Raw genomic sequence first — 56613 nt, 5'->3', positions numbered from 1 at the left:
GCACGATCCGCCGCGCGAGCATCCGACCGACACGCTGCATCCGGTGCAGGACCCGAACGTGTTGCTGGTGCACGTGACGCCGTTCAACGCGCTGATGTGGGACAACGGCGTGACGCCGACGCGCGTGATCGAGCACGGCGTGCTGGTGCCGGAAGGCGTCGAGTATCGCGGCACGCTGCCGAAGGGCGTGGCCGTCGTGAACAACCTCGCGCGCCGCGGCCGGCGCCTCGGCGCGGACCTGTTCGAGGTCGTGCGGCACAGCGTGCCGATCGACCTGGTCGGGATGGGCTCGACCGAACTCGGCGGGATCGGCGAAGTGCCGAACCCGGCGCTGCCGCAGTTCCTGTCGCACTACCGGTTCTTCTTCAATCCGATTCGCTACACGAGCCTCGGGCTCGCGGTGATCGAGGCGATGATGATCGGGCTGCCGATCGTCGCGCTCGCGACGACCGAGATGGCGCAACTCGTGAAGACCGGCAGCAACGGCGTGGCCGATACGCGGCCGGCCGTGCTGATCGACGCGATGCGGACGCTGATCCGCGATCAGGAACTCGCGCGCGAGTGGGGCGCGGCGGCCAAACGCGACGCGTGCGAGCGATTCGGCATCGAGCGCTTCGCGCGCGACTGGGACGCCGCGCTGCGGGACGTGACGGCGTGACGGCGGCGGCTTGGGCCGCCGCGCTCACGGAGGCGGCGCGGGCGGCGAGCTCGGCGTGCTGTTGCCGTTCGACGCAGTCGCCGCCGCCGGCGCGTTGCCGCTGGCCGCATTGCGCTCGCTTTCGGGCAGCAGCGCGAGGCGGTTGTACAGCGTTTTCAGGCTGATGCCGAGCGCTTTCGCGGTGCGCGGCTTGTCGCCGTTGAAATGCCGCAGCGACGCGACGATGAAGCGCTGCTGCGTATGCGCGAGCGTCGTGCCGATATGCAGCGTCATCGCGTTGTGACGCACTTCCTCGCGCGGCGGCGGGCGGCGCGGCAATTGCAGTTCGATCTGCTCGTCGGCGAGGATGAACGCGCGCTCCAGCGCATTGCGCAGTTCGCGCACGTTGCCGGGCCACGTGTAGGCGCGCAGCGCCTTCATCGCCTGCGTCGACAGGCGCTTCCTCGTGCGGTGCCGCGCGTTCAGCCGTTCGACGATCTGCAGCGCGATGTCGCCGACGTCGTCCTCGCGCTGCCTGAGCGCGGGCACGTGCAGCGCGATCGGCGCGATCCGGTAGAACAGGTCTTCGCGCAGCGTGCCGTTGCGCATGGCCTCGACCGGATCGTGATGCGTGGCCGCGACGATCCGCACGTCGAGCGGAATCGCGTCGTGGCCGCCCACGCGCACGATCGTGTTGGTTTCGAGCGTGCGCAGCAGCTTGACCTGCAATTCGAGGGGCATCTCGGCGATTTTGTCGAGAAACAGCGTGCCGCCGCGCGCGGCTTCGAACATGCCCACATGTTGTGCAACGGCGCCCGTGAAGCTGCCTTTTTCGTGACCGAACAAATGCGACTCCGCGATGTCTTTCGGAATCGCGCCGCAATTGACGGGCACGAACGGGCCGCGCCGGCGCGGGCTCATATCGTGAATGAGGCGGGCGACGATATCCTTGCCCGCTCCGCTTTCGCCAACCACCAGCACACTCACGCGGGTGGCGGCGACGCGCGACACTTTCAGTAGCAGATCCTGAATGGTTCTCGAACGGCCGAACAGTCGCGTGCCGTCATCGTCGGATTTCGACATGGAGTATGACCGGTTGGGAAGTTTTGACCGAATGTGTCGTGACCAGGTAAAAACGGCGTAGCATGCGTCGTTATTTACGTATTCAGGATACCTTTTATACCGCTTCATCGACATTGAATCTGGCAATGCGGTTCGCGCCGGCAGATAGATTTATTCGATGAGCGACGAATGCACGACACCCTTCTTCTATACTGCTAAGCACGCGTTTTCAGTGCAGGACAGCTTGTCTGCCCATTCGTGTGCAGCGTTGAAAATGCCGTCGAGGCCTTTGTGACGTGCATGACGCTGCACGTGTCGCGGTACCGGCCGACGCATGTGCCGGGCCGCATTAACAGGAGCCTCGATGCCTTACGTCCTGATCGTCGAAGACGATGCCGATACGCGAACGATGCTCGCCACGCTCGCACGCACGCAGCAGTTGACGTGCGATACGGCCGCGACGCTTGAAGAAGCGCGCACGCTCGTCTCGACGCATACCCCCGATCTCGTGCTGTGCGACCTCGTGCTGCCCGACGGCAACGGGATGGATCTGTTCGACGCGCTGCCCAAGCGCGCGCATTGCGAAATGGTGTTGACCACCGGCCACGCGAGCCTCGAAACCGCGATCGATGCGTTGCGGCGCGGCGCGACCGACTATCTGGTGAAACCGCTGAACATGCAGCGGCTGAACAGCATCTTCGCGCGCGTGCCGCGCACGAGCGCGCTGCACGAGGAAATCGCGGAGCTGCGTTCGGAGCTGCAGCGCCTCGGCCGCTTCGGCCGCATGCTCGGCAGCTCGCCCGCGATGCAGGCCGTGTACGACGCGATCGGTCGCGTCGCGCGTACCGAAGCGTCGGTGCTGCTCACCGGCGAATCGGGCACCGGCAAGGAGCTCGCCGCGCAGACGGTGCACGACCTCAGCCTGCGCCGCCGCGGGCCGTTCCTCGCGGTCAACTGCGGCGCGATCGCCGCGAACCTGGTCGAGAGCGAGATGTTCGGCCACGACCGCGGCAGCTTCACCGGCGCGGAGCGCCAGCACAAGGGCTTCTTCGAACGCGCGGACGGCGGCACGCTGTTTCTCGACGAAATCACCGAAATGCCGGTCGAATCGCAGGTCAAGCTGCTGCGCGTGCTGGAAACCGGGCGCGTCACGCGGCTCGGCTCGACGCGCGAGATCGACGTCGACGTGCGCATCGTCGCCGCGACCAACCGCGACCCGGAAGCCGCGATGGCCGACGGCAAGCTGCGGCCCGACCTGTTCCACCGGATCAACGTGTTCCCGATCCCGCTGCCGTCGCTGCGCGAACGCGGCGACGACATCCCGATGCTCGCCGATGCGTTCCTGCAGCGCTACAACGAGGAGAGCGGCCGCAATCTGCGCTTCTCGCCAGCCGCGCGCGAAGCGCTGAAAACCTACGAATGGCCCGGCAACGTGCGCGAGCTGCGCAACTTCGTGCAGCGCGCGAGCATCTTCACCGATGCCGACGTGATCGACACGCTGCCGCCGCCGATCATGGACGAACTGTCGAGCATGGTCGATTCGCACGAGGATCGCGTGACGGTGCCGTTCGGCACGCCGCTCGAGGAAGTCGATCGCAAGCTGATCCTCGGCACGATCGCGCAATGCGGCGGCGTGAAGGCGCAGGCGGCCGAGGTGCTCGACGTCAGCCTGAAGACGATCTACAACCGGCTCGCGCAACTGGAAGACGAAGCGGAAAAGCCCGATTCCTGATGCCGCTACGCTCGCGTTCATGTTTCGGTTCCGGCCTCGCGGCGCGGGTCGCGCTCGAGGCGGCGACGCATGCGTTCGACGTGCGGCGGGATCGCGCGTCGTTCGCGCAGGATCCACGGCAGCCCGGCGAACGTGCGCACGATCGCGCGTTCACGGCGCAGCAGCGGCAGCATGCGCACCGTATGCAGGCACGCGGCGGCGGCCGGCCATCTGAGCCACGCGGTCCACACCGCGTTGCGGGCGGCGGTGCGCTCGCGCGTTGGCCGGTCGCGCTGCGTCGACGGGTAGTGATGGACGGTGAGGCGCGGCGCATACACGAGCCAGTGCCCCGCGCGAGTCAGGTCGAGCGCGAGCAGCGCTTCCTCGCCGCCGAGAAAGTAGCGCGGGTGGTAGCCGCCCGCGTGCACGAACGCGTCGCGCCGGAACGCGGTCGCGCCGGCCAGCAGCCCGAGAATCGGCCTGCCCGGCAGCGCGACGGGCGCGTCGAGCGGGCTGTCGGCCATCAGTCGGCAGGTCGGGTCTTCGCGCTCGCCGGGGCCGACCAGCACGCGCGCGGTGACGGCCGCGACGTGCGGATACGCGTCGAGCAGGTTCGCGGCTTCGGCGATCGAGCCGGGCGCCCACCACGTGTCGTCGTCGCAGAACGCGACGTAGCGCGTGCGGGCGACGTCGACGCCGAGATTGCGGCCGGCCGCGCCGAGGTTGCCCGGCGCATGCACGAGCGCGACATACGGAAAGCGCTCGCGGATCAGCATGGCCGTCTCGGCGTCGGCTCCGTTGTCGACGACGACGATCGCCGGCCGGTCCGGCAGCGCGCAAAGGTGGTCGAGCGTGCGTGCGAGTTCGGCGGTGCGTCGGCAGGTCAGCACGACGGCCGTCACGCGCGGCTCGGCCGGCGGCAGCGCGGCGCGCGCGGGCGTTACACGGACGGGACGTCGCATTCGAGTCGCCAGATCGTTTCGGGTTCGCGGAGCGCGGCGCGCATATGAGGCTCGAGCAGCGTCACCTGGCTGGCATACGCATCGACGGCGGCGGCTTTCGCGGCGACGCCGTCCGTCTTGCTGCCGGCCGGCGCGGCGACCGGATGCGCGATCCAGCCGCGTTCGCGCCAGCCGCTCACGCGCGTGGCCATCAGCCTTTCGATGCGGCGATAGGGCACGTCCTCGTAGAAGCGCCAGATGTGCGACGCATCGTCGTCACGCAGCAGCCACAGCATGGCTTCCTGCACCTGCAGATGATCGCGGTGGAACAGGCCGGCCGGCGCGAGCACGCCGAAGCCGGGGTGCGCGTCGATCACGTCGGCCACGCGCGCCGCGATCGCGGTCGACGTGGCCGGCACGCCGTACTGATCGTCGAGGAAGTCGAGCCACACGGGGCGTGCGTCGAGCAGCGCGAGCGCGCGGCGGTCTTCGTCGCGGCGCGCGCGCATGGCTTCGTCGGCGTGGCGAAACCCCGCGCGGCGATCCCACGGCGGCGCGGGCGTGCCGGGCGGCGGCACCCCCGCAAAGACCGTGACGACGATCGAGCCGGGCGCCTGCGCGAGCAGTTGCCCGCAACTGAAGACGGCATCGTCGAGATGCGGCGAGACGACGAGCCAGCGTGTCGGATCGGGCATGGCGTGAAGATCTCCATCGTGAGCGGCTGGGCCGCCGGTGCGCATCGGCCAACATGCGGGTCAGCATGTGTCGTGCCCACTCGCGGCGCCCCCGCCGGCCGCCGTCGACTGTCCGCACAGGAGCATGTCCAATGATCGAAATTGCACGGCCGCAGGCCGGAAATTACGCAACGGCCGTGATGCTGGTCGCGATCGCGACCGTGCTGCAGACGCTCGCGATCCGGTTCGGCGGCGTGAATCTGCCGTTCGTGCTGTATTACCCGCTGCTCGCCGGCGCCGCATGGGCGACGTCGTTCGTGTTCGGCATCGTGTCGACGGTGGTCAGCGGGCTGCTCGTCTGGACGCTGTTCCTGTCCGACCCGGCCGCCTATACGGCGCCGCTGCCCGACCGGCTCGTGCAACTGGGCACGTTCATGCTGATCGGCGCGCTGGCATGCGCGGTCGCGTCGCTGCTGCATCACACGCGGCTCACGAACGATCGCGCGCGCCGACGCGAGGCGTCTGCGCGCCGGCAGCTCGAAGCCGTGCTGCGCGCGCTGCCGCACGGCGTGATCGCGACCGATCCGAACGGGCGGCTCACCTATGTCAACGCGGCCGCGGCCGAACTCGTCGGCTGCCGGCCGGACGATGCGATCGGCCGGCCCGTGCGCGACGTGCTGCGGCTCGTCGATCGCGAAGGCCGCCGCGTGCAGACCACGCCGCTCGACCACGCGCTGGGCGGCGCCGACGCGACGTCCGACCGGCACTGGCTGCAGGCCGGCAGCGGCGATCCGGTGCCGATCGTCGCGGTCGCGTCGCCGATCGGCGATGGGGACGGCAACGTCGACGGCGCGGTGCTGCTGCTGCGCGATGCCGGTGCGGAGCGCGCGCGCGTCGACGCGTCGCGGCTTCAGCATGCGGTCGTCGATGCGTTGCCGGACGCGATCGTCGGGATCGACGCGAGCGGCCGCATCGCCAGCTGGAACGCGGCGGCGCAACGGATCTTCGGCTACGACGAGGACGACGCGCGCGGCCGCCGGTTCGACACGCTGATCGCGCGGCGCTGGTTGCGGCTCAACCCGCTCGTCGAGTCGTTCGACACGATGCAGGAGCCGATCGGGCCGCTCGAACTGTTGTGCGTGCGACGCGACGGCCGACGTTTTCGGGCGACGGTATCGGCATGCCCGGTGCACGGCGACGCGCGGGCGTGGGTCGCGCTGTCGCTGACACTGCGCGAAACCGGTGCGCAGCGCCGCCGCGACCTGCGGGCGCAGCGTTCGTTGCAGGGGGCGCGCGACGAGCGCGACCAGGCCGACACGTCGAACCGGCTGAAGGACGAGCTGCTGGCCACGGTATCGCACGAACTGCGCACGCCGCTGAACGTGATCTACGGGTGGATCGAGGTGCTGCGCAACACGGGCGACCACGCGTTGCAGCATCAGGCGATCGACGCGATCGATCGCAGCGCGCGCTCGCTCACGCGGATGGTCGGCGACATCCTCGACGCGTCGTCGCTCGCGACCGGCAAGCTGCGGCTCGATGCGACGCCGGTCGACGTCGTGCGGCTGTTCTCCGACCAGGTCGGCTCGTTCCAGACCGCCGCGTCGTCGGCCGGCATCCTGCTCGAATTCGACTGCGACGCGTCCGCGTGCATCGTGTCCGGCGACGCCGAGCGGTTGCGCCAGATGCTGTCGAACCTCATCTCGAATGCATTGAAATTCACGCCGACCGGCGGCAGCGTGACGGTCGCGCTCGCACGCGACGACAAGCATGCGGTGTTGACCGTCGTCGATACGGGGCAGGGCATCGCGACGGAATTCGCGCCGTACGTGTTCGACATGTTCCGCCGCGCGGACGATTCGCCCGCGTCGCCGCGGCGAGGGCTCGGCCTCGGCCTGTCGATCGTGCGGCACATCGCGGAGCTGCACGGCGGCCGCGTGAGCGTCGCGAGCGCGGGCCGCGATCGCGGCACGACGTTCACGGTGACGCTGCCGGCCGGCTGGCAGCCGGGCGGTGCGATGGCGTGGAGCATCGCGCAGGCCGGCGGCCGGCGCGACGCGCTCGTGCTCGACACGCACCGCATCCTGATCGTCGACGACGATGCGACCACGCGGGCGAGCCTCACGGCCGCGCTGACCACGTTCGGTGCGGCCGTCGCGATCGCGTCGTCCGGCCGCGAGGCGCTCGCGATGATGGCCGACATCCGCCCGACGGTCGTCCTGTCCGATCTCGCGATGCCCGACGGCGACGGCTTCTGGCTGCTGGACGCATTGCGGCGCGGCGCGCTGAACGGCGACGGCGGCCCGCCCGACGTGCGCGTGCTGGCCGTCACCGCGCACGCGGGCCTCGCCGACGAACGCCGTGCGCTGGAGGCCGGTTTCGACGGCTACCTGTGCAAGCCGGTCGACGTGCGCGAACTGGCGTACAAGATCGCGCACGTGACGAAACGCGACGGCTGACGCGCGGCGCGTCGCGGCGGCGTCAGGTCGTGTCGGTCGCGTCGGGTCGCGTCACGTGGTCGGCGCCGGCCGGTTCTGCGTGTGGACCTGCGCGAGCAGATGCGACGCGATGCGCGTGCTGCGCACCAGGTCGCCGGGCGCGTGGTGCGTGACCTGGCGTTGAATGAAGTAGCGCGCGGTGTGCGCGAGCCCGTTCGCGAACGTCGTCGTCGCGCGCCAGCCGAGCCGCTTCTGCGCGGCGGCCAGATTCGGCCGCCGCTGGCGCGGATCGTCGGACGGCAGCGGCCGGAACTCGATCGGCACGTTCGCGCCGACGATCCGCACGACTTCGCGCGCGACGTCGATCATCGCGATCTCGACGTCGCTGCCGAGATTGACCGGCTCGCTCGCGTCGCCCGGTTCGTCCATCAGCCGGATCAGCGCGTCGATCATGTCGTCCACGTAGCAGAACGAGCGCGTCTGCTTGCCGTCGCCATAGACGGTCAGCGGCTGTTCCGCGAGCGCCTGCGTGACGAAGTTCGACACCACGCGCCCGTCGGCCGGATGCATGCGCGGCCCGTAGGTATTGAAGATCCGCGCGATCCGCACGTCGACGCCATACTGGCGGTGATAGTCCGAGAACAGCGTTTCCGCGCAGCGCTTGCCTTCGTCGTAGCACGCGCGAATGCCGGTCGGATTGACCCGGCCGCAATAGTGCTCGTCCTGCGGGTGGACGTCGGGGTCGCCGTACACCTCGCTCGTCGACGCCTGTAAAATCCGCGCCTTCACGCGTTTCGCGAGACCGAGCAGGTTGATCGCGCCGTGCACGCTGGTCTTCGTCGTCTGCACGGGGTCGCGCTGGTAGTGGACGGGCGACGCCGGACACGCGAGGTTGTAGATCTCGTCGACCTCGACGTAGAGCGGAAACGTCACGTCGTGCCGCATCAGCTCGAAGTTCGGCGCATCGAGCAGGTGCGCGATGTTGTCCTTCGCGCCCGTGTAGAAATTGTCGACGCACAGTACGTCGTGCCCGTCCGTCACCAGGCGCTCGCACAGATGCGAACCCAGAAAGCCGGCGCCGCCGGTGACGAGCACGCGTTTTCGATCGTAGCCCTTCATTACGTATTCTCCTTGCGGTGTGCGAACACGCCTCGCGTGGTGGCGACCGGCGTGCGCCGGCCGGTGCCGGCCGACGTGCCGGCGCGCTGCGCGTGGGCGACGTCGCGGTAGATGTCGACGAGGCGGTCGGCGACGCCTTGCCACGTGTAGAAGCGATGCGCGCGCAGGTAGCCGGCACGGCCGAGCGCCGCGCACAGGTCCGGCTGCGCCCGCAGTTGCACGAGGCGCGCGGCCAGCGCGGCCGGGTCGCGCGGCGGCACGAGATAGCCGGTCGTGCCGTCGTCGACCGTCGTGCGGATGCCGCCGACGTCGCTGCCGATCACCGGCGCCGCGCAGGCCATCGCCTCGACCGGCGTGATGCCGAACGGCTCGTACCACGGCGTCGTCACGAACACGTCGGCCGCGCTGTAGTACAGGTGCAGCGCGTCGCGATCGCGCCGGCCGACGAAGGTCACGCGGTTCGCGATCCCGAGTTCGTGCGCGAAGGCGGCGAGCCGCGCGAGTTCCGGATCGCGCGCGGGGTCGGGCGTCGGCTGGCTGCCGCCGACGACGTACAGGTGCGTCGGCCGTTGCGGATCCCGCGGCATGCGCGCGAGCGCGTCGATCACCGTGTCGATGCCCTTGCGCGGCACGAGGCGGCCCAGTTGCAGTATGACGAATGCGTCCTGCGGCCAGCCCAGCCGCGCGCGCGCATCGACGCGCGGCACCGGCCGGAATTCCCGCGCATCGAAGCCGCACGGCACGATCTCGATGCGCGCGGTATCGGCGCGATAGTGCGTCGTCAGGTCGAGCGCATCCTGCGGGCATTCGGCGATCAGGCGGTCCGAGCGGCGCGCGAGCGTGTCCTCGATCGCGAAGCGCGCGTCGGGGAAGCCGTCGGCCGTGCCCTGGTGCAGCCGCCGCACGCGCCCGAGCGCATGGAACGTCGTGACGAGCGGGATGCCGAGCGCTTTTTTCACGCGCAGCCCGGCTTCGCCGGACATGAAGAAGTTCGCGTGCATCACGTCGACGGGGTCGGGCTCGCGCCGCATGCGCGCGATCATGTATTGCGCGAATGCGCCCATGTACGGCAGCAGCCGCTCCTTGGGCACGTCGGTCGGCGGCCCGGCCGGCACGTGGATCACACGCATGCGCGCGCCGATCGACACCACTTCCGGCAAATGGGGATTGTCGCAGCGCGTGTAGACGTCGACGTCGAGGCCGCGCTCCGCGAGCTGCTTCGCGACGTTCGCGACATAGATGTTCTGACCGCCGGCATCGACGCCGCCGATCACGCCCAGCGGCGATGCATGTTCACTGATCAACGCGATTCTCTGCATGGTATTGCTCCCGATATCGGGGCCGCGCACACGGGCCGCCGTTATCGGTCCCTCGGCAATCGGCATGCCCGCCGCATGGCGGGGAAAACCGCTTCTCCCCGTGCCGAAAAAATTACAACGCGTTGGATGAAAGGGCGTCTGATCGCGATGGCGCGCAGGCATGCGGCGCACGCGGCGCGGCACGCGATTTGCGCGACTTCCGCTCACTCGCCGGTTCGCCCGGCCCGATGAAAAGGAGGTCACGATGAAGGTATTCCAGCTGCAAGCCCACCCGCCGCGCATCCGTCGTCAGCGCGCGCTGCGCACCGGCATGGCGGTCGCGATCGCCGCGGCCACCGCGTGCATGGTCGTCGCGCCGAACGCGGTCGCCGCCGGCGACGACGGCACTGCATCGTCGTCGACGTCGTCGCATTCGAGCACCGGCACGAAGATTCGCGACGCGACGATCACCACCAAGGCGAAGGCCGAGCTGACCGGCACGAGCGGCCTGTCGACCGGCGACATCCACGTGAAGACGCGGCACGGCACCGTGACGCTCACCGGCAGCGTGCCCGACGAGCAGCAGCGCACGCAGGCCGTCAGCGTCGTGAAGCAGATCGACGGCGTGCAGGACGTGCGCGACCAGTTGACCATCCGGCCCAAATAATCGCGACGCGACCGTAACAGGAGTCCAGTGATGAACTGCATGCTCAAACCGGTCGGCGAACAGGCGATCGTGATCACCGGCGCGACGAGCGGCATCGGTCTCGTCACCGCGCGCAAGGCGGCACGGCGCGGCGCGAAGCTCGTGCTGTTCGCGCGCAACGAGGACGCGCTGAACACGCTGTGCGAGGAAATCCGCCAGCACGGCGGGCTCGCGGTGCCGGTCGCCGGCGACGTCGGCAACATCGAGGATCTGCAGCGCGCGGCCGCGGCGGCGGCCGACACGTACGGCGGCTTCGACACCTGGGTGAACAACGCGGGCGTGTCGATCTTCGGCACGGCCGCCCAGGTGCCGCTCGAGGATCAGCGCCGGCTGTTCGACACCAACTACTGGGGCGTCGTGCACGGCTCGCTCGTCGCGGCCGACCATTTCCGGCGCAAGAGCGATTTCCACGGCGGCGCAATCATCAACATGGGCAGCGAGGCGTCCGACGCGCCGCTGCCGCTGCAAAGCGCGTACGTCGCGTCGAAGCACGCGGTGAAGGGCTTCACCGATTCGCTGCGGCTCGAGATGGAAGCCGACCACCTGCCGGTGTCCGTCACGCTGATCAAGCCGGCCGCGATGGACACGATGTTCGTGATGCACGCGAAAAACTACATGAACGTCGAGGCGAAGCTGCCGCCGCCGATCTACGACCCCGATCTGGTCGCCGACGCGGTCCTGTTCGCGGCCGCGCATCCGCGCCGCACGCTGTTCGTCGGCGGCGCGGCCAAGTTCACGTCGGCGAGCGCGTATCACGCGCCGCGGCTGTTCGATCGCGTCGCGGCCACGCTGTTCTCGCGCGGCCAGCGCACGGTGCGGCCCGCGCGGCCGCGCGACGACAACGCGCTGTACGACTCGCGCCATGCGCTGCACGAGCGCGAAGGCATGGAAGGGCCGGTGCTGCGCAGCTGTGCGTACAACTCGGTGGTGCAGCGCCCGAAGGTCGCCGGCGCGGTCGCGCTCGGCGCGGCGGCGCTGGTGTTTGCCGCATTCGCGCGGGCGCGCCGGTCGTCCGCGTGATTTCGTTCATTTTCCAAGGAGGCTTTCATGACATCCCGACAACATACGGGCCACGAATACAGCCACTCGCGCGCGCACGAAGGCGAGCGCACGCAGCAGGACCACGACAAGGGCGGCCATCAGTCCGGCCACGGCAAGCCGCCGAGCCCGGTCGACGTGCAGAAGGCGCTGAAGGGGATGGACTATCCGGCGAGCAAGTCGGACGTCGTGCAGTGCGCGGAACGCTCGCATGCGGACCGCGAGGTGCTCGACATGCTGCGCCAGATTCCCGAGCGCGAATACGACACGCCGGCATCGGTATCGAAGGAACTCGGGCGGCTGATGTAAGCGTCGCCCCGTCGCGCCGCGTGCGTGCGTGCGCGCGCGGCGCACCCATCATGAGGAGCACGACCATGGCGATGATCGTCGCAGGCCGTTTCACGACGTTCGATGAAGCGGAAGGTGGGGCGCGTCACCTCTACGAGCGCGCATTCGGGCCCGACGACGTGTCGATCTTCTTCCTGAACCCCGGCGGCCAGCACGCGCGCTTCCCGATCGGCGGCGACGTGTACGCCGACACGGCGGCGAAGCCGGGCGGGCGCGGCGCGATGGTCGGCGCGATGCGTGGGCTGCTGATCGGCGTCGTGATCGGATTGATCGTGTATGCGCTCGGCCTGCGCTACTGGTTCGTGCCGGCCGCCGCCGCGCTGGCCGGCGCGTATCTCGGCGCATTCGGCGGCGCGCTCGGCCGGATGCGCGGCGAGCAGGCCGAAGGCAAGGGCACGCTCGCGCAGAGCGAAACGGGCGTGATCCTCGCTGCGCGCGTGACGCCCGACACCGCAACGGCCGCCGAAGACGTGCTGCGCGCGACCGGCGCGAAGTCGATCGAGCGCGTCGAAGGCGACTGGCGGGACGGCGAATGGCGCGATTTCGATCCGGTACGCCGACCCGACGAAGCCGCGTCCCGCGTCCCGCGCTGAATACGCCCTTTTTTCCAAACGCTTGCAACGCCAACCGCCACCCCGCGGCCGCCGCGTGCGCGCCGGCGTGCGCGGCACGTGGCACGCCGCTTGCGCCGCATCGGCGGCATCCGTTCAAGGAGGAATCCATGACCACCGCACAGACTCCACCGCCGCAGAAACAGGCGCAGCAGCCGGGCACCGAACGCGACATGCAGCCGAAGCCGCGCGACGAAGCGGCCGACTACGTCGGCAGCGGCAAGCTCGCGGGCAAGGTTGCGCTGGTGACGGGCGGCGACAGCGGGATCGGCCGCGCCGTCGCGATCGGTTTCGCGAAGGAGGGCGCGGACGTCGCGATCGTCTACCTGAAGGAATCCGACGACGCCGCGCATACGAAGCGGTTGATCGAGCAGGCCGGCCGGCGCTGCGAGGCGATCGCCTGCGACGTCGGCGATCGCAAGCAGGCGCGCGACGCGGTCGCGCGCACGGTCGAGCGGCTCGGCCGGCTCGACGTGCTCGTCAACAATGCGGGCGAGCAGCATCCGCAGCCGGGCATCGAGGACGTGTCCGAGGAGCAGCTCGAACGCACGTTCCGCACGAACGTGTACGGGATGTTCTTCTGCACGCAGGCCGCGCTGCCGCACATGAAGCAGGGCGGCCGCATCGTCAACACCGCGTCGGTCACCGCGTATCACGGCAGCCCGAAACTGCCCGACTACTCGGCGACCAAGGGCGCGATCGTCGCATTCACGCGGTCGCTGTCGATCAAGCTGGCCGAACGCGACATCCGCGTGAACGCGGTCGCGCCGGGGCCGATCTGGACGCCGCTGATTCCGTCGACGTTCACGCCCGAGCAGGTCGCGAAATTCGGCTCGAACGTGCCGCTCAAGCGGCCGGGCCAGCCGGACGAACTGATCGACTGCTACGTGCTGCTCGCGTCGGAAGGCGCGAGTTACATGACCGGGCAGACACTGCATCCGAACGGCGGCTCGATCGTCGGCGGCTGATGGCCGTTTCCACGCAAGCACAAGGAGAAAGCAATGAGACAACCCCACTGGACGATCGCGGCGTTCGCCGCCGGCGTGCTCGCCGTATCGGGGCTCGCCCGCGCGCAGATGCCGAGCGAGCCGCCCGCGTCGAATTCGCACGTGCCGGGCGGCGTGATCAACCCGTCGTCGGGCGCGGGCGGCGCAGGCGACCCCGGCATCGCCAAAGCGCCGAAGGGCGTCGACGCGGAGTTCGTCGACAAGGCCGCGATGGCCGGCAAGGCGGAAGTGCAGGCGAGCCAGCTCGCGCTGAAGCAGGCGCAGTCGGCGGACGTGCGGGCATTCGCGAAACGGATGGTCGCGGATCACGGCAAGGCGAACGCGAAGCTCACCGAACTCGCCGCGCGCAAGGGCATGAAGCCGCAGGTCGACCAGATCTCGGATCCGGACGTCGAGGCGCTGCGCGGCAAGCGCGGGCACGACTTCGACACCGCGTATCTCGCGGCGGCCGGCCCCGACGCGCACAAGAAGGCGGTCGCGTTGTTCGAGGACGAAGCGCGCGACGGCAAGGACGCGCAGCTGCGCGCGTTCGCGAAGTCCACGCTGCCGACGCTCAGGCATCACCTGAGCATGGCGCAGACGCTCGCACGCAAGGTGGGCGCGCAATAACGCGCGCCCGGTTCCACCCTGGGCCGCACGTGCGGCCCGCTTTTTCGGAGAAGCAGTCATGGCCCAACGGCAATCGAAGCACGAAGGTATCCTCGAACTGCTCTGCCAGGCATACGAAACCGAGCTTGGCGGCGCGAAGATCTACGAGGCCGCGCTCCAGTGCGCGACCGACGAGGACCTGCACAAGGAATGGGAGAAGTACCATCGCGAGACGATGCATCACCAGGAGGTGCTGCGCAAGGTATTCGACACGCTCGGCCTCGATCCCGATGCGCAATCGCCGGGGCGCGCCGCGGTGGCGGCGACCGGCGAGTCGCTGGTGCGGGTGATCGAGCAGGCGAAGAAGCAGGCCGATCCGGCCGTCGCGCAGGTCGTCGCGGCCGAGTGCGTGGTGCTGGCCGAAACCAAGGACCACCTGAACTGGGAGCTGATCGGCTATGCGGCCGACCAACTGCCCGACAGCGACGCGGCGAAGGCGCTGAAGGCCGCGCACGACGAGGTGGAGGCCGACGAGGATCATCACCTGTATCACACGCGGGGCTGGGCGCGCGAGATGTGGATCGAGTCGATGGGCTTCAAGGCGGTGCTGCCGCCGCCGGAGGAAGTGAAGAAGGTGGAGTCCGCCGCCGATGCGGCGCGTGCCGAGCGTTCGCGCGGCAAGATGATGTAATGCCCAGGCGGGCGGTGTCGCGCGGCGCGGCCGCCCGCCTGCAGGCCAATCAGGTTGCGTACGCAACCGTCTGCACGCCCCCCGCTGCGATTCATCACGTCAGCACGTCGACGATCATCGTCATCACCGACACCGCCATCAGCGCGACCGCCAGCCAGCCCAGCAGTTTCGATACCGGGCCGCTGCCGGGCTGGCCGGCCGCATCGCGCTTCTGCGACAGCAGCATCACGAACACGAGCATCGGCACCGCCGCGACGCCGTTGAGCACGGCGCTCCAGTACAACGCGCGGATCGGGTCGATCGGGCTGAAGCAGATCGCGATGCCGACGATCACGCACAGCGCCAGCACCGTGTAGAACGCGGGCGCGCGCCGCACCGGCTCGTTCAGCCCTTCGCGGAACCGCCACGCTTCCGCGCAACCGTAGGCGGCGCTGCCCGCGAATGCCGGAATCGCGAGCAGCCCGCAGCCGACGATGCCGAACGCGAACACCAGGAACGCGGCTTCGCCGGCGATCGGCCGCAGCGCCTCGGCGGCCTGCGCGGTGCTGCCGATGTCGTGCCGGCCGTGCGCGAAGAACACGGCCGCGCCGATCACCATGATGCAGAACGACACCGCGTTGGTGACGATCATGCCGCTCCACGTATCGAACGTGACGCGCTGCTCGGTCTCGCGGCGCGCGCCCGGTGCGCACGACGCATCGCCGTTGCGGCGCTCCGCCTGGGTTTCCTCGACCTCGAGCGCGGCCTGCCACACGAACAGATAGGGGCTCAGCGTCGTGCCGAGCACCGCGACCGCGGTCGTCGCATAGTCGTGCGTGAACGAAATGTGCGGCAGCGCGATCGCATGCAGCAGGTTGCTCCAGTCGACGTGCACGAAGCCGAGTTCGATCACGTACGCGAGCAGGCCGAGCGTCATCCATTTGAGCCAGCGCGCGTAGCGTTCATACGACAGCAGCACCTGCAGCGCGAGCGACGCCAGGCCGTAGAGCGACGCATACCAGTAGCTGCGGCCGCCGACGACGAGCGCCGTCGCATCGCCCATCGCCGCGAGATCGGCGCCGACGTTCACGACGTTGACGATCACGACCATCACGATCAGCGTTTTCGCGAGGCGATCGGAGAAGTGTTCGCGGATGCCGGCCACGAGCCCTTCGCGATTGCGTCGCCCGATGAACGCCGCCGCGAGTTGCACGGCGACCATCATCGGCAGCGTGACGACGATCATCCACAGCATGTTGAAACCGAACTGGCTGCCGGCCTGCGCGTAGACGGCGACGTTGCTCGGATCGGCGTCGGACGCGCCCGCGAGCAGGCCGGGGCCGAGCCGCCGATACCACGGTTTCGCGGCGGTCGGCGGCGCGTCGACTGCCGGCCGCGCGTCTTCGTCCAGTCCGCTCATCCGGCGTCCCCGTGCGACGGGCGAGCGCCGCCGTGCCGCCGCTCGCGTGCGAGGCGCGACGCGGTGCGCAACGCATCGACCAGCGTGCGGTACGCGTGTTCGCGGGAATCGGCGCCGCGCGTGCGCAGCACGTACGACGGGTGATAGGTCGCGACGACGAGCCGGCCGTCGGCGGCGCGTACCGGGGCGCGCGTGCGCTCCAGCGTCGCGTCGTTGTCCTGCAGCACCGCGCGCAGCGCCGTCGCGCCGAGCGCGACCACCACGCGCGGCTGGATGGCTTCGAGCTCGCGCTCGAGCCAGTAATGGCACGCGGCCACTTCGCGCTGCGCCGGCGTCTTGTGCAGCCGCCGCTTGCCGCGCGGTTCCCATTTGAAATGCTTGACCGCGTTCGTCAGGTAGACGTGCGAGCGTTCGATCCCCGCTTCGTCGAGTGCGCGGTCGAGCATGCGGCCGGCCGCGCCGACGAACGGCAGGCCCGTGCGGTCCTCCTGGTCGCCCGGCTGTTCGCCGACCAGCATGATCGGCGCGTCGACGGGGCCGGCACCCGGCACCGGTTGCGTCGCGTGTTCCCACAGCGCGCAGCGGCGGCACGCGTCGAGCGTGGACGGCGCATCGTCGTCGGTCGCCGTCGCCGTCGGTTTCGGCGTCGACGTCGACTTCGGACGGTCGGGTGCCTTGCGGGTCATGCGGCGCCTCCGGCGCAGGCCGAAACAGCGGCGCGCCGCGATCGCGCGGAACATGCCGGCGCGCGCGCGGTCGCACGCGCAGAGGGACGCAAACCGGACGCTTGAAGCCGCATCGCGCGCATGAAGGACTCCTGGGTCGACGATGCGAAAGATGCAGCAACCGGCATGCCGCATGCAGTCGGTATGGGCGCGCGCCTTGCGGGGCAAGCCGGTCCAACGACAGGAGAAGCACGATGCAACCCGACCCCGGCGACGATCCGGCCGCCGACGACGTGCTGCTGTGGCGCGCACCCGACAGCGTGCCGCGCCGTCCGCGCCGCGTGCTGGTCGTCGACGACTATCGCGATGCGGCGGATGCGCTGCGCCTGCTGCTGGAGGCGCGCGGCTTCGAGTGCCGCGTCGCCGACGATCCGTTCGCCGTGTGCGACGTCGCGCGCGACTGGCAGCCATTCGCGGTCGTGCTCGACATCGCGATGCCGGGCCTCGACGGGTTGCAGCTCGCGGCGCTGCTACGGCGCGATCCGCGAACGTCGGACATGCTGCTGGTCGCGTGCAGCGGGCTCGCGTCGCGGCGCGATTGCGAGCAGGCGAAGGAAGCCGGCTTCGACGCGCACTGCGCGAAGCCGCTGACGCCGCACCGGCTGCTGGGCTACCTCGAATCGGCGAGCGGCGGCGCCGTGACGCCGGACGAGGACGTTACACGCTCCTTGTAAAAAGGCTGGCGGGTGCCGGACGCGCCGCCCGCGCCGCGGCGCGAGGACAAAAAAACGCCCCGCGCGAGCGGGGCGTGTCGAATGAATGCGGAACGCAGGCGCCGGCGAACAGACGCGCGTCACGGGACGGTCAGTGACGGCCGCGCGTGCGCGGATCGTCGAGGTCCTCGGTCGGGTCGGTCAGCCCGAGTTCGTCGCCGGCGCTCCAATACGGCGTGCTCCCGTAGAACTCGTGCAGCGGCTCGGCCCATTGCGGGTCGGCCATCGCCGGCCAGTGGTCCTTGTCGAACCCCGGCGCATTGCGAATCCGCTCGGACGAAACCGACAGCAGGAAGCACTTGCGTTCGGTGTCGAGCGTCAGCGCGCTCCACGGGATCGCGTGCAGCTTGTCGCCGATGCCGAGGATGCCGCCGCTCGACAGCACCGCGTACGCGATGCGGCCCGAGCGCACGTCGAGCATGATGTCCTTGATCTTGCCGACATCGTCGCCGTCGGTCGTGTAGACCTTGTCGCCTTCCAGCGTATCGGCCGCCATCACGTCGGGGCCGGGGCCGGCCGCCGTCGCGGCGCCCTTGCCGATGATGCGGGTCTGACCTTGATCGGAAGTCTGCATGGTTTCCTCCTGGCTGCGTGGGGCGCGACCGTGCCCGGGGGGCGGGCCCTGCGGGTCGCGCGGGTTGTCGAGGCGAAGCGGGAATCGCTCCGTCACGTCTGCTTCGGTTGCGACACGCCTTCCAGCGTGTTCGCGACGTCGTCGCGCGCGGGGCTGGCCGTGCGCGTCGCGATGTCGGCGAGCGACAGCATGCCGACCAGTCGCTTGTCGTGATCGACGACGGGCAGCCGGCGCAGTTGCGCGTCGGCCATGTAGTGCTGGATCTCGTCCAGCGGATCGTCGTCGAAGCACCATTCGATCGGGCCGGATGCGACCTCGTGGATTCGCGTCTCCGGCGGCTTGCCGGCCGAGATCGCGCGCACTGCGAGGTCGCGGTCCGTCACCATCCCGATCAGCCGGTTGTTGTCGCACACGGGCAGCGCGCCGATGTCGTAGCGCTCCATCAGTTGGGCGGCGTGACGGATCGAGTCGGTCGGGGCGATCCGCACGACGTCCTGCGACATGATTTCGTTGACGCGATGCATGAAATTCTCCTTGCGGGTGTTGAAGCAATGTGCCGATGCGCTGTTGCGATCCAGCAAACCGCGTGCCGTGCACGCGGCTCGTCTCGTCACTTGTCGTCGCGTTTGCGCTTGTCCTCCCACGGCCCGCCGTCGTGCGTGCCGGGCGGCGTGTCGGGCTCGATGCGCGTGACGCCGCCGGTCGCGGGCGGATCGCTGGCCGGAAACGTGTCCTCGAGCTGCTTGTCGATATGGCGCTCCGAATGGCGCGTGCGCGTGTGGTCCTGGTCCTTCAGCGGGGGGTGCGGGTCGGGCTGCCGCTCGCGCGCCGGTGCGTCTTGGCCGTGCCGGGTCGAATCCTTCATGGCGGTGCTCCGTATGGGTGACGAGGAGCCGCCTCTGGCGCAACCGGCGTTCCCGCTCCGCACGCACGGCACGCGACTTGCCGCTGCGACAGCGACGACCACGACGACGACCATGACGACACGGCGCAACAGGGTGCCTGCTGCGCGCACATCGAGCGGGAGGCACGATGACGATTCCGAAACGACGACCAGGGGTGCGCTACGAAATCAATGTATGCGGCGGCGGATTCGATTCGGTGAAAAGCCATTTCGATACGTGGAAACACGAACCGCTGATCTACCGGCCCGAGCGCCGGATGTTCGAAGGCAAGGCCGACGTGCGGCCGCTCGGCGACGAGACGTTCGGCGCGACCGAACCCGCGCGCTTCGCGCTGCAGCGCGCGTGCGAGCCGTCGGATCCGTATGCGCTTGCTGCGCGCGTGCGCGACGACGGCCGCGAGCTGTGGCTCGTGATGGCCGCGTACGACGCGTAGCGGCGTGCTTGCAAGATTTGCAGCGAGCGGTGTAGCGAAGGCACGGCGCGGCGCGCCGGCCCGCGCGACTGCGTATCGATCCCCGCCGGCCCCCCGCGTGCGGCCACCCGAACGGATGGCACGCGGCTTGCGGATCTCCGGTACACGGCGCGTCGCGCCGATCCCGACCCGAACTCCGCAACGAGGGAATGAATGCCGATGACACACGAATCTGCGCAGTGGCTGCAACGGCCCGAACCGCCGTTGCCCGACATCGAGCCGGACCCCGCGCCGCCCGATCCCGACGACGTGCCGCCAGGCATGCCCGAACCGTACCGGGAACCGGAGGGCGATCCGCCGGGGCATGCGCCGCCGGAACGCGATCCGCCGTCGCCGGAGCCCCCGGTGCGTGCACGGCCGGCGGGCGCGATGCCGCCGAGACGAAGGGAGGGACTGCAATGAGCATCCGCGTGAAACCCGGCATGCTGCGCGACCTCGCCGAAACGCTCGGCCGCCATTTCGAGGCGCGCGCGATGCCGTTCCACGTCGAGGAGCACCCGGCCGGCGCATTGCATATCGGCTTTCGCGTCGACGGCCATCCGGCGTCGCTGACCGTGACGTTCGACGCCGATGCGTTCGCCGCGCTCGAACGGGCCGACATCGACCGGCAACGCGGCTCGCTCACGCGCGTCGCGGCCGAATTCGACACGATGATGGCGCGCCGCGCACCGACCGCGTACGCGGGCGATTTCCATTTCAACCGGCTCTGAGCCGTGCCGCCACGGTGTAGCCCGGAGCCGTCGATTCCAGGGAGGAGGACTCGATGAACACGATCCAGACGATAGCCTGTGCGTTCGCCGCGGCGTGCGCGCTGGGCGCATGCACGCAACCGGCCAGCGGCCCGTACGGCACGCATGCGGCGCCGCCCGCGCCGCCCGACGGGCGCGGCGCGCAGTCGACCACGACGATGCCGGACGCGAACACGCGCTACGACACGCGTCCGTCGCCGGGCAACACGATGCCGCCGGGCACGACCGTCGACGTACCGGCAGACGTGCCGCCGCCGGGCCCGAACGGCACGCAGAGCGACCGGCCGCTGCCGGGCACGCCGCCGCCGATGCAGTACTGACGACACGACGCGTCACGGCATGCCGCACCGCGATGCGGCCGGAGGAACGCGATGGCGAATCAGCATGAGCACCTGGAGGACTGGCTGCGCGATGCGTACGCGATGGAGCGCCAGGCCGAGACGATGATCGATGCGCAGATGAAGCGGGTCGACCACTATCCGCAACTGCAGGACCGGCTGCGGCTGCATCTCGACGCCACGCTCGGCCAGCAGGCGCTCGTCGAAGCGTGCCTGATGCGGCTCGGCACGTCGCCGTCGGCGACCAAGGATCTCGCCGCGCGCGTCGCCGCGTACGGGCAGGTCGCGAGCGGCATGCTCGCGGACGACGAAGTCGTGAAGACGGCGCTCGCCGCTTACGCGTTCTCGCAGCTCGAGATCGCCGCCTACACGGCGCTCGTCGCGGCCGCGCAAGCTGCGGGCGAAGACGAAATCCGCGCGTGTTGCGAGCGGATCCTGCAGCAGGAGCGCGACATGGCTGCGTGGCTGCTGCGCCATCTGCCCGAGTTGACGACCGCGTTTCTCGACCGTTCGGCGGTCGACCGCATCGACGCGAAACGATAGCCGCGCGGCCGCCGAGCCGCTTCCGGCGTGCGTCGTCTCCCGCGAGCGAAATACGTGCCCCCTAACTTGCCCCCGGCTTGTAAAAAAGCGGCTCTCGCACGCGGCGAAACGGGGCGCGAACCGGCGAGAGCCGCGTCGCAGCGCGCTTCGCGCGACTGGCATGGAAGCTGCATGACGTCCGGGAGAAGACATACCGCGAACCCGCGAACCCCACGTCAGGAGGCTTTCGATGCCCGTCTCGCTTGCGCTGCAGATGCGACAGCATCTGGCACTTACGCCGAGGCTCCAGCAGTCGCTGCGACTGCTTCAGTTGTCCTCGCTCGAGTTTCAACAGGAATTGCGCCAGGCGCTCGACATGAACCCGTTTCTGGAAGACGGCCAGAGCGACGACGAAACCGCTGCGGCGACCCCCGAGCAGCCGCCCGAAGCGGCGGCGCCCGACGCGGCGCCCGAGCGCGACGACATCCGGCCGCCGGACGGCGAGGTGCCGTTTACGGCCGCGCCCGCGCCGCGCGGCACGAGCCGTCAGGGCGACGACGCGGACGGCCTGTCGCCGGGCGAATGGATGGCCGCCGAGCCGTCGCTGCATCAGCAGCTGCACGATGCGCTGCGACTCTATCCGCTCAACCGGCGCGACCGCGAAGCCGCGCGCCTCGTGATCGATGCGCTGGACGACGACGGCTATCTGCGTCAGGAGCTGGCCGAACTGCTGGTCGCCGCCGATCCGGCCTTGCTGCTGTCGGAGCAGGATCTGGCGGTCGCGCTGCGGCTCGTGCAGATGCTCGACCGGCCGGGCATCGCGGCCCGCTCGTTGTCCGAGTGCCTGGTGCTGCAGCTCGACGCGATTCCGGCCGGCACGCCGGCGCTCGCGGAAGCGAAGGCGATCGCACGCGAGCATCTGGAGCGGCTCGCGCGTCGCGAGACGGCCGAGATCCAGCGGCGCCTCGGCTGCAACGCGCACACGCTGCAGGCGGCCTGCGCGCTGGTGCGCGGGCTCGATCCGCGCCCCGGCAATCACTACGGCAGCACGCGCGGCGACTACGTGGTGCCCGACGTGATCGTGCGCCAGGTGCGCGACGAATGGATCGTGACGATCAATCCAGCCGTGCTGCCGCGCGCCCGCTTGCACGAGCGCTATGCGACGCTGTTCGCGCAGTCGAGCGGCGAACGCGATTCGCCGCTCGGCCAGCAGTTGCAGGAAGCGCGCTGGCTGATCCGCAACGTGCAGAAGCGCTTCGACACGATCCAGCGCGTGGGCGAATGCATCGTCGCGCGTCAGCGCGATTTCTTCCGCTACGGCGAGATCGCGATGAAGCCGCTCGTGCTGCGCGACATCGCGGAAGAGCTCGACCTGCACGAATCGACCGTCTCCCGCGCGACCGGCAACAAGTACATGGCCACGCCGCACGGCACGTTCGAGTTCAAGCATTTCTTCCCGCGCAAGCTCGAGGCGGCCGGCAAGGGCGTGTGTTCGGCGTCGGCCGCGAAGGTGCTGATCCGCGACATGATCGCGGCCGAGCGGCATACCGACCCGCTGTCCGACGTCGCGCTCGCGGAGAACCTCGCGGGCCGCGGCATTCTTCTTGCGCGTCGCACGGTGACCAAGTATCGCCAGGCGATGAAGATTCCGCCGGCCGACCTGCGGCGTCGCGACGCCGCGTGACGGCCTCATTGTTCCAACCCGCGCGTGCCGCGCGTCGCGTCGGCTCGCGCGCCAACGAGAGGAGCGCAACCATGCCAGCCAAATCCCAGGCTCAGCAGCGCGCCGCCGGGGCCGCGCTGTCGGCCAAGCGCGGTGACACGAAAATGAAGGACCTGAAGCCGCCGTCGAAATCGATGGCCAAGTCGATGAGCGAGAAGGAGCTCGAGAAAATGGCTTCCACACCCACGCACGGTAAACCGAAACACAAGCACGATGCGTGATCGGCGCCGACGTTTAGTGACGACTGCAGTCATCCAGGAGGGTTCCATGCTTCGATACGCCATCATCTTCTTCGTCATCGCGATCATTGCCGCCGTGTTCGGCTTCGGCGGCATCGCGGCCGGTGCGGCCGAGATCGCGAAGATCCTGTTCTACATCTTCGTCGTGATCTTCCTGGTCACGTTGCTGCTGGGCGTCGTGCGACGATGAACGTGATGCCCGACCGGTCGCAGCGCGTCGCGGAACTCGAGCACGCGTTCGCGATCGGTTTTCCGTCGCAGTCGACCGTCGTCGTGCATGCGGACGACGCGTCCGGGCGGCTGACGATCCACGTGTCGTGGGTGCGCGTGCCGTCCGACGAGGACGCGCGCGAATGGCGCTGCACGGTCGACATCCGGTTCGACGCGGACGTGATCGACCGCTACGCGACGCTCGACACGGCCGACCGGCTGCGCGTGCGCACGCAGCTGTGCGACCGTGCGCGGCGCGCGGTGGACGAGCACAAGCCGCGCGTCGAGGACGCCGCGATCGAATGCAACGTCGCGCTCGACGTGACGGCCGCGGAATTCGACGCGGCGCTGCGCGCGCCCTGACGCCGCCACCGGCCCGCGGCCGTTCGCGGCACGCCGGGCCGGCTTTCCCTGCCGTTCGCACGCGCGCGCCGCGGCGCGGCGCCGTGCGGCAGCGGCTTCCTACCGAATTCCAAGAGGATACCTGACGATGACGACTCCCCCATCCGCCGGCAAGACGCCCCCGACGCAACCGCACGACAGCGCGAAGTCGCGTCAGCTCGACGAGCACCGTGCGCGGCCCGACGGCGAGGCGCTGCGGACCAACCAGGGCGTGCGGATCGCCGATAACCAGAACACGCTGCGCGGCGGCGCGCGCGGGCCGTCGCTGCTCGAAGACTTCATCATGCGCGAAAAGATCACGCATTTCGATCACGAGCGCATTCCGGAGCGGGTGGTGCATGCGCGCGGCTCGGCCGCGCATGGCGTGTTCCGCGTGTACGAACCGATGGCCGACTACACGAAGGCCGCGTTCCTGCAGGACCCGGCCGCCGAAACGCCGGTCTACGTGCGCTTCTCGACCGTGCAGGGGCCGCGCGGCTCGTCCGACACCGTGCGCGACGTGCGCGGCTTTGCGGTGAAGTTCTATACCGAGGAAGGCAACTACGACCTCGTCGGCAACAACATGCCGGTGTTCTTCATCCAGGACGCGATCAAGTTTCCCGACTTCGTGCATGCGGTGAAGCCCGAGGCGCCGAACGAGATGCCGACCGGCGCGTCCGCGCACGACACCTTTTGGGATTTCGTGTCGCTGGTGCCGGAAACGACGCACATGGTGCTGTGGCTGATGTCGGACCGTGCGCTGCCCGCGAGCTATCGCGCGATGGACGGCTTCGGCGTGCACACGTTCCGCTTCGTGAACGCGGCCGGCGTCGAGCGTTTCGTGAAATTCCACTGGAGGCCCGTGAGCGGCGCGTATTCGCTGCTGTGGGACGAGGCGCAGCGGATCGCCGGCCACGATCCGGATTTCAACCGGCGCGACCTGTGGACCGCGATCGAGCGCGGCGACTATCCGGCGTTCGAACTCGGCGTGCAGATGATCGACCCGGCCGATGCGGACAAATTCGACTTCGACCTGCTGGACCCGACCAAGCTCGTGCCGGAAGAGCTCGTGCCGGTGCGGCCGATCGGCCGGATGACGCTGAATCGCAACCCCGACAACTTTTTCGCGGAGACCGAGCAGGTCGCGTTTCACCCGGGCCACGTGGTGCCGGGGATCGATTTCACGAACGACCCGCTGCTGCAGGGGCGGCTGTTCTCGTACACGGACACGCAACTGAGCCGGCTCGGCGGTCCGAACTTCCACGAGATTCCGATCAACCGGCCGGTGTGCCCGTTCGCGAACAACCAGCGCGACGCGATGCATCGGCAGACGATCAACGTCGGGCAGGCGTCGTACGAGCCGAATTCGACGAGCGGCGGCTGGCCGCGCGAGACGCCGCCGGCGCCGTCCGGCGGCGGGTTCGAGACCGTGCCCGAGCCGCTCGAAGGCCACAAGGTGCGCGTGCGCAGCGAATCGTTTGCCGACCATTTCTCGCAGGCCGCGCTGTTCTACCAGAGCATGACCGACATCGAGCAGCGGCATATCCGCGACGCGTACTGCTTCGAGCTCGGCAAGGTGACGCAGCCGCACATTCGCGAGCGCGTGGTCAACGAGATCATCGCGCGCTTCGACGCGGGGCTCGCCGCGCAGGTCGCCGAACGGCTCGGACTGCCTGCGCCGCAGGCGGGCGCGACGCCGGTCGTCGCGCAGCGTTCGCCGGCGCTGAGCCTGATCGGCCGCGCGAAGCCCGGCATCCGCTCGCGCAAGATCGCGCTGATCGCGACGCCCGGCGTGAATCAGGTGCTGGTCGAGCAGGTGCGCGACGCGTTGCTCGCCGCGCACGCGGTGCCGACGATCGTCGCGCCGACGCTCGCGCCGATCGGCGGCATCGTGCCGGAGGCGACACTGGTCGGCATGCCGTCGGTGATGTTCGACGCGGTATTCGTGTGCGGCGGCGACGGCGATGGCCGCGATCTCGCGCATAGCGCCGAGGCCCGCCATTTCGTGCGCGAGGCGTTCAAGCACCTGAAGCCGATCGCGGCCGTCGGCTCGGGGCGGCAACTGCTCAGCGCCGCGCACCTGCCGGACCCGGCCGAGGGCGTGTGCGTCGGGCAGCCCGTCGATATGGACAAGGTCCTGAACACGCTGTCGGATCACCTCGGCCAGCATCGCGTCTGGGCGCGCGAACAGCAGGCGGCGGAGCTGCCGGCATAGGGCCGAAAGCGGCCAGAAGCGGCCGAAAGCGGCCAGAAGCGGCCGACAGCGGTTTGCGCCGTACCGCGCGCCTGCCTTCGGGCGGGCGCGCATTCGGCAAGGAGGAACACGCATGGCACCGCGGATGATATGGAAAGGCGCGATCAGCTTCGGGCTCGTGCACGTGCCCGTGCAGCTGTTTCCGGCGACGCGCACCGTGAAGCCGTCGTTCCGGATGCTCGACAAGCGCTCGATGGACCCGATCGGCTATCGGCAGATCAACAAGCGCACCGGCAAGGAAGTCACGCGCGAGGACATCGTGCGCGGCTACGAGTACGAGAAGGAGCGCTACGTCGTGCTCACCGACGACGAGATCCGCGCGGCGAATCCGGAATCGACGCAGACCGTCGACATCCTGACCTTCGTCGACGAGGACGCCGTGTCGTTCCTCTATCTCGACACGCCGTACTACCTGGTGCCGGACCGCAAGGGCGAGAAGGTCTATACGCTGCTGCGCGACGCGCTGAAGGACAGCGGCAAGATCGGCATCGCGCTCGTGGTGATGCGCGACCGCCAGCATCTGGGCGCGCTGATTCCGGTCGGGCCGATACTCGCGCTCGATACGCTGCGCTGGCAGGAAGAACTGCGGCCGCTCGACGAACTGTCGGTGCCGGCCGGCGACGCGAAGGGCGCGGGCGTCACCGCGCGCGAGCTCGGGATGGCGAAGAAGCTGATCGACGACATGTCCGGCACCTGGACGCCCGACGAATATCACGACACGTTTCGCGACGACATCCTCGAACTGGTCGAGCGCAAGGTGCGTGCGGGCAAGATCGAGGAGATCGAGGATCGGCCCGCGCAGACCGGCCGCGCGGCGAGCAACGTCGTCGATCTCACCGAGTTGCTGAAGCGCAGCCTGAAGGGCGGCGCCGGTGCGCGGGCGGCGGATCTGCGTGGAGCGCGCGACGAAGGGGAGGACGAGGCGTCATCGTCATCGTCGCGGGGCGGCGCGCGCCGCAAGCCGCCTTCGAAATCCGCATCGAAAGGCACGACGACGAAAACCGCGGCAACCCAAACCGCGGCGAAGAAGACCGCCGCGAAACGCGGCGCCGCGAGCGACCATGCGGCGAAGAAGACCGCCGCGCGCCGCAAGCACGCGGCGTGACGCCGATCACGCCGACTCCGATTTCGATTTCGACTCCGATTCCGACGAGGTGACGCGATGGCCGGCAAGCTCGATCCGTATCGCCGCAAGCGCCATTTCGGCGCAACGCCCGAGCCCGAAGGCGCGCACGGGAAGCGGCGCACGAAGGCCGATGCGAAGGGCGACACGAAAGCGGGCACGAAGCCGAAGGCGAAGCCTGCCGCGCGCGCAAGCCATCCGCTGCGCTTCGTGATCCAGGAGCACCACGCGCGCCGGCTGCACTACGACTTCCGGCTCGAACTCGACGGCACGCTGAAGTCGTGGGCCGTGCCGAAGGGGCCGAGCTTCGATCCGCAGGTGAAGCGGCTCGCGGTGCACGTCGAGGACCATCCGCTCGAATACGCGTCGTTCGAAGGCGAGATTCCGGCCGGGCATTACGGTGCGGGGTCGGTCGTCGTCTGGGACGAGGGCACGTGGACGCCGGACGGCGGCGTTGCGCGGGCACGCGAAGGCTATCGGGCCGGCAAGCTGTCGTTCCGGCTCGACGGCGAGAAGCTGCACGGCGGCTGGGCGCTCGTGCGCAGCGGGCGGCAGGAAGGGCGCCAGGAGCAGTGGCTGCTGATCAAGGAGCGCGACGACGACGCCCGCAGCGCCGATGAATTCGACGTCGTCGGCGAGCGGCCGGGGAGTGTGCACGCCGGCGCGTCGAACGGCGCGGCGCGCAAGCGCGCGGCTCGGCGCGGTCGATCGACGGGTGACGCCGGCGATGGACATGACGCGCGCCACGCCAGTGACGCCAGCCATGAAAGCCACGAAAGCCCCCGCCCCGCCGATCCGTCGCAGGTCGAAGGCGCGGTGCGTGCGCCGCTGCCGGAGCGCGTCGGCCCGCAACTCGCGACGCTGGTCGACGCGCCGCCGACCCACGGCGGCTGGTGCTACGAACTGAAGTTCGACGGCTATCGGATCCTCGCGCGCATCGCGGGGAAGGGCGCTCGCCGGCGCGTCACGCTGACGACGCGCGAAGGCCGCGACTGGACCGCGAAGCTGCGCGCGCAGCGCGACGCGCTCGCGGCGCTCGACGTCGACGACGCATGGCTCGACGGCGAGGCCGTCGTGCTCGGCGAGAACGGCTTGCCCGATTTCCAGGCGCTGCAGAACGCGTTCGGCGCGGACCGCTCGGACACGGTCACCTTCTTCGTATTCGATCTGCCTTATCTCGACGGCTACGACCTGCGCGACGCGCGGCTCACCGCGCGTCGCGCGCTGCTCGAACCGCTGCTCGCGAACAGCGACCCGGCGCGCGTGCGCTTTTCGCCCGATCTCGGCGAGGACGTCGCGTCGCTGATCGCGAGCGCGTGCGACACCGGCCTCGAAGGGCTGATCGGCAAGCGTGCGGACTCGCGCTACCGCGCCGGTCGTTCGCCTGCGTGGATCAAGCTCAAATGCCGACGTCGGCAGGAGTTCGTGATCGGCGGCTTTACGGAGCCGTCCGGCAGCCGGCACGGCTTCGGCGCGCTGCTGCTCGGCGTGCACGAACCGGCGCCGGCCGGCAAGCGGCGGCGCGGGCCGACGCCGCTGCGCTACGTCGGCCGCGTCGGCACCGGCTTCGACGCGCGGATGCTCGACCGTCTCGCCGCGATCCTGCGCAAGCACGAACGCGACACGATGCCGTTCGATGCGCCGCCGCGCGAACGCACGCGCACGCGCGTGCACTGGGTCGAGCCGACGCTCGTCGCCGAATGCGAATTCGCGGAATGGACCGGCGACGGGATCGTGCGACAGGCCGCGTTCATCGCGCTGCGCGACGACAAGCCGGCGGAGCAGATCGTCCGCGAAATGCCGAAACACACGGAAACGGAGGTGACGATGGATCAACGCCAGACCCCGCACGACGACACACGCAAGCGCGCATCGCCTGCCGCTCGCGACACCGCCGATCGCAAGCGCCCGTCACGTTCTCGTGCAGCCGCCCGCGCCGAAGGCGACGCGTCCGGCCCCGACACGCTCGGCCGCGTGCGCATCACGCATCCCGAGCGCGTGCTCGACCCGCAAAGCGGCACGCGCAAGATCGATCTCGCGCGTTACTGGCAGTGGGTCGCGCCGTGGCTGCTCGCCGACCTGAAAGGCCGGCCCGTATCGCTCGTGCGCGCGCCGGGCGACATCGCCGGCGAGCTGTTCTTCCAGAAGCACGCGGAGCGCCGCGAGATCCCGTTCGTCACGCAGCACGAAGGGCTCGATCCCGGCCACGGGCCGCTGCTGTCGATCGACAGCGTCGATGCGCTGCTCGGCGCCGCGCAGATGGGCACGGTCGAGCTGCACACGTGGAACGCGCACGCGTCGAACATCGAGCGGCCGGACCGCATCGTGTTCGACCTCGATCCCGACCCGGCGCTGCCGTGGCGCACGATGATCGACGCCGCGCAACTCGTGCGCGGGCTGCTCGACGAACTGGGGCTCGTGTCGTTCTGCAAGACGAGCGGCGGCAAGGGGCTGCACGTCGTCGTGCCGCTCACGCGGCATGCGGGCTGGGACGACGTGAAGGACTTTTCGCGCGCGGTCGCGCAGCACGTCGCCGGCACGCTGCCCGACCGTTTCACCGCGACGATGGGGCCGCGCCACCGGCGCGGCAAGATCTTCGTCGACTATCTGCGCAACGGGCGCGGCGCGAGCACGATCGCCGCGTATTCGGTGCGGGCGCGGCCCGGCATGGGCGTGTCGGTGCCGCTCGACTGGGACGAGGTACCCGACACGACGGGCGGCGCGCAATGGACGATCGATACGCTGCACGAGCGGCTGGACACGCTGAAGCGCGACCCGTGGGAAGGCTATGCGAGGACGCGCCAGCGCATCACCGCGGCGATGCGGGCGCGGCTCGACGCCGGTGCGTGAAGCGTCAGCGCCGATGCTGCTGCAGCCGGTAATACCAGTTCATCAGCGGCGTCGCGGAGATCCCGTGCGCGACCACCGAAGCCGATACCACGGCCAGCACCGGCGCCGCGAGGGGGCGCACCACGTCGGACGGCCCGTGCTCGAGCGCGAACAGCAGGTAGTAGAACGAACCGATCCCGCGGATGCCGAACCACGCCATCAGCCGCCGCTGCGCATGCGTCGCGCGCGAGCCGGTGAGCGTGACCAGCACCGCGAGCGGACGCACGGCGACGAACAGCGCGGCGGCCAGCGCGATGGCGCCCCACGTGAGCAGCGGGCCGGGCAACGTCGCGAGCACGCTGCCGATCATCGTCATCACGATCGCTTCGGCGATCCGTTCGAGCTCGATCGTGAAGCCGAGCACCGATTCGGCCATGAACGCATGCGCTTTGTCCGGATGCTTCTCGGTGGCGACCACGTCTTCCGAGTCGATCTGGCCGATCACTTCGCGCGGTGGCCGGTCGCCGCTCGCGCGATGCTCGACCCACCGCATCGCGACGCCGGCCGCGAACGTCGCAATGAAGCCGAACGTGTGCGCGAGCTGCGCGGCGCCGAACGACAGCACGATCAGCGCGAGCGCGAAGAAGCCTTCGAGGCCGAGCGCCTGGCCGTGGCGCGTGCGCAGCCACCCGATCGTCTTCGTCGTGACCCAGCCGAGCCCGCCGCCGATCGCGGCCGCACCGGCGATGCCCCACAGCGCGACGAGCGCGAACGTGCCGGACAGCGGCGGGATGCCGTGCGTGGCGCCCGGTGCGCCGCACAGCGCGAGCCCCGCGAGCGCGAACGGCAGCGCGATGCCGTCGTTCATCCCGCCTTCGCCGGACAACGCGAAGCGCACCAGGTCGCGATCGCCCGGATCGTGCACCTGCACGTCGTGCGCGAGCACCGGGTCGGTCGGCGCGAGGATCGCCGCGAGCAGCAGCGCGGGGCCCCAGCCGAGGGCCAGCGCGAGCACCGCGCATGCGGCGAGCAGCGGCACGGTGACGATCATCGCGAGCAGCCCGAGACGGCACGGCACGAGCCACAGCTTGTCGGACAGCGGCACGCGCAGCCGCAGCCCGATCGCGAACAGCGACACCAGCAGCGCGACTTCGACGATCTCGCGCAGCAGTGGCCCGTCGCGTTCGAGGTCGAGATGCAGCAGGCCGGCGCCGGCCGGGCCGAGCGCGACGCCGAGCACCAGGTAAATCATGGCCGAGCTGCATGGCAGGTGGCGCAGCGCCGACGTCACGACGCCCATGCCGAGCAGCACGGCGCCGATGATCAGGTACCAGAGGGTTTCGTGCATGCGTGTGAATCGCAGGGAGGGAGACGGGCGGCGCGCCAGCCGTCACGGCTTGCGGCCGAAGGCTTCGCGCAGTTTCCGCTTCGCGCGTTCGAGCGTCGTACGGCGCGTCTTCGGCAGGTTGCGGCCCGCGCGGTTCACGTAGAAGTTCAGCATCGACATCGCCGACTGGAACGGCGACGCCTTGCGGCGACGGCTGTGCTCGGCCGAGTGCTTCAGCGACGCCGCGATCGCGGCCGGATCGTCGGATTTGAAGATGTCGGGCTCGATGTCGAGCGCATCGCTTTTTTGCGTGACTTCGCCGGACCAGCGCTTGCGGTGGGCCGGGTCGGCGCTGCGCGCGCGGCCCGGGCGACGCGTGTGGCGCTTGCCGTGCGCATGGGAAGCAGAGGCGGAAGCGGAAGGCATCAGGCAGGGGCTCCGTATGAGATGACAGAAAGGTCGTGTGGACAGAGGCGCCGCAAATCCCGTGCCGCGGCGCGAGCGCGGCCAGTGACGGCATGGGCCTTGCTGAGACGTCGGAGCAGGAATTTCCATCACGCGATCACCCATAGGGAGAAAACGCCATGAAATCAGCATTCGAATCGAAGTTTGTCGCACGGCGCGTGCTGGCCGGCGCGGCCGTCGCGATCGTCGCGGCGGCGCCGCCCGCGTGGGCGCAGAATTCGCAGCGCTCGGACGAGGGCACTGGCGCGCCGAATCCGTCGATGGACATGTCGACGCCGAGCGCCAACGGCAATACGGCCGCGCCGCCTCCGCCGGCGGGTACGCAACGGCATGGCGCGAAGCACGGGATGCGTTCGCATAGCGGGGCGGCCGGCCATGTGAAGCCGGGCGGCGGCCCGAACGGCGCGGGCCAGGGCGGTAGCGGCGCCGCGGGCGGCGGTGTCGGCGGCGGCTCTGGCGGCGCCGGCGGGTCGGGCGGTATGGGCGGCTCGGGTGGAACGAGCGGCACGGGCGCCGGCAACGGCGGTTCGGCCGGCTCGACGGGCACGGGCGGCGGCGGGGCCGGCGGCACGGGCGGCGGGTCCAGCGGTTATTGACGGTGTCGTGCCGGCGCGGCCGGCACGGCGCGATGGCGGCGCGGTTTCCCGGGACGGGCGCACCGCCACCACGCAGGAGGACATCATGCAATCGAATTCCCGGATTTTCCTGGAGCACGACGAGATCGACGGCGAGGCAAGCGACATGGACGATCTCGACACGACGGTCCACGTGGACGTCGAAACGGGCAGGGTCATGTTCCACGCAGCGTGGGCGAACGCCGTCGAGGCGCCGCCCGAGGCGGCCCGGCATTCGGTCGTGCTCGCGCTCGAATGCTCGACGATGGAACGCTACGCGGATCTCGACGAAGGCGCGCGGATGCGCGTGCACGCGATGCTGCACGACGCCGTGCAGCAGACGCTCGAGCAATTGCCCGATACCGGCGAAAACCTGACGCTGACGGTGGAGCTGACCGACGCGATGCTCGACGCCGCCCGTCATCTGCAGTAATCGCATCGGATCGACGTGCGGCGTCGCCGCGGCGTTGCGTTACATCCCGTTGAAATCTTTGCAGCCGGGCGCGGCGACGTACAGCGGCCGATCCCGCCCGTTCGCGGGTGGCCGCCATCGATGGCGGGTCGTTCCCCTTTGTGCCGCGCTACGCACGGCGTGACGACGCACATGGGCAGCGGCTTCCGCGGCCGGAACGGCGATTGCTGCGCGACAGGCAACGGCACGACATGTGCCGACCTATCTCTATCCCCATCCCATCCACGGAGGCATTCATGAGCGGCAGGCTGGATCATTGCAAGGTAGCGATTCTTGCGGTCGACGGCTTCGAGGAAGCCGAGCTCGTCGAACCGCAGCGCGCGCTTGCGGCCGAAGGCGCGCAGGTGGACGTGATTTCGCAGCAGCGCGGCGAGATCCAGGGTTTCCGGCACGTCGACAAGGGCGAGCGCGTGAAGGTCGACCGCACGTTCGACGATGCGCGCGAAGGCGACTACGACGCGGTCGTGCTGCCGGGCGGCGTCATCAACGGCGATGCGATCCGGATGGTGCCGGCCGCGCGCGAATTCGTGACGGCGGCCGTCGGCGCCGGCAAGCCGATCGCCGCGATCTGCCACGGCGGCTGGCTGCTGGTATCGGCCGGGCTCGTCGAAGGCAAGACGATGACGAGCTGGCCGAGCCTGCAGGACGACATCCGTCACGCGGGCGGCAAGTGGGTGGACGAGGAAGTCGTGCGCGACGGCAACCTGATCACGAGCCGCAAGCCGGCCGATCTGCCCGCGTTCAACGGCGCGCTGATCGAGCGCCTCGCGTCGCGGAGGGCCTGAGCCGATGCCGGCCGATTCCCCACGCCGCGTGACGCTGACCGACGAACCGCCCACGTTCGACGGCGCGGCGCTGCAGTTGCGCTTCGTCGTCGACGTCGACGGGGTGCCGCACGCCTGCGCGATTACGGTGGAGGCGCTGGAAGATCATTTCGGCGCGCGCTCCGCGCTGGAGGCCGATTTGCGCGACGCGTTCGAGCGCGGTCGTGCGCGTATCGAAGCCGCGTGCGCGGACGTGCTGGCGAGCGGCAACCACGACGTGGTGCTGCACAGCGGGTATTTCCGTGCGCCGGCCGGGCGTGCGCGGGCTGGGTTGTTTGGCCCGCGGGGGTCGTGAGCGGCGGCGCAGTCCCCAGGTGTTGCGCCCGCTTTTACGCCGTCCGCGTGCGGCCCGCCGCCCTTACATGCCGTTGAAAACTTTGCAGCGGCTCGAACGCGCCGTGCGGTGCCGCATCGCGCGGCGCGCGCATCGCACGGCCACCACTCGAATAACACCGATTGGCACGTTCCCTGCATGCCCGTAACGTCGCCAGCGCACGATTCGCGCCGCTGCCGATGCGACGCCGGTGTCGCGTCGCGCATCGCCGCCAACGGGGAAACGAGCATGCTGACCGCACACGAATTTGCCGCGCTGTTCCTGGCGCATCACGCGCCGGAACAGATCCAGATCGACCGCGACGACATCGTCGCGCTCGTCGAACGACACCTGATCGTGATGGAGCGCGACGCTGCGTCCGGCCAACACCGGCCCGCGCTGACTGCCGACGGCCTGTCGGTCCTGCGCTGCGTGCAGCGGCAGGACGGGGCCCGGTTCGACGCCACGGAAGCGTGACGCACCGGGCCGCGCGCGGCGCTCACCGCGCGATCGCGACGGGCGCATTGACCTGCACGACCGGCGGCTGGCCTTCGAACGGCGGCGCGTACAGGAAGCGGTCGATCACGCCGGCCTCGAACAGCAGACAGTAGGTCGAGCCGCCGAACTGGAAATAGCCGATCTCGTCGCCCTTGTCGACGCGCTGCCCCGGCATGACCTCGATCACGCACGACGACACGTCGCCCATCCCGACGAACACGGCAGCCACCGTGCCGATGCCGGGATCGTCGCTCGAGATCGCGACCACCGCGCGCGCGGCGACCGCCGTCATGTAGCCCTGCGAGTCGTTGAGCCCGGCCGGGTCCGGGCCTTCCGCTTCGGCGACCGAGTAATAGGTGCCGTCTACGCGATACGCGTGGGTGACTACCCCACGCACCGGCGCATGCCAGCGGTGGTAGTTGTACGCGCTGAGGTAGGCCTGGTAGACGTCGCCGCCGACGAAGCGCTCGGCGAGCGACAGCCACGCGGGCGTGAAGAGGTCGCGCAGCGAGTACGGCTGCGACTTGATCCAGAACGTGTCGCGCAGCTTCACGTTCGTTTCGGTGTGATACGGCGACGCTTCGCACGCGCTGACGATCACGTGCGGATCGTCGGGCGCCGCGACGGGCCGCGCGCCGTCGCGAAAGCGCCGCGTGAAGAAGTCGTTCCACGAATCGAAGCCCCAGTGCGGCTGGTCTTCGCGATACTGGAACTGCGACAGCCCGAGGCGCTTGCGCGCTTCGTCGCAGAACCAGCCGTCGGGCGGCGACGTGTCGAGATGCGCGCGCGAATGCGGGCCGCCGAGGAAGTCGCACCACGCATTCAATACGCGCTTCAACTGCGCATTGACCGACGCGTCGCGAAACACCGCGTGACCCGACGGCATGCACATCGGCCAGTCGAAGAACGCATTCAGCGGGCACACGATCAGGCTTTCCTCGCTGAACGGCGGCGTGTAGGTCATCAGATGGTCGAGCACCGTCATCAGCTCGCCGATCGATGCGTAGCCGAGCCGGTATCCCGCTTCGAGCGCTTCGTCGATCGCGCGCGTCAGGCTCATGCGCAGCACCGCGTTGTCGTCGAACAGCCGCGCGAGTTCCTGGACGGCCGGCGTGCGCAGCCGGTCGCCGGCATGCGCGCGCGCTTCGTTCGCCATTTTTTCGCGGAACGCGGCCATGTGCGATTCCTCGGTGGCCATCCATCCGCCGAGGCGGCGGCGTGTGGCGGGCGGCGCGTTGCGATTCGTCATCGTCACCTCCGTAATGGTTAGGGGGCGAAGCGATGGAGCAAGACGCTTGCCCGGCGCGCGGCACCGAAATTGCTGCGTTCGGGCGACCGGTTTTTTCGATGACTCAGGAGAGAAAAATGGATACGGCTTCGAACGCACGACAGACGAACGATGCGGGATCGACGGACGAGCGTCGCCGCGACGGCCAGCGGACCGTGACGCCGACGCGGGTGCGCGCACGACCGCATGCGGCGGCCCCGCGCGACGGCGCGCGGCGCGGTGAGCGCGGTGGCGGTCGTGCAAGCGGAAATGGGCCCGTGACGCCGAGCCGTGGAGCGGAGGCGGGGAAACCGCTGTGGGAAGACGATAGCGGCGAGATGCCGCCGGAAGAGTGGTCGTGAGGTTGCCGACGCCCGTCGTTGACTGCACAAAGACGCTTACGATCGGGCGTTTCGGGTGAATTCGATGACGCGTGTGCAAAATCGATTATTCACGGCACGTTTTGCACAAAATCGATTTCGGTGACTCGCGGCTGGCACGAACCGGGCGTCGGCTTCAACCACCATTCCGCCCCGCGACCAGCACCGCCACAGGCAACTCGGCCAGACAGCGATGGAGCGCCAGCACCCCTTCCGGCGCATCGAGCGCGTCCCCCGCATTCAACCCGTCGACCCACGGCCCTTCGACGGCGCGCGGCAGCACGACCGCCGTATCGCCCCATTGCGCAGGCTCCACCCGCGGCAACGCAGGCGCTTCGCCGAGCAACCGGCACGCGAGCCGAGTCGCGATCACCACCACGGTCGCCGCGTCATCGCAGCGTGCGAACGCCACCGCGTGCCGCGCGAGCGTGCCACGCACCCGCAACGGAACGTATGCGCCGTCCGCAAATGTCGTCGGCCATCGCGCACGCAGCGCCAGCATCCGCTCGATCAGCGCACGCTTCACGCGCGCATCGGGCCATGTCGATAGATACGACGCAACCGGCCCGTCGACCGCTTCGGTCGCCAGCGTCGCGAACGGCACGTCGCGCCGGTTATCCGGATCGACGAGCGAGTGATCCCATGACTCGCTACCTTGATAGAGATCGGGTACGCCGGGCGACGCGATTCGCAGCGCCGTTTGCGTCAGGCTGTTGACGACGCCGGCCGGCGCGATCCGTGCGACGAACGCATGCAGCCGATGCGCAAAATCGCCCGCGCCGCGCGGCGTCAGGATCGCGCGGACGAACGCTTCGCAGCTTTGCTCGTAGTCCGGCTCGGGCGCGAGCCAGTCGGTGTACTGCTTCGCTTCGCGCAGCGCCTTCGTCTGCCATTGCACGACGCGCGTCGCGAGCGCGTCGAGGCCGGCCGCGTCGTCGGGGGCGAGCGCAGGCGGCCAGCAGCCGACGAGCGTCTGGACCAGCATCGCCTCGGCGGCCGGCCCGGGCGTCCACGCGAGGTCGCGGTGCGCGCCGCCGCGATGCGGCTGATTCAGCGCCGACCAGTCGAGCGACACCGCGCGCCACGCATCGGGCACCTCGCTCAGCACCGCGAGCCGCGCCCGCGCGTCCTCGCCGCGCTTGTGATCGTGCGTGGCCGTCGCGACGAGCCCGTGCGGCGCGGTGCGCGCGCGGCGCCGGTTGCGTGCATGGAACGCGCCGCGCGACAGGCTGAAGTCGCCGGCATCGGCGCCGACCTCGTTGCGCGACAGCAGCCGGCCGTAGCGATAGTTGGCCGTGTCCTCGACGCCCTTCGCGGCCAGCGGCGCGGTGAGCTGCGCGAACGCGACACGCGCGGCGACCAGCGCATCGGCGTCCACGCGCGGCACGCGCACGACCGGCAAGCCGAGCCACGCGGCGACACGCTCGAGCGCGAAGCGGTCGGTCGGATCGACCGTCGCGCAAGCACCGTCGTACGCGTGCGCGAGCACGCGGCGGTCGACGTCGGCCGGTTCGGCGCCCCGCGCCGGATACATCCGGTACACGGGCAGCCGTATCGCGAGTTCGCCGAGCACGCGCCGGATCGCGATCAGGCTGATGTCGCGCGTCGCGGGCGACGCCCGCGCAATCCCGTGCAGCCGCCGCGCGACGCGCGCATGCTCGCCGGCGAGCTGGCGCATCAGCACGCGCCGCTTGCCGTCGAGCGCTTCCTGCGCGAACGTGCGCGCGGAACCCGATACGGCCGCCCAGTGCGCGGCGAGCGGTTCGGCGCCGGCCGGGTCGTGCAGCAGCGCGCCAACGTCGTTCATGAAGTCGTAGCCGGTGGTGCCGTCGACGGCCCAGTCGGTGCGCAGTGCTTCGCCGGGCGCGAGGATCTTCTCGACGACGATATAGGGCCGCGCGTCGCGCTGCGCGGCGAGCCGTGCGTGCAGCCGACGGCAATACGCGCGCGGATCGGCGAGGCCGTCGACGTGATCGACGCGCACGCCGTCGACGAGCCCGGCCGCATGCAGGCGCAGCGGCAGCGCATGCACGGCGTCGAATACCGCCTCGTCTTCGACGCGCACGGCCGCGAGCGTCGCGATGTCGAAGAAGCGCCGCCAGTTCAGCTCGTCGGCGGCCGTGCGCCACCACGCGAGCCGGTAGTGCTGGCGTTCGAGCAAGTGATGCAGGCACGCGCGCGAGCGTGCGCGGCGCGGATCGGCGCCGCGCAATACCGCATCGAGCGCATGCGGGCCGTGCGCGGCCGCATGGTCGCGCAGCGCCGCATGGGCGGCGGCCAGCCGCGCGCTGTCGCGGATCGGCGCGACGTCGAAGCGCTCGGCGAGCGCGTTCAGGTCCGCGCGATTCGCGATGCGCAGGATCTCCGCGTAGGTGGCGGCGGCGACCGGCAGCCGCCGCCCCGGGCATGCGATATAGAAGCGGCCCGCGGCCGGATCGGCGCGCAGCGTGATGTCGCCGGCCGCGAGCGCGTCGCCGTACGGCGCGCCGAGGCACGGCAACAGCACCTTGCCATCGAGCGCCGGGTCGGGCGGATGCCAGTCGATGTCGAAATAGCGCGCGTACGGGCTCGCCGACCCCCATTCGAGCACGTCGTTCCACCAGCCGTTCGACGACCCGCCGACGCCCATGTGGTTCGGCACGATATCGATGATGATGCCGAGGCCGCGTGCGCGCAGCGCGTCGACGAGCCGCATGAAACCGGCTTCGCCGCCGCGTTCCGCGCTGAGCGCGCCGTGGTCGACGGTGTCGTAGCCGTGCAGCGAGCCGGGCTCGGCCGTCGACACCGGCGACAGGTACAGGTGGCTGACGCCGAGCCGCGCGAAGTAGTCGGCGTGCGCGGCCGCGTCGTCGAACGTGAAGCCCGCATGCAGCTGCAGTCGCAGCGTCGCGCGTGGGGTCATGGGCCGTGCCTCCGCGCGCGGCGCGCCTGCACGACCGCGGCGATGCGCGTGCGTACGTCGGCGTCGAACAGCGTGTCGATCGGGCGCGGCAGCCGCTGCCGCCAGTTCGGATGGCCACACGGCGGCCCCGGCAGGTTCGGCTGCGCGTCGAGCGCGAGCAGATCCTCGAGCGGCAGCAGCGCGAGCGGCGACGGGCTGCTCGCGACGTAGGCCAGGATCGCGTTCACCGGCGGCATGTCGGCCGGCGGCACCGCGGCGCCGGCCGGCGCGCAGCCGGCGTGCTGCAGCGCGTGCCACAGCGCCGCGCGCTCGGTCGCGCGTTCCGCATGCGCGGCGAGCAGGTCGGGCGGCGGCGGGGGCGTCGCGCGATTCGAATCGGGGCGCTGCACGGTATCGTGTCCGAACGCCATGCTTTGCACGATCTCGTCCGAATCGTGCGCGCTCGCATCGTCCGGCGCCGGAGCGGCGACGTCTCGCGATTGCGCTTCGTCGCGTCGCTTAGCGGCCTCGGCGTCGGCCGCGACGCGCCGCCACCCGAGATCGACGCCGCGCCACCAGCCGGCCACGGTCGGCAAATCGTGCGTCGACGTCATCGCGATCGCGTCGCGATCCCACGCGGACGGCGGCCGGAACGCGCCGTGCGCGTCGCGCTCGAACCACAGCACGCGCATGCCCGCGACACCCTGCGCGCCGAGCCGTTCGCGCAACCCGGCCGGCACGGTGCCCAGATCCTCGCCGATCGCGATCGCGCGATGACGCGCCGCTTCCAGCGCGACAAGCCGCACCAGATCGTCGAGCGGATAGCGCAGGTACGCGCCGCTGCGCGGCGGGCCGCCGTCCGGCACGATCCACATCCGCGCGAAGCCGAGCACGTGATCGATGCGGATGCCCCCCGCGTGCGCGAACGCCGCGCGCAGCAGTTCGATGAACGGCATGAAGCCGTCCGCGCGCAGCGCGTCGGGCGTCCACGTCGTCACGCCCCACGCCTGGCCGGCCGCATTGAACAGGTCGGGCGGCGCGCCGAGCGACACGCCGCGCAGCAGCGTCGTGCCGTGCGCCCACGCGTCGCTGCCGGCCCGATCGGAGCCGACCGCGAGATCGGCGATCAGACCGGTCGCCATCCCCGCGCCGCGCGCCGCGTGCTGCGCGTCGCCGAGCGCGCGCGACGCGCACCATTGCAGGAACGTGTGGAACGCGATCGTGTCGGCATGCGCGTGCGCGAACGCGTCGACTTCCGCCGATCCCGGCATGCGCCATTGCGCGGGCCACTGCCGCCAGTCCGCGCCGATCCCGTGCTCGATGCAGAATGCCTGCAGCGCATCGAAGCGCGCATGCGCGTCGAGCGCCGCGCCGCCCGCCGCACGAAAACGCTGGAACGTATCGCGCGACGGGTCGTCGCTCGCGCGCCATGCGTCGAAGCACGCACGCAGACGGCGCAGCTTCGCCGGCAGCACGCGCGGCCAGTCGATCAGCGCGGCATCGGCCGGGCCGTCGGGTGCCCGACGCGCGACATCGGCGCCCGGCACCGCATCGCAGTCGAGATACGCGACGTTGTGCCAGCGTCGCGACGACGGCGAATACGGGCTGTCGTGCGCGGGGAGCGCCGGATAGCCGGCGTGTGTCGGGCTGATCGCCACCGCCTGCGCGCCGTGGCGCGCGGCCTGTGCGGCAAGTCGCGCGAGCGCCGTGTAGTCGCCCGCGCCGTCGTCGCCGGTGCGGCGCAGGCTGTAGAGCTGCGCGGCAATGCCCCAGCGGCGGCCCGCGTCGTGGGCGCGGGCGAACGCGTCGAACGGCCGCGCCCGCGGCGGCGCGATCGCGAGCCCGATACGCTGCTCGCCGATGTCGAGCGCGTGATAGCCGGGCATCGCGAGCGGCGGCAGCGTGCCGGGTTCGCCCGTGCCGCCCACGCGGCCATCCACGTGCCCGCCGGTTTCGAGCGAGATCCGGAAGCGCGCGCCCGGCGCCGCGACGGTCGCGGGCAGCGTCACCGGCAGGCCGGCGTCACCGGTCACGACGCGCGGCGGCGCCGCGTTCGCATCGGCGAGCGCCGCCGCGCTGTCGACCCGCTGGATCGCGGTGCCGCACGGCCAGCCGAGCGCATCGACGAGCGCGACGAGCGCATCGTCGTCCACGCGTCGCGCGACGCCGCCCGAGTCGGTCCAGTCGGGTTCCAGGCCGGCCGCCCGGGCGAGCGCCGCGATCGGGACGTCGGTCGTCATGAAGGGCTCCGTCCGTTCGCGCGGTGCTGCCGCGCATCGTGGTTGACCGCGCCGTCGCGCCACGCGATGCACGCGCGCGGCGGCACGTGCCCGCCGGGCAGCCGGTCGCGCGCACGCGGCGGCGTCTCGAACACGATCTTGCCGACCGGCAGCGCGGGCAGCGTCGCGTCGTGCGAGCCGAGATTCAGCGCGATCGTCAGCGTGCTGCCGTCGCCGAGGCGCCAGCGCGCGACCAGCGCGGGCGGGTCGCCGTCGCCCGCGAGCAGGTCGACGCCGAGCGCGCGCGCATCGGCCAGGTGCGGCGTCACGAGCGCCGCGCGCACGGCCAGCGCGCTGCGGTAGAAGCGCCGCCACGCGGCCGCGTCGGGCCACGACTCGTCGGGCGGATGGTGCGACGACGAGCGCACGAACGTCGCGATGTCGTTCGGGTCGGGAATCGCGTCGCGATGCGCGGCGTCGGCGAATGCGGGAAACGCGGCGAATTCGCGACGCCGGCCTTCGCGCACCGCGTCGGCGAGCGCGCCGCGATAGTCGGTGAAGAACTGGAACGGCTGCGTGCTGCCGTCTTCCTCGCCCATGAACAGCAGCGGAATCGACGGCGCGAGCAGCATCAGCGCGGTGGCCGCGCGCACCGCGTCGTCGTTCGCGAGCGCGCGCAGCCGTTCGCCGAACGCGCGGTTGCCGATCTGGTCGTGGTTCTGCAGGAACGCGACGAACGCGGTCGGCGGCAGGTGCGCGCTCGGCTCGCCGCGCGCGGCGCCGTCGTGCAGCGGCGACGGTTCGCCCTGATACGCGAAGCCTTCGCCGAGCGTGCGCGCGAAATGACGCAGCGGCGCATCCGCGTATGCGCGGTAGTAACCGTCGCGCTCGCCGGTCAGCAGCACGTGCGCGCTGTTGTGGAAGTCGTCGTTCCATTGCGCGTCGAAGCCGCCGGGGCCGAGCAGGCTCGCGGTATTGCGCTCGTTCTCCAGCACGAGATGCACGTGGCGCGCGTCGCCCGTGTGCGCGCGCACGCGGCGCGCGAGTTCGCGCAGCCACGCGTCGTCGTCGATCGCATGCGCGGCGTCGATGCGCAGCCCGTCGAAACGGTATTCGTCGAGCCAGTACAGCGCGTTGTCGATGAAGAACGCGCTCGTCTGCGGGCGGGAGAAGTCGATCGCCGGCCCCCACGCGGTCTGCCGGTCCGCGCGGAAGAAGTCGGGCGCGTAGCGCGGCAGCAGGTTGCCTTCGGGGCCGAAGTGGTTGTACACGACGTCGAGGAACACTTGCAGCCCGAGCCCGTGCGCGGTGTCGACCAGCGATTTCAGTTCCTCGGGCCGCCCGTACGACGCGTCGGGCGCGAACGGCAGCACGCCGTCGTAGCCCCAGTTGCGCGCGCCGGGGAACGCATTGACGGGCATCAGCTCGACCGCGGTCACGCCGAGTTCGGCGATCGCCGGCAGCCGCCGTTCGACGGCCGCGTAGCCGCCGCATGCGCCGACGTGCAGCTCGTACAGCACCGTCTCGCGCCACGGACGGCCGCGCCACGCGTCGTGACGCCAGCGGTACGCGGCCGGATCGACGACCTGGCTCGGGCCCAGCACGTCATACGGCTGGAAGCGCGACGCGGGATCGGCCACCGCGAGCGCGTCGTCGAGCAGGTAGCGGTACAGCGTGCCGGGGCCGCACGGCGCGATCGTCTCGAACCAGCCGTCGCCGGCCGGCGCCATCGGCAGCGCGCGGCCGCCCGCGTCCTGCAGTTCGACGGCGGCCGTGCGGCTCGCGGGCGCCCACAGCCGGAAGCGCGTGCGGTCCGCATCGAGGCAGGTCGCGCCGAACGACGACGCGTATGCGTGCGTGCCGGGCGAATGGGCGGAACGGGACGTCATGGCGGCTCCTCACGAAGACAGGTCGGGTGGCACGGCCGCGACCGCGATCACGGCCGCGTGCGCGGCGACGTCGAGCCCGGCGTCCGGCCACGAGCGCGGGCCCGAGTCGGGCGTCGCGGTGTCGAGCAGGATCCGGTAATCGAGCACGGGCGCGGGCGGCAGGAACGTGATGGTCTCGGCCGATGCGTTCAGCATCACGAGCAACGCCTCGGTGCGTCCGGTGCGGCCGGTGCCGACGCGCCGCATCGTCAGCGCGCGGCGTTCGCCGTCTTCCCACGCGGGGACGGTCAGCGCGTCGCCGCGTTCGTCGAACCAGCCGATCTCGCGCATGCCGGGCGCGCCGTCGCGGTCGCCGTTCGGATAGCGCGGCGACGACATCACCGGATACATGCGCCGCAGCGCGGCGAGCCGCGACACGAAGCGCGTCGTCTGCACGCCGTCGTCGCCGCGCGCCAGCTCCCAGTCGAGCCACGACAGTTCGTTATCCTGGCAATACGCGTTGTTGTTGCCGTGCTGCGTGCGGCCGAATTCGTCGCCGGCCACGAGCATCGGCGTGCCGAGCGCGGTAAACAGCGTCGCGAGCATCGAGCGCGCGACGCGCGAGCGCACGTCGCGGATCTTCGCGTCGTCGGTCGGCCCTTCGACGCCCCAGTTCGCGCTGCAGTTGTCGTCGCGGCCGTCGCGGTTGTCCTCGCCGTTCGCGTCGTTGTGCTTGCCCGCATACGACACGAGGTCGGCCAGCGTGAAGCCGTCGTGCGCGGTGACGAAATTGACCGACGCCCACGTGCGGCGCCGCCCGTGATTGAACAGGTCGGCCGAGCCCGACAGGCGCGCGGCCAGTTCCGGGCGCTGCCCCGCGTCGCCGCGCCAGAAGCGCCGCACGGTGTCGCGAAACCGGTCGTTCCATTCGGCGAAGCCGGGCGGGTGGCGGCCGAGCTGATAGCCGCCGGGGCCGAGATCCCACGGCTCGGTGATCAGCTTGCGCTGCGCGAGCACCGGGTCCTGCCGCAACGCGTCGAAGAACCCCGCGCCGGGCTCGAAGCCGTGATCCTCGCGGCCGAGCGTCACGCCGAGATCGAAGCGGAAACCGTCGACGTTGAACGCGGTCGCCCAGTAGCGCAGCGAATCCATCACCATCTGCACGACGCGCGGATGCGACATGTTCAGCGTGTTGCCGCAGCCGGTTTCGTCGACGTGGTAACGCGGATCGTCGGGCAGCAGCCGGTAATAGCTGGCGTTGTCGAGGCCGCGCCACGACAGCGTGGGCCCGAGCTGGTTGCCTTCGCACGTGTGGTTGTAGACGACGTCGAGCACGACTTCGATGCCGGCCGCGTGCAACTGGCGCACCGCGATACGCATCTCGTCGAGCCTGCGGGTCGTCAGGTACGACGGCTCCGGCGCGAAGAACGCGGCCGTGTCGTAGCCCCAGTAGTTGCGCAGCCCGCGTTTCACGAGCTCGCGCTGCTGCAGGAACGCATGGATCGGCAGCAGCTCGACCGTCGTCACGCCGATCGACAGCAGGTGATCGACGAACGCCGGATGCGCGAGCGACGCGAACGTGCCGCGCTCCGGCGGGCGCAGCCCGGCGCGGCGCATCGACGCGCCGCGCACGTGGGTCTCGTAGATCACGGTGCTGCGCCACGGCACGTTCGGTCGGCGGTCGGTGCTCCAGTCGAACGCTTCGTCGACGACCACGGCTTTCGGCATCGCGGGCGCCGAATCGCGGCGGTCCATCGACAGGTCGGCCCGGTTCGAATGCACGCGATAGCCGAACAGCGCGTCCGACCAGCGGAACTGGCCGACCAGCTTGCGCGCGTACGGGTCGAGCAGCAGCTTGGTCGGATTGAAGCGGTGGCCGTGCTGCGGCTGGTACGGGCCGTCCGCGCGGAACCCGTACACGGTGCCCGGATGCGCGTTCGGCAGATAGCCGTGCCACACCTCGTCGGTGCATTCGGGCAGATCGAGGCGCGCGAGTTCCTTGCGGCCGGTCGGATCGAACACGCACAGCTGAATCCGGTGCGCGTGCGCGGAAAACACCGCGAAGTTGGTCCCGAGGCCGTCCCAGGTCGCACCGAGCGGGTAGCTGCGGCCGGGTTCGAGACGGTCGGGCAGGGCGGTCGGCATGGGGGTGGATCTCCGTATCGGGGAGGTGAGTGATCAGGCGGGAGTCAGCCACAGCGTCGCGAGCGGCGGCAGGCGCAACGTCGCCGACCACGCTTCGCCGTGCGCGGGCACGGCTTCGGCCCATACGGCGCCGTCGTTGCCGGCGTTGGTGCCGCCGTACGTCGCGGCATCGGTGTTCATCAGTTCGCGCCAATGACCGGGCGCGGGCAGCCCGAGCCGGTAACCGGCGCGCGGCACGGGCGTGAAGTTGCAGACGGCGACGACCAGATGCCCCGCATCGTCGCGGCGCGCGAACGCGAACACGCTGTTGTCGCGGTCGTCGCCGATCAGCCAGGAGAACCCGGCCGCGTGGCAGTCGAGCGCATGCAGCGCCGGTTCGGCCGCATACGCGCGGTTGAGATCGCGCACCAGCCGCTGCACGCCGCGATGCGCGGGCGCGTCGAGCAAGTCCCAATGCGGCGTCGCATCGTGCGCGAACTCCGCCCATTGCGCGAATTCGCTGCCCATGAACAGCAGCTTCTTGCCGGGATGCGCCCACATGAAGCCGAAATACGCGCGCAGCGTCGCGAGCCGCTGCCACGCGTCGCCGGGCATCTTCGCGACGAGCGAGCCCTTGCCGTGCACGACCTCGTCGTGCGACAGCGGCAGCACGAAGCGTTCGGAGAACGCGTATACGAGCCCGAACGTCATCCGGTCGTGGTGATAGCGGCGGTGGATCGGGTCTTCGTGCAGATACGCGAGCGTGTCGTGCATCCAGCCCATGTTCCACTTGAAGTCGAAGCCGAGCCCGCCGTCGGCGGTCGGCGCGGTGACGCCCGGCCACGCGGTCGATTCCTCCGCGACGGTGACGACGCCGGCCGGCGCGGCGTCACCGTGCAGCGTGTCGTTCAGCCGGCGCAGGAACGCGACCGATTCGAGGTTCTCGCGGCCGCCGTACACGTTCGGCACCCATTCGCCTGCCTTGCGCGAATAGTCGCGGTACAGCATCGACGCGACCGCGTCGACGCGGATGCCGTCGACGTGATAGCGGCGCGCCCACGCGAGCGCCGATGCGACCAGGAACGCGCTGACCTCGGTGCGCCCGACGTTGAACACGCAGGTGTTCCAGTCGGGATGCATCCCCTCGCGCGGATCGGCATGCTCGTACAGCGCGCTGCCGTCGAATTGCGCGAGCCCGTGCGCATCGTTCGGAAAATGCGCGGGCACCCAGTCGACCAGCACGCCGATGCCGGCCGCGTGCGCGCGATCGACGAAGCGCGCGAAGCCGTCGACCGGCCCGAAGCGCGCGGACGGCGCGAACTGCGCGAGCGGCTGGTAGCCCCACGAGCCGCCGAACGGGTATTCGGCGATCGGCATGAACTCGACGTGCGTGAAGCCCATGCCCTTCACGTACGGAATCAGCCGCTCGGCGAGTTCGTCCCACGTCGCGCTGCGTTCCATCTGTTCGGGGATGCGCAGCCACGATTCCGGATGCACCTCGTAGATCGACCACGGCACGCGGTAGCGATCATTACGCGGCCGCGCGTGCATCCAGCCGTCGTCGTGCCACGCGAATGCGTGGAGCGCCGCGACGTCCGCGACCACCGACGCCGTGCGCGGCGGCGCCTCGGTCGCCCGCGCGCACGGATCGGCCTTGTGCGGCAGCACGCGCCCGTCGGGTGCGCGCAGTTCGTACTTGTAGCGTTCGCCCGGGCCGATGCCCGGCACGAACAGCTCCCACACGCCCGACGGCCGCCGCAGTCGCATCGGATGGCGGCGCCCGTCCCATGCATTGAAATCGCCGACCACCGATACGCGCTGAGCGTTCGGCGCCCACACCGCGAAACGCACGCCGTCGGTATCGTCGATGCGCACCGGTGTCGCGCCGAGGCAGTCGAGCACGGCTTCCGGATCGCCGGCCGAGAAGCGCGCGAGCGCCGCTTCGTCGAGCAGCGTGCCGAACGCGTATGCGTCGTCGGTCACCTGATGCGCGTTCGGCCAGTCGATCGCGAGCAAATAGTGTGGCGAGCCGCCGTCGCGCGCGATCGTCCCCGCGAAGCAGCCGGCGCGATCGACGCACGCGAGCGCGCCGAGTTCGGCGCCGTTCGGCGACAGCGCACGCACGCGCTCGGCGCCGGGCAACAGTGCCCGCACGACGACCTGGTCAGCCTGTTCGTGCGGGCCGAGGCACGCGAACGGGTCGGGGTGGCGGCCGGCGAGCAGCGCGTCGATATCCGCGCGCGCGAACAGCGTGTCGGTCATGGGTGTCCTCCGTCGTCGGGCAGCACGCCGTCGCCGAGCAGCCGGTCGACCAGCGCCGCGAGCCCGCCGACCGGCACGCTCAGCCAGTCGGGCCGGTTCGAGGCTTCGTAGCACAGCTCGTACGACGCCTTGTCGATCAGGAACAGCGCCAGCAGGCGGTCCGCGTAGTGCGGATCGACGAAGCGCGCGGGCGCGTGGTCGGTGGCCGCGCGATAGCATTCGACGAAGCGGTCGGCCGCGGCCTGCCCGAAGCGGTCGAACAGCGCGCGCTTGCGGCCGGCCGCCTGCGGCGGCGCTTTTTCGATCGCGAACTGCGCGGTCGCGCTCACGTACGACAGCGAGCGCAGCAGGCCGGCCACGTCGCGCAGCGGATGCGATTTCGCGCGACGCCGTTCGAGCGCACGCGCCGGTTCGCCTTCGAAGTCGATCAGCAGTGCGTCGCCCTGCACGTCGAGCACCTGGCCCAGATGGAAATCGCCGTGAATCCGCGTGCATTGCGCGTCGAGCGTGCGCGGCACGAGTTCGCCGAGCGCCTCGACGGCCGCGTCGCGCGACGCGAGCAGCGCGTCGGCCGACGCACGGGTGGCCGGATCGAGCGCATCGAGCCGCGTGCGCAGCACGTCGAGCGCGCGCTCGAACGAGGCGATCGCGTCCACGCACCAGCCGTCGACGTGATCGGGCGTCGCGCGCTCCGGCGCGAACGCCGGATCGTCGGACGGCTGCGCGAGCGCGACGTGCAACTGGCCGAGCCGCGTGCCGATGATGCCCGCGAACGCCGCGTAGCCGAGCAGCGCGTCGGGCTCCTCGTCCGTTTCGGCGGCCTCGCCTTCGTCCGCGGCCGGCAGCGCGAGCTCGTCGATCGCGCGCCGCAGGAAATCGAACGAACGCGTCCACGCGTCGCCCTGGTTGTCGACATAGCGCTGCAGGATCGCGACCGTATGCGGCGTGCCGTCCGGATCGACGTGCACGACTTCGCCGGCCAGCGTCGCGGTGTTCGCATAGCCGATGCGCGTCAGGTGCCGGCTCATTTCGGCTTCCGGATGAATGCCGTGCGCGACCTTGCGCACCAGCTTCAGCACGATCGCGTCGCCGATCACGAGCGAGCTGTTGCTCTGCTCGGCCGCGAGCCAGCGCACTTCCGCGTCGTCGCCCGGGTCGAGCCCGGCGAGCGCGTCTTCCGGCAGAAAGGTGAGCCGGCCGCCGTCGGACATCGGCACCGTCGCGCCGTCGCGCAGCTTGCGCAGCATGCCGCGCGCGAACGCCGGCAGCGCGAACGCGTCGGTCAGATAGCCGACCGTATGGCCGCGCCGCACGCGCGCGAGCGCCAGTTGCGCGAACAGCGGATGGGACGTCTCGCCACCCCACGCGGCCGCGAGCGGCACCACGTAGCGTTCGACGCGGCCGTCGCTTGCGGACACCCACGCCTCCGCGTACTGGAACGGCTCGTCCGGAATCGGGGTGACGACGTTCAGCCACGCGTCGCCGATCTTGCGATCCTTCGATGCGAACCAGCGCCGCCGCGCGAGCCACGACGCGAGCGCGTCGTGCGCGAGCGCATGCAGTTGCGAGACGTCCGGCCGCGTATCGCCGCGCCGCATCACGAGCGTCACGTATTCTGGCAGCGGCTCCGCATGCGGCTGCCGCCACGACGGCTCGCGGCCATGCTCGGCGAGCACGAACCACAGGAACCCGTACGGCGGGAAGGTGAGGAGATACGGGAGCTGGCCGATCGGCGGGAACGGCGAATCGGACGTCATCTCGATCGGCACGCGGCCCGCGAATTCGGACAGGTCGAGTTCGACGGCCTGCGACGCGCGCGACAGGTTCGCGACGCACAGCACCGGTTCGTGGCCGTCCAGCTCGCGCAGGTACGCGAGCACCTTGCGGTTGTCCGGGCGCAGGAAGCGGATCGTGCCGCGCCCGAACGCCTGCGACGCGCGGCGCGTCGCGAGGATGCGCCGCGTCCAGTTCAGCAGCGAATGCGGGTCGCGCGTCTGCGCCTCGACGTTGATCGCGTCATAGCCGTACAGCGAGCCCATCACCGGCGGCAGCACCAGCAGTTCGGGATCGGCGCGCGAGAAGCCGCCGTTGCGGTCCGATGACCACTGCATCGGCGTGCGCACGCCGTCGCGATCGCCGAGGTGGATGTTGTCGCCCATCCCGAGCTCGTCGCCGTAGTAGATCACCGGCGTGCCGGGCATCGACAGCAGCAGCGAATTGATCAGCTCGATGCGGCGCCGGTCGCGCTCCATCAGCGGCGCGAGCCGGCGCCGGATGCCGAGGTTCAGCCGCGCGCGGCGGTCGCTCGCATAGGTTTGCCACAGCAGGTCGCGTTCCGAATCGGTGACCATCTCGAGCGTCAGCTCGTCGTGGTTGCGCAGGAACACCGCCCACTGGTTGCTCGGCGCGAGCGCCGGCGTCTGCCGCATGATGTCGAGGATCGGGAAGCGATCCTCGCTCGCGATCGACATGTAGATGCGCGGCATCAGCGGGAAGTGGAACGCCATGTGGCATTCGTCCTCGTTGCCGAAGTATTCCTGCACGTCTTCCGGCCACTGGTTCGCTTCCGCGAGCAGCATCCGGTTCGGATACTCGGCGTCGATCGTCGCGCGGATCCGCTTCAGGATCGCGTGCGTCTCCGGCAGGTTCTCGTTGTTGGTGCCTTCGCGCTCGACCAGGTACGGCACCGCGTCGAGCCGCAGCCCGTCGATGCCGAGATCGAGCCAGAAGCGCATCACCTGGATCACCTCGCGCACGACGGCCGGGTTGTCGAAGTTCAGGTCCGGCTGGTGCGAATAGAAGCGGTGCCAGTAGTACTGGCCGGCTACCGGGTCGTGCGTCCAGTTCGACGTTTCGGTATCCAGAAAGATGATCCGCGTGCCTGCGTATTTCGTGTCGGTGTCGGACCACACGTAGTAGTCGCGATGCGCGGAGCCCGGCTTCGCGCGGCGCGCGCGCTGGAACCACGGGTGCTGGTCCGACGTGTGGTTGATCACGAGCTCGGCGATCACGCGAATGCCGCGCGCATGCGCTTCGCGGATGAAGCGCCGCACGTCGGCCAGCGTGCCGTAGTCGGGATGCACGTCGCGGTAGTCGGCGATGTCGTAGCCGTCGTCGCGGCGCGGCGACGGATAGAACGGCAGCAGCCAGATCGTGTCGACGCCGAGTTCGGCGATGTAGTCGAGCTTCGCGATCAGGCCGGGGAAATCGCCGATGCCGTCGTTGTTCGAGTCGAAGAACGACTTCACGTGCACCTGGTAGATGATCGCGTCCTTGTACCACAGCGGATCGTCCGCACAGAGCGCGGGTTCGCGGCGGCGCGCGCGGCGCCGGCGCGGCGTGCCGGCCGGCGCGAGCGACGGGAATTGCGCGCGGCGCACGTCGTCGAGGGAATCTTCGCGTTTCATCATGCATGCGCTCCCGAAGGGCGGCGGGCGGGATCCGGTTCGGGCGCGGCCGCCCGCGCGGCGCCCGGAGACGGCGCGAGCCGCCAGATTGCGTACGGCCGCACGTGCGGATCGAGCGACACGTACTGGCGATGGCCGCGCCAGGTTTGCGCGTGCGCGGCGTCCTGTTCGAGCGCATCGAGCGGTTCGCCGTCGGCCAGCCCGAGGCCGCGCCACAGCGCCGCATCGAGCGTGAAGTTCGCGGCCTGCGGATGCCACGGGTCGAGACTGATCGCGACGATTACCACGCTGTCGAACGCGGGCGTCGCCTTCATGAACACGAGCACCGAGTCGTTGTCGGCGTCGACGAACGTGAGACCGAGATGCGTCTGCAGTGCGGGGTGATCGCGGCGCGCGCGGTTCAGCCGCGCGATTTCCGTGCCGATATGCGCGGCCTTGCTCCAGTCGCGCGCGCGCAGCTCGTATTTCTCGGCATCCGCGTATTCCTCGCTGTCCGGCAGCGGCGCCGATTCGCCGAGCTCGAAGCCCGAGTACAGGCCCCACGAGCCGGCCAGCGTCGCCGCGAGCGCCGCGCGGATCACGAACTGCGAGCGCGGCGCGTTCTGCAGGTGGCGCGGGTTGATGTCGGGCGTGTTGACGAAGAAGTTCGGCCGGAAGAATTCGCGCGCGGGCCCGGCCGTCAGCTCGGTCAGGTAGTCGATGAAGTCGCGCTTCGACTCGCGCCACGTGAAGTACGTGTACGACTGCGAGAAGCCGACTTTCGCGAGGCGATACATCATCCCCGGCCGTGTGAACGCCTCGGACAGGAATACGACGTCCGGATGCCGGCCGCGCACGTCGTCGATCATCCACGCCCAGAACGGCAGCGGCTTCGTGTGCGGGTTGTCGACGCGGAAGATCCGCACGCCCGCGTCGACCCAGAACAGCACCGCGTCGCGCAGCGCGAGCCACAGGTCGGGCAGCGCGTCCGGCGCGTAGAAATCGGGGTTCACGATGTCCTGGTAGCGCTTCGGCGGATTTTCCGCGAAGCGCAGCGAGCCGTCGGGCCGCCACGCGAACCAGCCGGGATGCGCGGCGAGCCACGGGTGATCGGGCGAGCACTGGATCGCGAAATCGAGCGCGATCTCGAGCCCGTGCCCGCGCGCGGCGTCGACCAGCACACGGAACGAGTCGAGCGTGCCGAGCTGCGGATGCACGGCCGTGTGGCCACCGTCGGGCGAGCCGATCGCGTACGGGCTGCCGACGTCGTCGGGGCCGGCGGTCAGGCTGTTGTTGCGACCCTTGCGCGCGGACGTGCCGATCGGGTGGATCGGCGGGAAATACAGCACGTCGAAACCCATGTCGCGGATGCGCGGCAAATGCGCGATCACGTCGTCGAACGTGCCGTGCCGGTGCGGATCGTCGCTGGCCGAGCGCGGAAACATCTCGTACCAGCTCGAGAAGCGTGCCTTGCGGCGTTCGACGTCGACCGGGTAGATCGTCGCGTCGTGCGTGACGAACGGGCGGTAGCGCAGCGCCGCGAATGCATCGGCGAGCGCGGACCCGCCAATCAGCGCGAGGCGGTCGTCGGGCGACGCGTCCTTGAGTTCCGCGACGAACTGTTTCATCCGCGTGACCGCGCGCGGGTCGGCCGGCTCGGCGAGCTTCAGCGCGGTCGCGAGCAGCAGTTGCGCTTCGCGCACCTCCAGCGTCACGTCCTGGCCGGCCGCGCGCTTCTTCGCGATGTCGGTGACGAGCGACGCCCAGTCGTCGCGCCATGCGACCACGCGGAATTCATGGCGACCGAGCCGGTCGAGCGTGACGCACGCGTGCCAGCGATCGTTCGGCTCGGCTTCGAACGGCACTTCGCGCCATTCGTCGTCGCCCGCGGCGTGCCACTGCAGCACGGCCGCCAGATGCGCGTGCCCGTCGGTGAAGATCGATGCGCTCACGACGAGCGGCTCGCCGATCACGCGCTTGATCGCGAAGCGGCCGTCGTCGACCGACGGCTCGACGCGCTCGATCGCGATCCGGTCGGCCGCGAGCGCCGCCGACAGCGCGGTGCGCTCGCGGGCGGCGTCGGCGCGCGTCGTGATGGGCGGCGCCCGCCATGCATGCAGCAACGCATACGCGCCGGGCGCGAGCGTGAACGACTCGAGCGCGGCCGGCGGCTGCGTGTGCGCGCCGGCCTGCGTGGCGACGCGCGTGAAGCCGCCCGGCACGCCGGGCAGGATCGTCGCGGGGTCGACCGTGGCGGGTGCGTCGAGATCGGGATTCAATGCGATCAGCAACGCCGCGTCATCGTGTTCGAGCGACGGCCCGGTGCCGCGCAGCAGCGCGGTCGCGCCCGCGCCCGGCGCGCTCAGTTGCACGATCTCGCCGCGCGCCGCGGCGACGGGCGTCGCGCGGCGCCATGCGTTCGCATCGGCGAGCGCGCCCGACAGGTCGAAACGGGCGTGCTCGAATGCGGCGCGGTAGCGCGCGGCATCCGCGTCGCGCGCCATCAGCGGCACCGTCACGCCGCGCTCGAAACCCATCGGCACGAGCCAGCCGGTGCCGACGGCCGCCGCTGTCCACAGCGCGCGGCGATACGCGCGGGCGACGGTGTCGTCCGGCGCGTCTGGCCAGTCGTCGGCGAGACGCGGGCCGTCGGGCGCATCGGGAAACGCGATCGGCGCGCCGATGCGTCGCAGCAGCCGGTGTTCGTCCGCGAACCACGGCGCGCGCAGGTCCCACCAGCGCACCGATGAAAACACCGCGTCGAACCCGGCCGCTTCGAGCTGCGCGAGCGCGTCGCGCGCATGGCCGGGCACGCCCGCGAGCACCGCGACGTCCGGGCGCGCCCGGCGCAGCGCCGCGCGCCAGCCGGGCCACCAGTCGGCCGGCAGATGATGCGGCGCGTCGATCAGGAAGCCGGCCGCGCCCGCGTCGGCGAACGTCGCGAGATGCACGCACCACCATGCCGACAGCGCGTCGCGCACCGTTTCGTCGCCGGCGTTCGCATGCGCGAGGTCGAGCGCATGCGCGGCGCCGCGCGGGTCGATCAACGCGTCGTCGTACGCGCGCTCGACGTACCAGTCCGGATGCTCGGCGCGCAGCGGGTTCTCGCGCGCGATGCGATCGGGGACGACTTCGAGCAGCACGCGCAGCCCATGACCCTTCGCCAGGTGCGCGAGGCGCGAGAAGGTTTCGAGCGCGCTCGCGCGGGTCGCGAACGACTGGGCCGGCCGCCGGAAGTCGGCGACGTGGCGCGGAAAGCCGGCGACGCTCGCGGCCCAGAACGCACCGACCAGCACGTGATCGAAGCCCATTCCCGCGATATGCGCGAAGGTCTGCGGCCAGGCGTCGAGCGGTCCGACGAGGCGGGCGTCGCAGAAGTAGAGGTGCGGAGCGAACGGCGGTGTGGAGTCCATGGCGTGGCGTGAGCGGGTGGCGCGAGCGGTAAAGCCGGTGCGTCGCAATCTGCGTGCCTGCTGCGCGATTCCCTGCGGGCACGGCGTGTGCGGAAAGCCGGCCTGAAAGGGCCTGTCGTTTTTACATGACCGCCGGACTCGCGCATGGTCTACATGCGTGGCACCGAGCGGATGTCCGAACTGTCCCCCGTCGCCGCATCGTCGTCCGAAGTCGGAATCGGCACGCCGGGGTCATACCGCACCACCTTGCCGTGTTCGATCCGGTGCGGGAACGACGGCGGCTCGTCTACCTCGTCGCCGAAGCGCGCGCGCACGAACGCGCGCAGCAGCGCCACGCGCGCATCGCGGCCGCGCGCGCCGCAGGTCGACGGGCCGTCGACGAAGGTCGCGTCGCATTCGACGTCGTCGCCGTGGCGGGCGATCCGCAGGTCCTCCACGCGATCGAGCACCGCGCCCGCGTCGGCCCACGATGCCGACGGCGCGAACGGCGCGTCGAGATGCCGGAACGCGTCGCACGCGGCCGTCACGACGACGGTCGGCGCGACGGCCGTGAAGCGCAGCGTGTCTTCGTCATCGGCGCACAACGCGCGTGCGCACCAGTAATCGAGATCCTTTCCGTCGAGTGCGTCGATTCGCATGAGCTGCCTCCGTCGGATCGAAAAACGGCTCATCGCGCAAGCGCCGTGCCCGTCGCCGGCGTCGCGCGCATCCGGGCCACCAGCGGATAGTGGTCGGACGCGTGCCGCGCCCGCGCGCTGCGATGCACGACCACGTCGACCAGCAACTCGCCCGGATGAATCCAGATCCGGTCCAGCGAGAACACCGGCCACACGGTCGGGAACGTGCGCGGCGCCGGCGCGCGCCGGAACCGCGTGACGAGCGCCTGCAGCGCGCGGCCGCGCACGAACCATTCGTTGATGTCGCCGAGCAGGATCACCGGCATTGCGCCCGTGTCGAACGCCGCGAGCAGCCGCTGCACCTGCGCGCTGCGTTCGCTCGCCGACAGCCCGAGATGCGTCGCGACCACGCGGATCGGGCCCGCGCTGCAATCGATGTCGGCGTCGAGCGCGCCGCGCGGCTCGCGCGGGTGGAACGACAGGTCGAGCGTGCGCGCCGCGCGGATCGGGCAGCGCGACAGCACCGCGTTGCCGTAGCGGCGCTCCGGCGTATCGATCGTCGGGCCGGCCACCGCGTGCATGCCGGTCGCGTCGCGCAGGTGCGCGAGCACGTCCGGCACACGCGTGCCGCCGAGCGGCACTTCCTGCAGCGCGATCACGTCCGCGTCGAGTTCGTCGATCACGGCCGCGATCCGGTCGACCGCGCGCGCCGGCCACGCGCCGTAGCCGCCGTGAATGTTGTAGGTCGCGATCCGCAGGTCGCGCCCGCCCGGCGCGGCGGCGGGCGCCGCGTCGGCGGTGACGACGTGCGGCGGCGGGGCCGGGTCTTGGCTCAGCGCCATCGTCGCAGCACCCTCACGAGCAGGATCGACACGCCGACCAGCGCGAGGCCGATCGCCGCGAGCCATGCGAACGCGCGGGGCTCCGGATGGCTGAGCGCGGCGGTCAGCTGATGCGCGAACGTGACGGTCAGCACGATGCCGGGCAGCATCCCGAGCGCGGTGCCGATCAGGTAGTCGCGCAGCCCGATGTGCGATGCGCCGGCGACGAGGTTCACGACGGTGAACGGCGCGATCGGCAGCAGCCGCAGCACGGCCATCGCGACCACGCCGCGCCGGCCGATGTGCTCGCTCAGCCGGTTCGCGCGCGCGCCGGCGAGCCGGCGCACCGCGTCGCGCCCGAGCCAGCGGCCGAGCGCGTAGGTCGCGGCGGCGGCCGCCATCGAGCCGACGCCCGCATACGCGAAGCCCGGCCACGCGCCGAACACGAGCCCCGTCGCGGCGATCAGCAGCGTGATCGGCACCGCGAAGGTCGCGGCAATCACGTAGGCCGCGAGTAGCAGCACCGGCGCGCCCGGCAGCCGCGCGATGCCGGCCACCGCGTGCGACAGCGACGCGACGTTCAGGTGCGCGCCCAGCGGCGTGAAACGCCACGCGAGCGCGAGCGCGGCGATCGCGAGCACCACCGCGCCCAGCACGAAAAAGCGCGCGGTGAGCGAGCGATGCTGCTCGTGCGGTACGAATTCGCGGACGAACCGGTCCGGCTCGATCGGCTGCTCGGGATCGAGCCGCGCGCTGACCGGCACGAGCGCCTCGAACTGCGGCGACACGGCCGGGTCGAGCGTGCGCAGCGTGCGGCCCGGGTTCGCGCGCAGCCGG

Annotated in this window: 51 protein-coding genes (2 of these 51 cut by a window edge); 28 read left to right on the top strand and 23 right to left on the bottom strand. The window is 70.5% G+C overall.

Going from position 1 to position 56613, the window contains the following annotated elements; genetic code table 11:
* Positions 1 to 658, top strand: partial view of a glycosyltransferase family 4 protein gene (locus GJG85_RS33775; protein ID WP_050014005.1) — the 3' portion only. The gene continues 293 nt to the left of window position 1, outside the view; 658 of the gene's 951 nt are visible here — the last part of the coding sequence; its start codon lies beyond the left edge, outside the window; it ends in the stop codon at positions 656 to 658.
* 24 nt (positions 659 to 682) lie between these two features.
* Here GJG85_RS33775 and GJG85_RS33770 read toward each other — a convergent pair whose 3' ends face one another.
* Positions 683 to 1720, bottom strand: coding sequence for a sigma-54 dependent transcriptional regulator (locus tag GJG85_RS33770; RefSeq protein ID WP_204384826.1), 1038 nt, complete (start codon positions 1718 to 1720; stop codon positions 683 to 685).
* A 343-nt stretch (positions 1721 to 2063) separates the two neighbouring features.
* On the opposite strand from GJG85_RS33770, the gene GJG85_RS33765 reads away from it, so the two are divergent.
* Positions 2064 to 3431 (top strand): sigma-54 dependent transcriptional regulator, encoded by a 1368-nt coding sequence (locus GJG85_RS33765; protein WP_050014003.1) that lies wholly within the window; start codon positions 2064 to 2066, stop codon positions 3429 to 3431.
* Positions 3432 to 3448: 17 nt separating this feature from the next.
* On the opposite strand, the gene GJG85_RS33760 is transcribed toward GJG85_RS33765, so the two are convergent.
* Together GJG85_RS33760 and GJG85_RS33755 are read right to left on the bottom strand one after the other, a co-directional pair.
* On the bottom strand, positions 3449 to 4372 hold the full coding sequence (locus GJG85_RS33760) for a glycosyltransferase (RefSeq protein ID WP_050014002.1): 924 nt from the start codon (positions 4370 to 4372) through the stop codon (positions 3449 to 3451).
* Positions 4351 to 5046 (bottom strand): PIG-L family deacetylase, encoded by a 696-nt coding sequence (locus GJG85_RS33755; protein ID WP_050014001.1) that lies wholly within the window; start codon positions 5044 to 5046, stop codon positions 4351 to 4353. The genes GJG85_RS33760 and GJG85_RS33755 overlap by 22 nt, the downstream gene beginning before the upstream one ends.
* 131 nt (positions 5047 to 5177) lie before the next feature.
* Here GJG85_RS33755 and GJG85_RS33750 point away from each other — a divergent pair, with 131 nt between their 5' ends.
* Positions 5178 to 7484 carry an ATP-binding protein gene (locus tag GJG85_RS33750; RefSeq protein WP_204384579.1) on the top strand — a complete coding sequence of 769 codons (2307 nt, stop codon included), beginning with the start codon at positions 5178 to 5180 and terminating at the stop codon, positions 7482 to 7484.
* Positions 7485 to 7535: 51 nt separating this feature from the next.
* On the opposite strand, the gene GJG85_RS33745 is transcribed toward GJG85_RS33750, so the two are convergent.
* Together GJG85_RS33745 and GJG85_RS33740 are read right to left on the bottom strand one after the other, a co-directional pair.
* Positions 7536 to 8582 (bottom strand): UDP-glucuronic acid decarboxylase family protein, encoded by a 1047-nt coding sequence (locus GJG85_RS33745; RefSeq protein WP_089490328.1) that lies wholly within the window; start codon positions 8580 to 8582, stop codon positions 7536 to 7538.
* A complete protein-coding gene (locus tag GJG85_RS33740) occupies positions 8582 to 9901 on the bottom strand; it encodes a glycosyltransferase family 1 protein (RefSeq protein ID WP_204384577.1) in 1320 nt (439 codons plus the stop codon). Before GJG85_RS33740 ends, GJG85_RS33745 begins: the two co-directional genes overlap by 1 nt.
* Before the next feature lie 244 nt (positions 9902 to 10145).
* Here GJG85_RS33740 and GJG85_RS33735 point away from each other — a divergent pair, with 244 nt between their 5' ends.
* The 7 genes from GJG85_RS33735 (at position 10146) to GJG85_RS33705 (ending at position 14869) form a co-directional block, all read left to right on the top strand.
* Positions 10146 to 10547, top strand: a complete 402-nt coding sequence (locus tag GJG85_RS33735) for a BON domain-containing protein (RefSeq protein ID WP_089490472.1) — start codon at positions 10146 to 10148, stop codon at positions 10545 to 10547.
* A 30-nt stretch (positions 10548 to 10577) separates the two neighbouring features.
* Complete coding sequence (locus tag GJG85_RS33730) at positions 10578 to 11606, top strand: SDR family oxidoreductase (protein ID WP_050013996.1); 1029 nt, start codon at positions 10578 to 10580, stop codon at positions 11604 to 11606.
* A 27-nt stretch (positions 11607 to 11633) separates the two neighbouring features.
* On the top strand, positions 11634 to 11933 hold the full coding sequence (locus GJG85_RS33725) for a DUF2795 domain-containing protein (RefSeq protein ID WP_089490329.1): 300 nt from the start codon (positions 11634 to 11636) through the stop codon (positions 11931 to 11933).
* 65 nt (positions 11934 to 11998) lie between these two features.
* Positions 11999 to 12565, top strand: a complete 567-nt coding sequence (locus tag GJG85_RS33720) for a hypothetical protein (RefSeq protein WP_050013995.1) — start codon at positions 11999 to 12001, stop codon at positions 12563 to 12565.
* A gap of 128 nt (positions 12566 to 12693) precedes the next feature.
* Positions 12694 to 13551 (top strand): SDR family oxidoreductase, encoded by an 858-nt coding sequence (locus GJG85_RS33715; RefSeq protein WP_089490330.1) that lies wholly within the window; start codon positions 12694 to 12696, stop codon positions 13549 to 13551.
* Positions 13552 to 13584: 33 nt separating this feature from the next.
* Positions 13585 to 14199 carry a DUF4142 domain-containing protein gene (locus tag GJG85_RS33710; protein WP_204384575.1) on the top strand — a complete coding sequence of 205 codons (615 nt, stop codon included), beginning with the start codon at positions 13585 to 13587 and terminating at the stop codon, positions 14197 to 14199.
* Positions 14200 to 14257: 58 nt separating this feature from the next.
* A complete protein-coding gene (locus GJG85_RS33705) occupies positions 14258 to 14869 on the top strand; it encodes a hypothetical protein (protein ID WP_069619096.1) in 612 nt (203 codons plus the stop codon).
* 94 nt (positions 14870 to 14963) lie between these two features.
* Here the strand turns inward: GJG85_RS33705 and GJG85_RS33700 are convergent, their stop codons facing one another.
* Both GJG85_RS33700 and GJG85_RS33695 read right to left on the bottom strand, forming a co-directional pair.
* On the bottom strand, positions 14964 to 16268 hold the full coding sequence (locus tag GJG85_RS33700) for a divalent metal cation transporter (protein WP_204384573.1): 1305 nt from the start codon (positions 16266 to 16268) through the stop codon (positions 14964 to 14966).
* Positions 16265 to 16954, bottom strand: a complete 690-nt coding sequence (locus GJG85_RS33695; protein ID WP_204384571.1) for a UdgX family uracil-DNA binding protein — start codon at positions 16952 to 16954, stop codon at positions 16265 to 16267. The genes GJG85_RS33700 and GJG85_RS33695 overlap by 4 nt, the downstream gene beginning before the upstream one ends.
* A 233-nt stretch (positions 16955 to 17187) precedes the next feature.
* Here GJG85_RS33695 and GJG85_RS33690 point away from each other — a divergent pair, with 233 nt between their 5' ends.
* Positions 17188 to 17667, top strand: a complete 480-nt coding sequence (locus tag GJG85_RS33690) for a response regulator (protein WP_124631015.1) — start codon at positions 17188 to 17190, stop codon at positions 17665 to 17667.
* Positions 17668 to 17797: 130 nt separating this feature from the next.
* Here GJG85_RS33690 and GJG85_RS33685 read toward each other — a convergent pair whose 3' ends face one another.
* From GJG85_RS33685 to GJG85_RS33675, 3 genes are all read right to left on the bottom strand, one after another.
* The gene (locus tag GJG85_RS33685) at positions 17798 to 18280 is read right to left on the bottom strand and encodes a PRC-barrel domain-containing protein (protein WP_050013988.1); all 483 of its coding nucleotides are present in this window, start codon (positions 18278 to 18280) and stop codon (positions 17798 to 17800) included.
* 92 nt (positions 18281 to 18372) lie between these two features.
* Positions 18373 to 18804 (bottom strand): CBS domain-containing protein, encoded by a 432-nt coding sequence (locus tag GJG85_RS33680; RefSeq protein WP_089490334.1) that lies wholly within the window; start codon positions 18802 to 18804, stop codon positions 18373 to 18375.
* A gap of 86 nt (positions 18805 to 18890) precedes the next feature.
* Positions 18891 to 19145, bottom strand: a complete 255-nt coding sequence (locus GJG85_RS33675) for a hypothetical protein (RefSeq protein ID WP_089490335.1) — start codon at positions 19143 to 19145, stop codon at positions 18891 to 18893.
* 167 nt (positions 19146 to 19312) lie between these two features.
* Here GJG85_RS33675 and GJG85_RS33670 point away from each other — a divergent pair, with 167 nt between their 5' ends.
* From GJG85_RS33670 to ligD, 12 genes are all read left to right on the top strand, one after another.
* Entirely contained in the window at positions 19313 to 19618 is a 306-nt protein-coding gene (locus GJG85_RS33670) for a hypothetical protein (RefSeq protein WP_027805702.1), read from the top strand.
* A gap of 192 nt (positions 19619 to 19810) precedes the next feature.
* Positions 19811 to 20059: a hypothetical protein gene (locus GJG85_RS33665; RefSeq protein ID WP_080334261.1), complete on the top strand. Its 249-nt coding sequence runs from the start codon at positions 19811 to 19813 to the stop codon at positions 20057 to 20059.
* Complete coding sequence (locus tag GJG85_RS33660) at positions 20056 to 20367, top strand: hypothetical protein (protein WP_050013985.1); 312 nt, start codon at positions 20056 to 20058, stop codon at positions 20365 to 20367. Before GJG85_RS33665 ends, GJG85_RS33660 begins: the two co-directional genes overlap by 4 nt.
* A 53-nt stretch (positions 20368 to 20420) precedes the next feature.
* Positions 20421 to 20726, top strand: a complete 306-nt coding sequence (locus GJG85_RS33655) for a hypothetical protein (protein WP_089490337.1) — start codon at positions 20421 to 20423, stop codon at positions 20724 to 20726.
* A gap of 51 nt (positions 20727 to 20777) precedes the next feature.
* Complete coding sequence (locus GJG85_RS33650; RefSeq protein ID WP_089490338.1) at positions 20778 to 21287, top strand: ferritin-like domain-containing protein; 510 nt, start codon at positions 20778 to 20780, stop codon at positions 21285 to 21287.
* A 229-nt stretch (positions 21288 to 21516) separates the two neighbouring features.
* The gene (locus GJG85_RS33645) at positions 21517 to 22950 is read left to right on the top strand and encodes an RNA polymerase factor sigma-54 (RefSeq protein ID WP_124555903.1); all 1434 of its coding nucleotides are present in this window, start codon (positions 21517 to 21519) and stop codon (positions 22948 to 22950) included.
* A gap of 71 nt (positions 22951 to 23021) precedes the next feature.
* The gene (locus GJG85_RS33640) at positions 23022 to 23210 is read left to right on the top strand and encodes a DUF3008 family protein (RefSeq protein ID WP_006498333.1); all 189 of its coding nucleotides are present in this window, start codon (positions 23022 to 23024) and stop codon (positions 23208 to 23210) included.
* A gap of 46 nt (positions 23211 to 23256) precedes the next feature.
* Positions 23257 to 23418: a DUF1328 family protein gene (locus GJG85_RS33635; RefSeq protein ID WP_006498332.1), complete on the top strand. Its 162-nt coding sequence runs from the start codon at positions 23257 to 23259 to the stop codon at positions 23416 to 23418.
* Entirely contained in the window at positions 23415 to 23801 is a 387-nt protein-coding gene (locus tag GJG85_RS33630; RefSeq protein WP_050013981.1) for a DUF3022 domain-containing protein, read from the top strand. The genes GJG85_RS33635 and GJG85_RS33630 overlap by 4 nt, the downstream gene beginning before the upstream one ends.
* Positions 23802 to 23928: 127 nt before the next feature.
* On the top strand, positions 23929 to 26034 hold the full coding sequence (katE, locus tag GJG85_RS33625; RefSeq protein ID WP_089490341.1) for a catalase HPII: 2106 nt from the start codon (positions 23929 to 23931) through the stop codon (positions 26032 to 26034).
* Between the two features lie 112 nt (positions 26035 to 26146).
* Entirely contained in the window at positions 26147 to 27178 is a 1032-nt protein-coding gene (locus GJG85_RS33620) for a Ku protein (RefSeq protein WP_204384569.1), read from the top strand.
* Positions 27179 to 27235: 57 nt separating this feature from the next.
* Positions 27236 to 30046, top strand: a complete 2811-nt coding sequence (gene ligD, locus GJG85_RS33615; protein ID WP_204384567.1) for a DNA ligase D — start codon at positions 27236 to 27238, stop codon at positions 30044 to 30046.
* Between the two features lie 4 nt (positions 30047 to 30050).
* On the opposite strand, the gene GJG85_RS33610 is transcribed toward ligD, so the two are convergent.
* A complete protein-coding gene (locus GJG85_RS33610; RefSeq protein ID WP_124638205.1) occupies positions 30051 to 31373 on the bottom strand; it encodes a cation:proton antiporter in 1323 nt (440 codons plus the stop codon).
* Between the two features lie 42 nt (positions 31374 to 31415).
* Entirely contained in the window at positions 31416 to 31778 is a 363-nt protein-coding gene (locus GJG85_RS33605; protein WP_050013976.1) for a DUF3175 domain-containing protein, read from the bottom strand.
* A 158-nt stretch (positions 31779 to 31936) separates the two neighbouring features.
* Between GJG85_RS33605 and GJG85_RS33600 the strand changes: the two genes are divergently transcribed.
* From GJG85_RS33600 to GJG85_RS33580, 5 genes are all read left to right on the top strand, one after another.
* Positions 31937 to 32413 carry a hypothetical protein gene (locus GJG85_RS33600; RefSeq protein WP_050013975.1) on the top strand — a complete coding sequence of 159 codons (477 nt, stop codon included), beginning with the start codon at positions 31937 to 31939 and terminating at the stop codon, positions 32411 to 32413.
* 85 nt (positions 32414 to 32498) lie between these two features.
* Positions 32499 to 32864, top strand: coding sequence for a DUF3022 domain-containing protein (locus tag GJG85_RS33595; protein WP_050013974.1), 366 nt, complete (start codon positions 32499 to 32501; stop codon positions 32862 to 32864).
* A 275-nt stretch (positions 32865 to 33139) separates the two neighbouring features.
* Entirely contained in the window at positions 33140 to 33688 is a 549-nt protein-coding gene (locus GJG85_RS33590) for a type 1 glutamine amidotransferase domain-containing protein (protein WP_050013973.1), read from the top strand.
* Between the two features lie 4 nt (positions 33689 to 33692).
* Entirely contained in the window at positions 33693 to 34022 is a 330-nt protein-coding gene (locus tag GJG85_RS33585; RefSeq protein WP_050013972.1) for a DUF1488 domain-containing protein, read from the top strand.
* A 267-nt stretch (positions 34023 to 34289) separates the two neighbouring features.
* On the top strand, positions 34290 to 34517 hold the full coding sequence (locus tag GJG85_RS33580; RefSeq protein ID WP_089490474.1) for a hypothetical protein: 228 nt from the start codon (positions 34290 to 34292) through the stop codon (positions 34515 to 34517).
* 22 nt (positions 34518 to 34539) lie between these two features.
* On the opposite strand, the gene GJG85_RS33575 is transcribed toward GJG85_RS33580, so the two are convergent.
* From GJG85_RS33575 to GJG85_RS33525, 11 genes are all read right to left on the bottom strand, one after another.
* Positions 34540 to 35787 carry a phosphatidylserine decarboxylase family protein gene (locus GJG85_RS33575; protein WP_204384566.1) on the bottom strand — a complete coding sequence of 416 codons (1248 nt, stop codon included), beginning with the start codon at positions 35785 to 35787 and terminating at the stop codon, positions 34540 to 34542.
* A gap of 534 nt (positions 35788 to 36321) precedes the next feature.
* Positions 36322 to 39087 carry a malto-oligosyltrehalose synthase gene (treY, locus tag GJG85_RS33570; RefSeq protein ID WP_204384564.1) on the bottom strand — a complete coding sequence of 922 codons (2766 nt, stop codon included), beginning with the start codon at positions 39085 to 39087 and terminating at the stop codon, positions 36322 to 36324.
* Positions 39084 to 41306 (bottom strand): 4-alpha-glucanotransferase, encoded by a 2223-nt coding sequence (malQ, locus tag GJG85_RS33565; RefSeq protein WP_204384563.1) that lies wholly within the window; start codon positions 41304 to 41306, stop codon positions 39084 to 39086. The genes treY and malQ overlap by 4 nt, the downstream gene beginning before the upstream one ends.
* Positions 41303 to 43174, bottom strand: a complete 1872-nt coding sequence (treZ, locus tag GJG85_RS33560; RefSeq protein WP_204384562.1) for a malto-oligosyltrehalose trehalohydrolase — start codon at positions 43172 to 43174, stop codon at positions 41303 to 41305. Before treZ ends, malQ begins: the two co-directional genes overlap by 4 nt.
* Before the next feature lie 9 nt (positions 43175 to 43183).
* Positions 43184 to 45298, bottom strand: a complete 2115-nt coding sequence (gene glgX / locus GJG85_RS33555) for a glycogen debranching protein GlgX (protein WP_204384561.1) — start codon at positions 45296 to 45298, stop codon at positions 43184 to 43186.
* Between the two features lie 33 nt (positions 45299 to 45331).
* Positions 45332 to 47539, bottom strand: a complete 2208-nt coding sequence (gene glgB, locus GJG85_RS33550) for a 1,4-alpha-glucan branching protein GlgB (RefSeq protein WP_204384560.1) — start codon at positions 47537 to 47539, stop codon at positions 45332 to 45334.
* On the bottom strand, positions 47536 to 50946 hold the full coding sequence (gene treS / locus GJG85_RS33545) for a maltose alpha-D-glucosyltransferase (RefSeq protein WP_204384824.1): 3411 nt from the start codon (positions 50944 to 50946) through the stop codon (positions 47536 to 47538). Before treS ends, glgB begins: the two co-directional genes overlap by 4 nt.
* Complete coding sequence (locus GJG85_RS33540; protein ID WP_204384559.1) at positions 50946 to 54338, bottom strand: maltotransferase domain-containing protein; 3393 nt, start codon at positions 54336 to 54338, stop codon at positions 50946 to 50948. The genes treS and GJG85_RS33540 overlap by 1 nt, the downstream gene beginning before the upstream one ends.
* 149 nt (positions 54339 to 54487) lie before the next feature.
* The gene (locus tag GJG85_RS33535) at positions 54488 to 54976 is read right to left on the bottom strand and encodes a phage protein NinX family protein (RefSeq protein ID WP_050013964.1); all 489 of its coding nucleotides are present in this window, start codon (positions 54974 to 54976) and stop codon (positions 54488 to 54490) included.
* A 29-nt stretch (positions 54977 to 55005) separates the two neighbouring features.
* A complete protein-coding gene (locus tag GJG85_RS33530; protein WP_089490352.1) occupies positions 55006 to 55797 on the bottom strand; it encodes an endonuclease/exonuclease/phosphatase family protein in 792 nt (263 codons plus the stop codon).
* Positions 55788 to 56613, bottom strand: partial view of a VTT domain-containing protein gene (locus GJG85_RS33525; RefSeq protein ID WP_089490353.1) — the end only. It continues 1373 nt past the right edge of the window; 826 of the gene's 2199 nt are visible here — the last part of the coding sequence; its start codon lies beyond the right edge, outside the window — the gene reads right to left on this strand; its stop codon occupies positions 55788 to 55790. The genes GJG85_RS33530 and GJG85_RS33525 overlap by 10 nt, the downstream gene beginning before the upstream one ends.

This window comes from Burkholderia sp. MS389, assembly GCF_016899425.1.
Lineage (GTDB): Bacteria > Pseudomonadota > Gammaproteobacteria > Burkholderiales > Burkholderiaceae > Burkholderia > Burkholderia sola.
This window is presented reverse-complemented; position numbering and strand designations above follow the sequence as displayed.

Bases quoted from the DNA above. Each gene is read 5' to 3' on its own strand.
- GJG85_RS33770 (WP_204384826.1), bottom strand. From the start codon at position 1,720: ATGTCGAAATCCGACGATGACGGCACGCGACTGTTCGGCCGTTCGAGA.
- GJG85_RS33765 (WP_050014003.1), top strand. From the start codon at position 2,064: ATGCCTTACGTCCTGATCGTCGAAGACGATGCCGATACGCGAACGATG.
- GJG85_RS33760 (WP_050014002.1), bottom strand. From the start codon at position 4,372: ATGCGACGTCCCGTCCGTGTAACGCCCGCGCGCGCCGCGCTGCCGCCG.
- GJG85_RS33755 (WP_050014001.1), bottom strand. From the start codon at position 5,046: ATGCCCGATCCGACACGCTGGCTCGTCGTCTCGCCGCATCTCGACGAT.
- GJG85_RS33750 (WP_204384579.1), top strand. From the start codon at position 5,178: ATGATCGAAATTGCACGGCCGCAGGCCGGAAATTACGCAACGGCCGTG.
- GJG85_RS33745 (WP_089490328.1), bottom strand. From the start codon at position 8,582: ATGAAGGGCTACGATCGAAAACGCGTGCTCGTCACCGGCGGCGCCGGC.
- GJG85_RS33740 (WP_204384577.1), bottom strand. From the start codon at position 9,901: ATGCAGAGAATCGCGTTGATCAGTGAACATGCATCGCCGCTGGGCGTG.
- GJG85_RS33735 (WP_089490472.1), top strand. From the start codon at position 10,146: ATGAAGGTATTCCAGCTGCAAGCCCACCCGCCGCGCATCCGTCGTCAG.
- GJG85_RS33730 (WP_050013996.1), top strand. From the start codon at position 10,578: ATGAACTGCATGCTCAAACCGGTCGGCGAACAGGCGATCGTGATCACC.
- GJG85_RS33725 (WP_089490329.1), top strand. From the start codon at position 11,634: ATGACATCCCGACAACATACGGGCCACGAATACAGCCACTCGCGCGCG.
- GJG85_RS33720 (WP_050013995.1), top strand. From the start codon at position 11,999: ATGGCGATGATCGTCGCAGGCCGTTTCACGACGTTCGATGAAGCGGAA.
- GJG85_RS33715 (WP_089490330.1), top strand. From the start codon at position 12,694: ATGACCACCGCACAGACTCCACCGCCGCAGAAACAGGCGCAGCAGCCG.
- GJG85_RS33710 (WP_204384575.1), top strand. From the start codon at position 13,585: ATGAGACAACCCCACTGGACGATCGCGGCGTTCGCCGCCGGCGTGCTC.
- GJG85_RS33705 (WP_069619096.1), top strand. From the start codon at position 14,258: ATGGCCCAACGGCAATCGAAGCACGAAGGTATCCTCGAACTGCTCTGC.
- GJG85_RS33700 (WP_204384573.1), bottom strand. From the start codon at position 16,268: ATGAGCGGACTGGACGAAGACGCGCGGCCGGCAGTCGACGCGCCGCCG.
- GJG85_RS33695 (WP_204384571.1), bottom strand. From the start codon at position 16,954: ATGACCCGCAAGGCACCCGACCGTCCGAAGTCGACGTCGACGCCGAAA.
- GJG85_RS33690 (WP_124631015.1), top strand. From the start codon at position 17,188: ATGCAACCCGACCCCGGCGACGATCCGGCCGCCGACGACGTGCTGCTG.
- GJG85_RS33685 (WP_050013988.1), bottom strand. From the start codon at position 18,280: ATGCAGACTTCCGATCAAGGTCAGACCCGCATCATCGGCAAGGGCGCC.
- GJG85_RS33680 (WP_089490334.1), bottom strand. From the start codon at position 18,804: ATGCATCGCGTCAACGAAATCATGTCGCAGGACGTCGTGCGGATCGCC.
- GJG85_RS33675 (WP_089490335.1), bottom strand. From the start codon at position 19,145: ATGAAGGATTCGACCCGGCACGGCCAAGACGCACCGGCGCGCGAGCGG.
- GJG85_RS33670 (WP_027805702.1), top strand. From the start codon at position 19,313: ATGACGATTCCGAAACGACGACCAGGGGTGCGCTACGAAATCAATGTA.
- GJG85_RS33665 (WP_080334261.1), top strand. From the start codon at position 19,811: ATGCCGATGACACACGAATCTGCGCAGTGGCTGCAACGGCCCGAACCG.
- GJG85_RS33660 (WP_050013985.1), top strand. From the start codon at position 20,056: ATGAGCATCCGCGTGAAACCCGGCATGCTGCGCGACCTCGCCGAAACG.
- GJG85_RS33655 (WP_089490337.1), top strand. From the start codon at position 20,421: ATGAACACGATCCAGACGATAGCCTGTGCGTTCGCCGCGGCGTGCGCG.
- GJG85_RS33650 (WP_089490338.1), top strand. From the start codon at position 20,778: ATGGCGAATCAGCATGAGCACCTGGAGGACTGGCTGCGCGATGCGTAC.
- GJG85_RS33645 (WP_124555903.1), top strand. From the start codon at position 21,517: ATGCCCGTCTCGCTTGCGCTGCAGATGCGACAGCATCTGGCACTTACG.
- GJG85_RS33640 (WP_006498333.1), top strand. From the start codon at position 23,022: ATGCCAGCCAAATCCCAGGCTCAGCAGCGCGCCGCCGGGGCCGCGCTG.
- GJG85_RS33635 (WP_006498332.1), top strand. From the start codon at position 23,257: ATGCTTCGATACGCCATCATCTTCTTCGTCATCGCGATCATTGCCGCC.
- GJG85_RS33630 (WP_050013981.1), top strand. From the start codon at position 23,415: ATGAACGTGATGCCCGACCGGTCGCAGCGCGTCGCGGAACTCGAGCAC.
- katE (WP_089490341.1), top strand. From the start codon at position 23,929: ATGACGACTCCCCCATCCGCCGGCAAGACGCCCCCGACGCAACCGCAC.
- GJG85_RS33620 (WP_204384569.1), top strand. From the start codon at position 26,147: ATGGCACCGCGGATGATATGGAAAGGCGCGATCAGCTTCGGGCTCGTG.
- ligD (WP_204384567.1), top strand. From the start codon at position 27,236: ATGGCCGGCAAGCTCGATCCGTATCGCCGCAAGCGCCATTTCGGCGCA.
- GJG85_RS33610 (WP_124638205.1), bottom strand. From the start codon at position 31,373: ATGCACGAAACCCTCTGGTACCTGATCATCGGCGCCGTGCTGCTCGGC.
- GJG85_RS33605 (WP_050013976.1), bottom strand. From the start codon at position 31,778: ATGCCTTCCGCTTCCGCCTCTGCTTCCCATGCGCACGGCAAGCGCCAC.
- GJG85_RS33600 (WP_050013975.1), top strand. From the start codon at position 31,937: ATGAAATCAGCATTCGAATCGAAGTTTGTCGCACGGCGCGTGCTGGCC.
- GJG85_RS33595 (WP_050013974.1), top strand. From the start codon at position 32,499: ATGCAATCGAATTCCCGGATTTTCCTGGAGCACGACGAGATCGACGGC.
- GJG85_RS33590 (WP_050013973.1), top strand. From the start codon at position 33,140: ATGAGCGGCAGGCTGGATCATTGCAAGGTAGCGATTCTTGCGGTCGAC.
- GJG85_RS33585 (WP_050013972.1), top strand. From the start codon at position 33,693: ATGCCGGCCGATTCCCCACGCCGCGTGACGCTGACCGACGAACCGCCC.
- GJG85_RS33580 (WP_089490474.1), top strand. From the start codon at position 34,290: ATGCTGACCGCACACGAATTTGCCGCGCTGTTCCTGGCGCATCACGCG.
- GJG85_RS33575 (WP_204384566.1), bottom strand. From the start codon at position 35,787: ATGACGAATCGCAACGCGCCGCCCGCCACACGCCGCCGCCTCGGCGGA.
- treY (WP_204384564.1), bottom strand. From the start codon at position 39,087: ATGACCCCACGCGCGACGCTGCGACTGCAGCTGCATGCGGGCTTCACG.
- malQ (WP_204384563.1), bottom strand. From the start codon at position 41,306: ATGACGACCGACGTCCCGATCGCGGCGCTCGCCCGGGCGGCCGGCCTG.
- treZ (WP_204384562.1), bottom strand. From the start codon at position 43,174: ATGACGTCCCGTTCCGCCCATTCGCCCGGCACGCACGCATACGCGTCG.
- glgX (WP_204384561.1), bottom strand. From the start codon at position 45,298: ATGCCGACCGCCCTGCCCGACCGTCTCGAACCCGGCCGCAGCTACCCG.
- glgB (WP_204384560.1), bottom strand. From the start codon at position 47,539: ATGACCGACACGCTGTTCGCGCGCGCGGATATCGACGCGCTGCTCGCC.
- treS (WP_204384824.1), bottom strand. From the start codon at position 50,946: ATGAAACGCGAAGATTCCCTCGACGACGTGCGCCGCGCGCAATTCCCG.
- GJG85_RS33540 (WP_204384559.1), bottom strand. From the start codon at position 54,338: ATGGACTCCACACCGCCGTTCGCTCCGCACCTCTACTTCTGCGACGCC.
- GJG85_RS33535 (WP_050013964.1), bottom strand. From the start codon at position 54,976: ATGCGAATCGACGCACTCGACGGAAAGGATCTCGATTACTGGTGCGCA.
- GJG85_RS33530 (WP_089490352.1), bottom strand. From the start codon at position 55,797: ATGGCGCTGAGCCAAGACCCGGCCCCGCCGCCGCACGTCGTCACCGCC.